Annotated in this window: 41 protein-coding genes (2 of these 41 only partly in view); 18 read left to right on the forward strand and 23 right to left on the reverse strand. The window is 43.8% G+C overall.

The genetic code is table 11. The features are described 5' to 3' along the window. The 3 genes from QE390_RS05405 to QE390_RS05415 all read right to left on the reverse strand — a co-directional run. A protein-coding gene (locus QE390_RS05405) for a PVC-type heme-binding CxxCH protein (RefSeq protein WP_307141378.1) crosses the window boundary here: on the reverse strand, window positions 1–679 show its 5' portion. 3,071 nt of this gene lie to the left of the window's left edge; 679 of the gene's 3,750 nt are visible here — the first part of the coding sequence; it begins with the start codon at window positions 677–679; its stop codon lies beyond the left edge, outside the window. Window positions 680–745: 66 nt separating this feature from the next. Beyond that, entirely contained in the window at window positions 746–1,870 is a 1,125-nt protein-coding gene (locus tag QE390_RS05410; protein WP_307141379.1) for a Gfo/Idh/MocA family oxidoreductase, read from the reverse strand. Between the two features lie 57 nt (window positions 1,871–1,927). Then, window positions 1,928–2,776: a sugar phosphate isomerase/epimerase gene (locus QE390_RS05415; RefSeq protein WP_307141380.1), complete on the reverse strand. Its 849-nt coding sequence runs from the start codon at window positions 2,774–2,776 to the stop codon at window positions 1,928–1,930. A gap of 162 nt (window positions 2,777–2,938) precedes the next feature. On the opposite strand from QE390_RS05415, the gene QE390_RS05420 reads away from it, so the two are divergent. Next, complete coding sequence (locus tag QE390_RS05420; RefSeq protein WP_307141381.1) at window positions 2,939–3,802, forward strand: AraC family transcriptional regulator; 864 nt, start codon at window positions 2,939–2,941, stop codon at window positions 3,800–3,802. A gap of 67 nt (window positions 3,803–3,869) precedes the next feature. Here QE390_RS05420 and hemA read toward each other — a convergent pair whose 3' ends face one another. After that, the gene (hemA, locus tag QE390_RS05425) at window positions 3,870–5,138 is read right to left on the reverse strand and encodes a glutamyl-tRNA reductase (protein ID WP_307141382.1); all 1,269 of its coding nucleotides are present in this window, start codon (window positions 5,136–5,138) and stop codon (window positions 3,870–3,872) included. 302 nt (window positions 5,139–5,440) lie between these two features. On the opposite strand from hemA, the gene QE390_RS05430 reads away from it, so the two are divergent. Beyond that, window positions 5,441–6,682: a PAS domain-containing sensor histidine kinase gene (locus tag QE390_RS05430; protein ID WP_307141383.1), complete on the forward strand. Its 1,242-nt coding sequence runs from the start codon at window positions 5,441–5,443 to the stop codon at window positions 6,680–6,682. A 59-nt stretch (window positions 6,683–6,741) separates the two neighbouring features. On the opposite strand, the gene QE390_RS05435 is transcribed toward QE390_RS05430, so the two are convergent. Then, window positions 6,742–7,269 carry a hypothetical protein gene (locus QE390_RS05435; protein ID WP_307141384.1) on the reverse strand — a complete coding sequence of 176 codons (528 nt, stop codon included), beginning with the start codon at window positions 7,267–7,269 and terminating at the stop codon, window positions 6,742–6,744. Window positions 7,270–7,393: 124 nt separating this feature from the next. Between QE390_RS05435 and QE390_RS05440 the strand changes: the two genes are divergently transcribed. The 3 genes from QE390_RS05440 to QE390_RS05450 are packed head-to-tail and all read left to right on the forward strand — an operon-like array spanning window position 7,394 to window position 9,840. Beyond that, window positions 7,394–8,413, forward strand: coding sequence for an acyl transferase (locus QE390_RS05440; RefSeq protein ID WP_307141385.1), 1,020 nt, complete (start codon window positions 7,394–7,396; stop codon window positions 8,411–8,413). A 15-nt stretch (window positions 8,414–8,428) separates the two neighbouring features. Further along, window positions 8,429–9,037, forward strand: coding sequence for a DUF4230 domain-containing protein (locus QE390_RS05445; protein WP_307141386.1), 609 nt, complete (start codon window positions 8,429–8,431; stop codon window positions 9,035–9,037). Window positions 9,038–9,087: 50 nt separating this feature from the next. Continuing rightward, the gene (locus tag QE390_RS05450; RefSeq protein WP_307141387.1) at window positions 9,088–9,840 is read left to right on the forward strand and encodes a glucose 1-dehydrogenase; all 753 of its coding nucleotides are present in this window, start codon (window positions 9,088–9,090) and stop codon (window positions 9,838–9,840) included. A gap of 53 nt (window positions 9,841–9,893) precedes the next feature. On the opposite strand, the gene QE390_RS05455 is transcribed toward QE390_RS05450, so the two are convergent. Both QE390_RS05455 and recA read right to left on the reverse strand, forming a co-directional pair. Beyond that, the gene (locus tag QE390_RS05455; RefSeq protein ID WP_307141388.1) at window positions 9,894–10,331 is read right to left on the reverse strand and encodes a hypothetical protein; all 438 of its coding nucleotides are present in this window, start codon (window positions 10,329–10,331) and stop codon (window positions 9,894–9,896) included. A gap of 207 nt (window positions 10,332–10,538) precedes the next feature. Next, on the reverse strand, window positions 10,539–11,609 hold the full coding sequence (gene recA / locus QE390_RS05460; RefSeq protein ID WP_106637124.1) for a recombinase RecA: 1,071 nt from the start codon (window positions 11,607–11,609) through the stop codon (window positions 10,539–10,541). A 232-nt stretch (window positions 11,610–11,841) separates the two neighbouring features. On the opposite strand from recA, the gene QE390_RS05465 reads away from it, so the two are divergent. Both QE390_RS05465 and QE390_RS05470 read left to right on the forward strand, forming a co-directional pair. After that, window positions 11,842–12,873 (forward strand): aminopeptidase, encoded by a 1,032-nt coding sequence (locus QE390_RS05465; protein WP_232793723.1) that lies wholly within the window; start codon window positions 11,842–11,844, stop codon window positions 12,871–12,873. A 46-nt stretch (window positions 12,874–12,919) separates the two neighbouring features. Beyond that, a complete protein-coding gene (locus QE390_RS05470) occupies window positions 12,920–13,732 on the forward strand; it encodes a DUF3108 domain-containing protein (protein ID WP_307141389.1) in 813 nt (270 codons plus the stop codon). Here the strand turns inward: QE390_RS05470 and QE390_RS05475 are convergent, their stop codons facing one another. Further along, window positions 13,733–14,689 carry a GNAT family N-acetyltransferase gene (locus QE390_RS05475; protein ID WP_307141390.1) on the reverse strand — a complete coding sequence of 319 codons (957 nt, stop codon included), beginning with the start codon at window positions 14,687–14,689 and terminating at the stop codon, window positions 13,733–13,735. A gap of 71 nt (window positions 14,690–14,760) precedes the next feature. Further along, window positions 14,761–16,203, reverse strand: coding sequence for a chromosomal replication initiator protein DnaA (gene dnaA / locus QE390_RS05480; RefSeq protein WP_232793722.1), 1,443 nt, complete (start codon window positions 16,201–16,203; stop codon window positions 14,761–14,763). A gap of 207 nt (window positions 16,204–16,410) precedes the next feature. Between dnaA and QE390_RS05485 the strand changes: the two genes are divergently transcribed. From QE390_RS05485 to cdaA, 3 genes are all read left to right on the forward strand, one after another. Then, entirely contained in the window at window positions 16,411–17,346 is a 936-nt protein-coding gene (locus QE390_RS05485; protein WP_307141391.1) for a hypothetical protein, read from the forward strand. 278 nt (window positions 17,347–17,624) lie between these two features. Then, the gene (locus QE390_RS05490; RefSeq protein WP_307141392.1) at window positions 17,625–18,140 is read left to right on the forward strand and encodes a hypothetical protein; all 516 of its coding nucleotides are present in this window, start codon (window positions 17,625–17,627) and stop codon (window positions 18,138–18,140) included. A 184-nt stretch (window positions 18,141–18,324) separates the two neighbouring features. Further along, entirely contained in the window at window positions 18,325–19,119 is a 795-nt protein-coding gene (gene cdaA / locus QE390_RS05495; protein ID WP_106637119.1) for a diadenylate cyclase CdaA, read from the forward strand. 3 nt (window positions 19,120–19,122) lie between these two features. On the opposite strand, the gene QE390_RS05500 is transcribed toward cdaA, so the two are convergent. After that, the gene (locus QE390_RS05500; RefSeq protein WP_307141393.1) at window positions 19,123–20,430 is read right to left on the reverse strand and encodes a deoxyribodipyrimidine photo-lyase; all 1,308 of its coding nucleotides are present in this window, start codon (window positions 20,428–20,430) and stop codon (window positions 19,123–19,125) included. 295 nt (window positions 20,431–20,725) lie between these two features. Here QE390_RS05500 and QE390_RS05505 point away from each other — a divergent pair, with 295 nt between their 5' ends. Beyond that, window positions 20,726–21,031 carry a DUF4286 family protein gene (locus QE390_RS05505; RefSeq protein ID WP_106637117.1) on the forward strand — a complete coding sequence of 102 codons (306 nt, stop codon included), beginning with the start codon at window positions 20,726–20,728 and terminating at the stop codon, window positions 21,029–21,031. 169 nt (window positions 21,032–21,200) lie between these two features. Continuing rightward, a complete protein-coding gene (locus QE390_RS05510; protein WP_307141394.1) occupies window positions 21,201–22,823 on the forward strand; it encodes an NADP-dependent glyceraldehyde-3-phosphate dehydrogenase in 1,623 nt (540 codons plus the stop codon). Window positions 22,824–22,903: 80 nt separating this feature from the next. Here the strand turns inward: QE390_RS05510 and QE390_RS05515 are convergent, their stop codons facing one another. The 10 genes from QE390_RS05515 to QE390_RS05560 all read right to left on the reverse strand — a co-directional run bounded on the left by QE390_RS05515 (window position 22,904) and on the right by QE390_RS05560 (window position 45,943). Continuing rightward, window positions 22,904–24,655: a hypothetical protein gene (locus QE390_RS05515; protein WP_307141395.1), complete on the reverse strand. Its 1,752-nt coding sequence runs from the start codon at window positions 24,653–24,655 to the stop codon at window positions 22,904–22,906. Next, a complete protein-coding gene (locus tag QE390_RS05520) occupies window positions 24,656–27,214 on the reverse strand; it encodes an immunoglobulin domain-containing protein (RefSeq protein WP_307141396.1) in 2,559 nt (852 codons plus the stop codon). Window positions 27,215–27,748: 534 nt separating this feature from the next. Beyond that, window positions 27,749–28,672 (reverse strand): hypothetical protein, encoded by a 924-nt coding sequence (locus QE390_RS05525; protein WP_307141397.1) that lies wholly within the window; start codon window positions 28,670–28,672, stop codon window positions 27,749–27,751. Window positions 28,673–29,685: 1,013 nt separating this feature from the next. Continuing rightward, complete coding sequence (gene fabF / locus QE390_RS05530) at window positions 29,686–30,933, reverse strand: beta-ketoacyl-ACP synthase II (RefSeq protein ID WP_307141398.1); 1,248 nt, start codon at window positions 30,931–30,933, stop codon at window positions 29,686–29,688. Further along, complete coding sequence (locus QE390_RS05535; protein ID WP_307141399.1) at window positions 30,930–31,481, reverse strand: TetR/AcrR family transcriptional regulator; 552 nt, start codon at window positions 31,479–31,481, stop codon at window positions 30,930–30,932. Before QE390_RS05535 ends, fabF begins: the two co-directional genes overlap by 4 nt. Before the next feature lie 319 nt (window positions 31,482–31,800). Then, on the reverse strand, window positions 31,801–34,968 hold the full coding sequence (locus QE390_RS05540; RefSeq protein ID WP_307141400.1) for an RICIN domain-containing protein: 3,168 nt from the start codon (window positions 34,966–34,968) through the stop codon (window positions 31,801–31,803). Between the two features lie 831 nt (window positions 34,969–35,799). Further along, window positions 35,800–36,222 carry a hypothetical protein gene (locus tag QE390_RS05545; RefSeq protein WP_307141401.1) on the reverse strand — a complete coding sequence of 141 codons (423 nt, stop codon included), beginning with the start codon at window positions 36,220–36,222 and terminating at the stop codon, window positions 35,800–35,802. 1 nt (window position 36,223) lies between these two features. Further along, window positions 36,224–42,436 (reverse strand): FG-GAP-like repeat-containing protein, encoded by a 6,213-nt coding sequence (locus QE390_RS05550; RefSeq protein WP_307141402.1) that lies wholly within the window; start codon window positions 42,434–42,436, stop codon window positions 36,224–36,226. A 1,243-nt stretch (window positions 42,437–43,679) separates the two neighbouring features. Further along, the gene (locus tag QE390_RS05555) at window positions 43,680–44,735 is read right to left on the reverse strand and encodes an isoaspartyl peptidase/L-asparaginase family protein (RefSeq protein ID WP_307141403.1); all 1,056 of its coding nucleotides are present in this window, start codon (window positions 44,733–44,735) and stop codon (window positions 43,680–43,682) included. Window positions 44,736–44,797: 62 nt separating this feature from the next. Continuing rightward, the gene (locus QE390_RS05560) at window positions 44,798–45,943 is read right to left on the reverse strand and encodes an acyltransferase family protein (RefSeq protein WP_307141404.1); all 1,146 of its coding nucleotides are present in this window, start codon (window positions 45,941–45,943) and stop codon (window positions 44,798–44,800) included. Window positions 45,944–46,333: 390 nt separating this feature from the next. On the opposite strand from QE390_RS05560, the gene QE390_RS05565 reads away from it, so the two are divergent. The 4 genes from QE390_RS05565 (at window position 46,334) to QE390_RS05580 (ending at window position 51,865) form a co-directional block, all read left to right on the forward strand. Beyond that, window positions 46,334–48,601, forward strand: coding sequence for a TonB-dependent receptor domain-containing protein (locus QE390_RS05565; protein ID WP_307141405.1), 2,268 nt, complete (start codon window positions 46,334–46,336; stop codon window positions 48,599–48,601). Window positions 48,602–48,628: 27 nt separating this feature from the next. After that, a complete protein-coding gene (locus QE390_RS05570) occupies window positions 48,629–49,180 on the forward strand; it encodes a hypothetical protein (protein WP_307141406.1) in 552 nt (183 codons plus the stop codon). 32 nt (window positions 49,181–49,212) lie between these two features. Further along, a complete protein-coding gene (locus tag QE390_RS05575) occupies window positions 49,213–49,914 on the forward strand; it encodes an outer membrane beta-barrel protein (protein ID WP_307141407.1) in 702 nt (233 codons plus the stop codon). Between the two features lie 334 nt (window positions 49,915–50,248). Next, window positions 50,249–51,865, forward strand: coding sequence for a M28 family metallopeptidase (locus QE390_RS05580; RefSeq protein WP_307141408.1), 1,617 nt, complete (start codon window positions 50,249–50,251; stop codon window positions 51,863–51,865). A gap of 104 nt (window positions 51,866–51,969) precedes the next feature. Here QE390_RS05580 and QE390_RS05585 read toward each other — a convergent pair whose 3' ends face one another. Continuing rightward, window positions 51,970–53,409, reverse strand: coding sequence for a PLP-dependent aminotransferase family protein (locus QE390_RS05585; RefSeq protein ID WP_307141409.1), 1,440 nt, complete (start codon window positions 53,407–53,409; stop codon window positions 51,970–51,972). A gap of 95 nt (window positions 53,410–53,504) precedes the next feature. Further along, window positions 53,505–54,893, reverse strand: a complete 1,389-nt coding sequence (locus tag QE390_RS05590) for a serine hydrolase (protein ID WP_307141410.1) — start codon at window positions 54,891–54,893, stop codon at window positions 53,505–53,507. A 205-nt stretch (window positions 54,894–55,098) separates the two neighbouring features. Between QE390_RS05590 and QE390_RS05595 the strand changes: the two genes are divergently transcribed. Continuing rightward, a complete protein-coding gene (locus tag QE390_RS05595; protein ID WP_307141411.1) occupies window positions 55,099–55,722 on the forward strand; it encodes a pyridoxamine 5'-phosphate oxidase family protein in 624 nt (207 codons plus the stop codon). Window positions 55,723–56,450: 728 nt separating this feature from the next. Here QE390_RS05595 and QE390_RS05600 read toward each other — a convergent pair. Next, window positions 56,451–56,987 carry a DUF2911 domain-containing protein gene (locus QE390_RS05600; RefSeq protein ID WP_106637245.1) on the reverse strand — a complete coding sequence of 179 codons (537 nt, stop codon included), beginning with the start codon at window positions 56,985–56,987 and terminating at the stop codon, window positions 56,451–56,453. A gap of 271 nt (window positions 56,988–57,258) precedes the next feature. On the opposite strand from QE390_RS05600, the gene QE390_RS05605 reads away from it, so the two are divergent. Further along, a protein-coding gene (locus tag QE390_RS05605; protein WP_307141412.1) for a M20/M25/M40 family metallo-hydrolase crosses the window boundary here: on the forward strand, window positions 57,259–57,671 show its beginning. 1,099 nt of this gene lie beyond the right edge of the window; 413 of the gene's 1,512 nt are visible here — the first part of the coding sequence; its start codon is at window positions 57,259–57,261; its stop codon lies beyond the right edge, outside the window.

The following is a 57,671-nucleotide window of genomic DNA, read 5'->3' on the forward strand; positions in this document are numbered from 1 at the left end:
TAATTTCATCATGACCATAAGCAGTATAGAATACACGGCCTTTACCGAAATTCCGCACCCACGTATAAGGTTCGGTTTTCTGTCCGGGCTTGTCTTGGGCCTGTTTTTCATCAATCAACCGCTCGGTTAAGACCACATTGTCAGCCGCCAGTTTTTTATGCAAGTAGGTTTCATCAACCGTCTTGAACTTTTTGGCACCGAAAATGGCCGGATGATCGGGCTTCGTCCACACGGGTTGAATGGTGTCCCAGCCATGTTTCCAGAACTGTCCACCCACCATTTCATTGACGAAAACATTCGAATTGCGAAAACACCAGGAAGCACAATGCACGGCGATGAGTCCCTTGCCATTCTTAACAAAGTCAATCATGGCTTTTTCGGGGGCAGCCGGAATGCTGTCCCAGTTGGCAAATACCAGTAACCCATCGTACTTGCTTAAGTTCTCTGGATTAAGGTCTTCCAGTTTATCGGTATAGCTCAGGTTAATTCCCTTATCTCCCAACCCAGCCATTAACAACGGAGCCATCTGAATCGGGCGGTGATGTCCCTTATCGCCCAGGAAAAGAATTTCGATGCGTCGGCCTTTGGATTCAACTTTCTTGGTCTGGGGTTGCCGCGTACAGTAGGTAAGCGTCAACAGACTCAAAGCGACTAGTCCGGCCAGAATTTTTTTCATCATTTAAGTGGATTTAGCATGCTCAGGCTTAACTGGTAGCCGCAGAGTACGGCTACCAGCATTAAATCGTTATGCATTCTCAAAATCGGGTAAGTACATCAACTTCCCGCCCTGTAGAGCTGATTCATGGGCCAAAATGCCTACACTCGTCCATTCGGCTGACTGTACAGCATTTGGGAAAGGCTCGCGATTTTCCACGAGTGCCGAAAGAAATTCATGCACTAAATGCGGGTGTGATCCTCCGTGACCGCTGCCTTGTGTAAAGCTCAGGTGCGTGTTATCAGCTACGTCGTAAACGCCTTGGGTGGTGAACGCCTGAATTTCCTCGGGTAAGTAATGAGCAAAATCGGGAACAGTAACCCGCTCAGGAATTTCGTGTTCTTCTTTTTTAGCGGTATGGATGACGGCCTCTTCGCCTTCAATCAACGGCCACTCAAAAGATTTTTTCGAACCGTATACTTCAAAACTTTCCCGGTACTGACGGGCAGTATCAAAGAGTGAACGGTAGACATAAGCAGCTAAATCGCTGTCTTTGAATTTAATGTGTGCTGATTCAATGGCAAAAGACGAATTGTGAATTTTCGCCAGATCTTCGCTGATCGTACCCGAACCAAAGCAGGAAACGTACTCAGGACTGGACTTCAGTAAACCAGCCACCGGACCGACACAGTGGGTTGCATAATGCATGGGGGGAAGTCCAGGCCAATAGTCTGGCCAGCCTTCCATGTCCTGCTGATGGCTAGCTTTTAAAAACTGTACTTTACCCAGTTCACCTTTTTCGTATAAGTCCTTGATAAAGAGGAATTCGCGGCTATAGACCACTGTTTCCATCATCATGTACTTCTTGCCCGTTTCTTTCGAAACCCTTACGATTTCCAGGCAATCCTCTACACTCGTAGCCATCGGAACAGTACAGGCTACGTGCTTGCCCGCCCGAAGAGCTTTCAGGCTCTGCTCGGCATGATTGGGAATGGGTGAATTGATGTGAACGGCATCTACCTTAGGATCTTTGAGTAACTCATCAAAATCCGTGTAACGAACCTCGATTCCGAAGGCATCTCCCACGGCGTTGAGTTTCTCAGGTGTACGCTGGCAAATGGCGTACATATTAGCTAAAGGATGACGCTGATAAATAGGAATGAATTCGGCTCCGAATCCCAGGCCAACAATGGCAATATTGAGGGGTGAAGACATGTAATTAGAAGTTAAGCCTGATTGAAAATAGTAAGGTTAATAAATTGAGACAAATCGTTAAAACTGACCGTTACTGACTACTTGAGGAACCGACTCCCACTGACTTTTAATGAAGGACAGACCATCCCGCATGAGTTGTTCTTCTGAATCGAACATCTGCCGCCAGATATTGGCTACACTAAGTTTGGGACTGAAAGCTTCGATACTCAACCAACCCTGGTAATCAATGTCGCGAAGGCCAGCAAATACTCCTTTCCAATCCACATTACCCTTACCAGGAGTAGAACGATCGTTCTCTGAAAGCTGTATGAAGGTGATGCGGTCTCCTAACTGACGAATGGTTTCGCCAATGTTCTTTTCTTCAATATTAGCATGAAATGTATCGAACATGATCTGACAATTGGGATGGTTCACCTCATCGACAAAGCGGGCCAGCTCGGCTCCACAACTCGTCAGATACATTTCAAAACGATTGAGATATTCCAGTCCTAGAGTAACCCCCTGACTTTGGGCATATTCGGCCAGAATTTGAATGCCCTCCACGCCCCATTTCCATTCATCCGCAGTAGCGGGTTGCCCCGTAAAAACGCCCAGAGCAGAATGGTAAGGACCCATGAGTTTTTCAGCTCCCAGTTCTACAGCACAATCTACGCTGCGAAGCAAATGCTCCAGCGTAGCTTTACGCATCCCCGCATCCGCACTGATCAGGTTGGCTTCGGGTCCGCAGATTACGTCGGCCTGCCGCTGAAGGCCCAGCTCATCCAGTTTTCGAGCCCAGGGCTTCCAGTGCTGACGATCGCTCGTAGACAAGGGCACTTCGACCCCACCGAAACCAATAGACTGGATTAATTCGAGCGTTGGAAAAAAAGATTCATCGAGATTACCACCCCACAGGAGCAGATTCATGCTGTAAATCATTATGCAATTTTATGATGGAAAAATGATAAATACTGTCTCCGCATTGACCATGTCCTACTGTATTTTGACCTATATTGCAGAATCAACTTAATTAAGCATCAAAATACAGAATATTGTCGATTTTTAATATATCGTCGAATCTTTTCCACTATGAAATTAGCTCTGCGTAAATCCATTGAAAACCAAGTGGCTTCCTTTACCATGCAGGAACTCACGGCTCCTCATTTTGATCCCAACTGGCACTTTCATCCGCATTACCAACTTTTTACGGTTGAAGAAGGCACTGGAACCCGTTTCATTGGCGATAACATTCAGCCTTTCGAACCAGGAGATACCGTTTTTTTAGGGCCGAATATTCCGCACCTCTGGCGAAGTGATCCGGCCTACTTTCAGACTTCCTCCGGGCTTTCCACCAAGGGAATTGTGGTGTACTTTACCGAAGACTTTCTAGGTAATGACTTTTTCAAACGGCCCGAAATGCACGGCTTACAAAGTTTTTTTACGGACGCTACGCGGGGCTATGAAATTACCGGAGTGTTGAAAAGTCAGATTCGGGAGCGGATGCACAAGCTTTTGCAGGCGAGTGGGTTTCAGGCCATTTTGCAATTACTATCCATTTTAGACGAATTAGCTCACGCCGAAGAATGCCAGCCTATTGCTAGTCTGGGTTACGTCAATACGCACAAAGTATCAGAAACCGAACGGATGCAAAAAGTACACGATTACGTACTCGATCATTTTCGACAGGAAATCAGACTTGATGAGATGGCATCACTAGCAGGGATGAGCCCTTCGGCATTTTGCCGGTATTTTAAAACAAGAACCAACCGGACTTTTTCTGAATTTGTCAGTGAAGTTCGCATCGGTTATGCCTGCAAATTATTAATAGAAGGTAAATTCACCATAACTCAGATTTGTTACGAAAGCGGCTTTAATACCATTTCTAACTTTAATCGGCAGTTCAAGGAAATTACTACATTAACCCCCGCCCAATACCAAAAGGCGTATCAATAGAAACAAAAAAGAGCAAGGCCTAAGCCTTGCTCTACATCGTTTCAATACACTCGTTGTTCTATAGTCTTTATTTGTGTTCGGGCTGACGCTCTAAATCAAAGAGCTCCACCAGAACATCCGCCAGTTGGTCGGCATCTCCGCGACGGCAGGCGTTTTTAAGATTCACAGCGGGTGAACGCAGAATGCGGTTCACAATATTTGCCGTGAGCTTATCAAATTTATCGGCTTCGGCAGGCGTCAGGTGTTTAAGCTGACGGGCCAGTTCTTCTTTACGAATCTGATCCAGAGCCTGCTTGAATTTCTGAATCGTAGGTGATACCACCATTTCTTTCGACCAGTCCTGGAATCCGGCCATGGCTTCATCCAGAATCCGGTGTACGGCTGGTACAGACTCCAGTCTTCGCTGCAATGCGGCGTTGGCTTTCGCCTGAATATCGTCGATGGAGTACACTAGAGCTCCCGGAACTTCTTCTACCTGAGCTTCAATGCTGCGAGGCACTGACAAATCAATGAAGTACTTAAAGGTCAGAATGTCCAGACTCTCCACAAAAGCTTTGGTAAACAGCGGCGTTGTTACCCGCAGAGAGGAAACAATTACATCCGCCTGACGCACTTCAGCTTCAAGGTTTTCCCAGTCAGCCACCCGGAAATTGGTTCCTTCCGCCAGGCTAACCGACTTAGCATACGTACGGTTAACGAGCGTAATCTGAGCAAATTCCTTATCGGCCAGGTTCTTTACCACATCCGTTCCAATTTCACCCAAACCCACTACCAGCACGCGAGGCTGAGCATGATTTTGCGTTAAATCAGCGATCAGATCTACCGTTGCATACGAAACCGAAGCAGCTCCATCCCGGAAACTGGTTTCCTGATTAACCCGCTTGCTGGAAAAGAAAATCGTGTGCATCAATCGGTGCAGAAAAGGACTTGCTGCATCTACATCCACTGACCACTGGTACGAATGCTTGACCTGGTTAGGAATCTGAAGATCACCTACTACCTGCGAATGAAGACCCGTAGCTACCTCAAACAAATGACGAATGGCTTGAAGCTGATCGTCCAGTACTACAAAGTAATCGGGCAGGTCTGAGGGCTTCTCCAGACCTTTTTCAATGGCTAATAACTTAATGATTGACTCGGCGTAGTTTGCTGACGCCGTATAATATATTTCCGTACGATTACACGTGGAAACCACCAGAATGTCCTGAAATCCAAAATGCTCTTTCAGTTTCAGGGAAAAAGTCTTGGCCTCGCTTTCATCCAGTGCCACCTGCTCTCTTATGGCCAAGGGAGCAGTTTTGTACGATAAACTGATTGCTCGAAACGTAGTAGTCATTTCCTTCACTAAAAACACAAAAATACGTCAGGATAACCTTCCGACGGATGTAATAAATCCCATTCTGTTCTATTTAGAATGAATCAAAACTACATCGGCCTTTTTACTGACTCCTGAGCAAGATTAAGGCAACTTTTCAACTTAATCTATGACATTTGTCATTTCCTAACCCGCTCATCCAGAGCATTAGACTCAGGCTTCCCCAATCGTCAAGCCATTGCTAAATGAGGGGATCACTTAGGCTGGAATTATTTTATTGGCTGTATATAAATCCAAAAGCCTTTGGCGTTGGTTGAAAAGAAATGAAACAAAGCGTTGCTAATCCTCCATTGAAACCATCAGCCGACAACCGCCGGGGTAACTTAGCCGCCCGGATGCGGTCGGGTGATTTATATCAGCAGAAAAACCAGGTTAAAATCGGTATTCTCCTGACTTTGATGGCCTTTTCCATCGGATGGTTTTACTATACAAATTCCCTGATTTCCCGACTAGAAGCTCATGAGCTTGAAGAAGTACGCCTCTACGCCAAAAGTCTGGAATATGCCTATACCAGTTCTGCCGAGACCGATCTTAACTTCTTCTTTGATAATATTGTAAAGGTTAATACTGAAATTCCGGTTATCGTTGAGTATCAAAATACATACACGCCCCGAAATATTACCTTACCCGAAAATCCAGATGAAGTTCATGATTTCTTAAAACAGAAAGCAGCTGAATTCCAAACAGATAATGCTCCAATAGAATACGACGGAGGTTTTGGCAAGGGGTACATCTACTTTAGCCACTCCTTTCTTTTTACGCAGCTTCAGTATTACCCCCTGGTGATGTTTCTGGGGCTTTTAGTGTTTGGTTACCTGGCATACCTGGCCTTTAGTTCTTCCCGCCGCTCCGAGCAAAACCGGGTCTGGGTGGGCTTGGCTAAGGAAACGGCTCACCAGTTAGGTACGCCCCTGTCAGGTTTGAAAGGCTGGGTGGAATACTTCAAGACTGATCCCGATCGCTACGAAACGGAATACGTGCTGGAGTTGGAAAAAGACGTTGAGCGGCTGGAAACCATTACGGCCCGGTTCTCCAGCATTGGCTCCATGCCTACCCTTTCGCCGGAACCACTGGATACTCACATTGAAAAGTTTGTGGACTATCTTAAACGCCGGGTTTCATCAAAAATCAAGTGGCAGATTACCAATCAAATTCCGGCGGGCAAGCTTATACCCATCAACCGCTATCTTTTTGAATGGGTGATTGAAAACCTCTGCAAGAATGCCGTGGATGCCATGGAAGGCGTAGGCGAGTTGCGAATTCAAATGACAGAAAAGCCCGGTCAGATTGTGATTGACATCAGTGATACGGGCAAAGGCATTCCTAAATCCAACTGGAAACAAGTGTTTAACCCCGGTTTTAGTACCAAAAAACGTGGCTGGGGTCTAGGCTTGACGCTGGCTAAACGCATCATCGAAAACTATCATAAAGGCAAGTTATTCGTCAAGAATTCCGAGCCGGGGAAAGGCACCACCTTCCGAATTACCTTACCCGTAAAGACCTAACAAAAAAGAGAATGGCTTCACAGTCATTCTCTTTTTTTATGATTGAAAAATTGTATGGCTTACTGCTGCACCCGAAGAATAACGGAAGGCGTTTCTACTTCATTACTTACATTAAGGGCCCGATCCTTGATTCTGATTCTAAATTTCAGGGTGTCGTTTCGGGACACGGCCAAATGCGGAATCATAATAGACCGCGAAAGCGTACCTTCAATGGGTCCCACTTTGTTATCCTGACGAAGTCGGGGAAAGTTACCTGAGTTGGAAACGCCAAAGCTTTGCGTTACGTCCTGAAACTGGCCCCGAATGCGACGGAGGGTTTTTACTTCATAATTATACCCTTCTTTTATTAACACTGAATCAGGATACATATTACTGGATAAGCCCAAATCCCCATCTCCATCCTGAAATTTGACGCCAATCACCAGCGAATCCTGAGCATTACCTAGGCGGTCGGTGTTGGTTGTTTTGCTAATGGTAGTGCTTCCGTCGAGCAAGTTAGGCACATTCGAAAAGTCAGGCTCGGTCGTACAACCCGCTAGATATAGCCCCGCACCAAGGATTAAAAACGTAAATAATACCCGCATCATAGGAACCTAATTCTTATAGTCACTGTCATAAACGACCAATTCACTCTTAAAGTTACATTAGCCCCTGCTAAATTAAGTAAGTTTGTAAAAATTCACCCTATAGGGTTATTCAAGTCACAGACAAATGCCTATTACTGAAGAACTTAAAGATAAAATAGTATCGCTAAATCCCCACCATTTTGAGGATCTGAGCCTGGAAGTCTTCCGGCTTCAGGCCCGGCAGAATGCCATTTATCAGCAATACCTTTCTCATTTAGCTATCAAGCCTGAACAGGTTCATTCGCTTGAGCAGATTCCTTACTTACCCATTGAGTTTTTTAAATCGCACCGCATATTAAGCACTTCTGCAACGGTAAAAACAACCTTTGCAAGCAGTGGCACCACGGGCCAGATCACTAGTCAGCATCTGGTAACGGACCCTGATTTTTATGATGCGGTGAGTGAAGGTATTTTCGAAGCCTTTTTCGGCCCGCTTCAGGATTTTCATATCCTGGCTCTGCTGCCCTCGTACCTGGAAAGGTCGAATTCATCGCTGGTCCACATGGTTCGGCATTTCATTGCTAAAACTCAATCCGACTATTCGGGCTTTTACCTGCATAATACCGACGAATTGCTGGAACGACTCTCTGTTTTGAGGCAGAAACCCGAGAAAAAAGTCCTGCTCATCGGAGTTACTTTCGCCCTTTTAGATCTGGCCGAAACTGCTGATTTATCTTTTTTAGAGGGAATGAATCATTTGATTGTCATGGAAACGGGGGGCATGAAAGGCCGTAGAGAAGAGTTACTTCGCGAGCAGTTACACGAAATTCTCACCCAGGCTTTTCATGTTCCTGTGATTCATTCAGAATACGGAATGACGGAGTTACTCTCCCAGGGCTATTCTTTCGGCGAAGGTTTGTTTCACTTGCCCGCCAGTATGAAAATTACCCTTCGGGATGTGAATGATCCGTTTCATCTGTATCAGCCCGGTCAGCAAACCCGCAGCACGGGCGGCATTAATATTATTGATTTGGCCAACATTGATTCCTGTAGTTTTCTGGAAACGAAAGACTTAGGAAGTTACGGCAGGGAGCCTCAAACTTTTCGGGTGTTGGGACGTTTTGATAACTCAGACCTTCGGGGCTGTAATCTCATGGTTCTATAAATCCACCCCTGACTTATGCGTTTGCTTCTTCGTTTGCTCTTCCTAGTTCTGCTCGTGGCCGGTATCATTTACGGCTGGGAACAAATCAAAGCCCGCAAGTTTTTTGATCCCTCGGGCCGCTCCGAAGTTGTTACCAATCACAACGTCGTTCTTCAGCAAATCACCTCGCTGGGAAAACTGGAGTTAGTCAAGTATAGCTTCCGAGATGTCGTCGATCAAAAAATTATCCGTCAGTTTCTGCCCGACGGCAAAGCTCTGCTCATCATTCAGGGCGAAGCCATTGGCTGTCTGGATTTAACTAAAATGACCGTTACCGATATTGGTGAAATGCGGGATACACTCATCGTGCGTTTGCCCGAACCCGAAATTTGCGTTGCCAAAATTGATCATTCCAAATCCAAGGTGTATAACACCGAATATGCCTTTACCGATGAAGCTTTGCTGATTGATGAGGCCTTTAAGAAAGCCGAAGAGCAGGTCAGCCAATCGGCTATTAATCAGGGTATCTTAGAACAAACCCGCGAGAATGCTAGTAAAATTTTACGCCCTATGCTTGAAAAAGTGTCCGGTAAAAAAGTATTACTTCGTTACCGCATGAAGGGCCAGATTGACGATCCCCGTTAGGACTTTGCATGCCTTTTTAAGCGATCTTTTCCAGATCATTTAAGAAAATCATGCAGGGAAAAGTAGCCATTATTACCGGCGGTGCTCAGGGAATTGGGCGGGTCATTAGCCAGCGATTACTCGAAAAAGGTTGCTCAGTAGCCATTTGGGAACAGGACGAAAAAGCGTTACGTGAAATCCAGAAGGAATTCGAGAAACTCGGTCACGTACTGGCTTTACCCTGTGATATCGCTCAGCCCAAAGCCATTGAAAAAGCTCTGGAGCAAACCGTTGAAGCTTTCGGTCGCATTGATATACTCGTTAATAATGCTGCCATTTTTGAAAATAAGCCGCTGGAAGACTGGAGTTTTGAAGACTGGGCTCAGGGCATAAATGTCAACCTTTCGGGTCCGTTTTGGGGTAGTAGGGTTTGTGCTCCTTACCTGAAAGCAAGTAAAGGAATCATTATTAACCTCTGCTCCACCCGGGCTTTTCAGTCAGAGCCCGACACGTTTGCTTATTCAGCCTCGAAGGGAGGAATTTTTGCTCTGACGCATGCTCTGGCTATCAGTCTGGGGCCCGACATTCGGGTAAATTGCATTTCTCCCGGATGGATTGACGTTACGGCCTATCAAAAATCTTCGGATCAAAAACCAGCAAAACTCAGTAAAGCCGACCACGAACAGCACCCAGCGGGTCGCGTGGGTAACCCCGACGATATTGCCAATCTGGTTATCTTCTTAAGTGATCCCGCTAATTCGTTTATTACGGGTCAAAACTTTACCGTTGATGGGGGCATGAGCCGAAAGATGATTTATGTATAAAGGCAAAAGCAGCAGGGAGATCCATTCCTGCTGCTTTTGTAATAGCCTTATTTCTATCGATTAGCAATAATAACCAGAGCGGCGACATTAATACCGAAGGCCAAACCCCAGCTAGTCCAGATTTTCTTTTGTTTGATTTGTTTGGCTCTTTGCCTATAACCCGAAGCATAATCGGGCGACTTCATTAAATCAGCGTTCGGAAAACCCAAGTTTTCTAGTTTAGGGCCTTTGTCTGAACTTATCACGGCAGGAATAATTCCAATGAAAGGAACCAGCACACTGCTTAGAAAAGTAGCATTGCGAGCCGCTTTGTACTTTTTATAATGCAGCTGAGCATCTTGTCTTCCTTTGGCAAATAAATCCTTGGAGGTGTCTTTTGAGAACAGAGTAGAAGACTGGGCCGAAGCCAGCAAAAGACTATCGGGTTGCTGAGCCCGAAGAAGGGCTGGAAAACCTGTCAGTAGTAACAGGGTAATCAGGATATTTTTCATGAGTTGGCGGGGATAATTCCATTGTCTTTGGAAAGATACTAAGATTTACTGGTAATAATTAAAGTCAGTCCGCTATTAATTTATTCTAATCATTGGTGAATCTACCTTAAAATATCTGCTGATTACTAAATGTTTATAACCTATAAAAGAAAACCCTACTGACTATAACAGTCAGTAGGGTTCTTCGAAAACGATACTATAAATAACTTATTCTTCTTTACCGTCGTCGACAATGTTAGGCTCAAGTGTGTCCACTAAAGCTTCATCATCACCTTTTACTTTTTCCTTGATTTTAGCTTCCAGTTCGTCCAGCAGTTCGGGGTTGTCCTTGAGGATCTCTTTCACTGCGTCGCGACCCTGGCCCAAACGGTTGGTACCGTAGCTAAACCAGGAACCTGATTTTTTCACGATTTCGAGTTCAACGGCTAAATCCAGCACTTCACCCACTTTCGAGATTCCTTCGCCATACATGATGTCGAATTCAACCACTTTAAATGGAGGAGCTAATTTGTTTTTAACCACTTTCACCCGCGTACGGTTACCCGTAATGCTGTCCGCTCCTTCTTTGATCTGACCCGCCCGACGAATATCCAGACGAACCGATGCGTAGAATTTCAGAGCATTACCCCCCGTAGTGGTTTCGGGGTTACCGAACATCACACCAATTTTTTCCCGTAACTGGTTAATGAAGATACAGCAGCAGGAAGTTTTGTTAATGATACCAGTCATCTTACGTAAAGCTTGCGACATCAAACGAGCCTGCAAACCTACTTTCGAATCCCCCATATCGCCTTCAATCTCAGCTTTAGGAACCAAAGCGGCGACGGAGTCAATCACTATAATATCAATAGCACCGGAGGAAATCAGATGCTCGGCAATTTCAAGAGCCTGCTCACCGTTATCAGGCTGAGCAATGAGAAGATTACCTGTATCGATGCCTAATTTTTCTGCGTAACTACGATCAAAGGCGTGCTCTGCATCAATAAATGCAGCTAAGCCTCCTTTTTTCTGAGCCTCAGCGATGCAATGCATGGCAATAGTCGTCTTACCTGAAGATTCAGGTCCGTAAATCTCTACCACCCGTCCACGCGGAACCCCGCCAATGCCCAAGGCCAGATCCAGTCCTAAAGAACCCGTTGAAATAACAGGAATATCCAGAACTTTCGCATCTGAAAGACGCATGACCGTACCTTTACCGTAGGCTTTGTCTAATTTTTCAATGGTGGTTTGCAAAGCTTTTAACTTTTGCCCTGCGTCCGTACCTTTTGCTTCTGCCATGTTTAAAAAAACGAGCTATTGAGTGAAGAATTTGACCTAAAATTACACATTAGGGGCCAAATATCCTAATCACCCCTAAATATTTGTTCTATTTTTTTAATCAATTTAAACACCGAAACGTTCCGTCCCGGATTGATTTTAAAACATATTTACGAGGAAAATGGATATATCTGGTTGCCGTTTACAAAAAAAGCGTTTTTATTGAAGTCCAGGTTATTGTTTAAAGTCAACCATGAAACATATCATAAAAAAAATTGCCTTGTCCATCGGTTTGCTAGTGCTGGTAGTAGGCATCTGGCAGTGGGACTGGGTAAGTTACAGCTACGGGCAACTCAGCGGCGGGGCCAGAGTCCTGCTGGAAGCTAAACCCGTTAGTGAAGTACTTCAGGATTCTTCCGTGCCCGATTCCATTAAAAGCAAACTTCGCTTTATTGAAGAGATCCGGCAGTTTGCCATTGATTCACTGGGTCTCAACGATACCCCCTTATATCAGTCTTATTACGATCAGCACAATAAACCCATTTGTTACGTTCTGACCGTAGCAGAGCCCTACCAGGTCAAAGCCATTGAATTTTCTTTTCCCATCATCGGTTCTTTTACCTATAAAGGTTTTTTTGATTTGCAACGAGCCAAAAAAGAAGAGAAGCTCTGGTCAGGTTACGATACCGAAATCAGCCCGGTTTCGGCCTATAGTACCTTGGGTTACTTCAACGATCCTATTTTGTCAGGCATGCTTTCACTGCCTGAAGGAAGATTGGCCAGTCTGATCATGCATGAAATGACTCACGCCACTGTCTTTATTAAAAATCAACATGAGTTCAATGAGAATCTGGCTAACTTCATCGGCGATTACGGAGCCGTCCGATTTTTGGCACAGCGTTTTGGCACTAGCTCCCCGGTTTACCAAACCTATTTGCAGGGTAAAGTATTCAGAGATCGCTATGTACAGCACTTCAATCGGGGTAAACTATCACTGGATAGTCTATACGCAACTTTTTTGCCCCAGTGGTCGAATCAACGAAAAGATCAGTTGAAACACCAGCAGATTCGTTATATTATTCAACAGGCTGATACGTTATATAAAGGCCTTACTCAGGTGCGGCGGCGAAGCTGGAAAGCTGATGAATTACCAAATAATGCTTTCTTTGTAGGGTTTGCCACGTATAATTCTCGGCGAAATGAGTTTGAAATTGAATTTAAGGAAAAGTTTCGGGGTGATTTCAAACGATACTTATCCTATTTAAAAACTAAATACGACTCTTAATATCCTTTACAACCGGATTCATTACGATCATTTACTCCCCTTTTACATGCGAATGTCCCGCTTCTCTTTACTAGTGTTTTTCCTAAGTGGTTTTGTTGGATTAGGATTTATTTCACTTCAGGAGCTAACTCCAAGGACCACTTTTCAGGCAACGCCCGGCGAACATCTGGAGTACCGCGTTCACTATGGTTTTATTAATGCTGCCGAAGCCACCGTGGATGTCAGCGATAAATTTCACCGTGTGAAGGGAAAAGCCTGTTACCGCGTGACGGCCACGGGCAGAACTACGGGAGCATTTGATTTGGTAACGAAAGTTCGGGACTCCTGGCAGTCCTACATTGATCCGCAAACGCTGTTGCCTATGGAATTTTCCATGCGGCAGCAGGAAGGACGTTATCAGAAAGAGCAAAAGGTTAGCTTCGATCAGGAAAGCGACAAGATCGTTTCGGTAAGTAAGGGCAAGGATTCAAAGGAAGAAGTGAAGGAATTTAAAGCTCCTGGCTCGATTTATGATGTCATTAGTGGCTATTTTTTTCTGAGAACGGTGGATTTTAACCGCATGAAAGAAGGCCAGATTACGACGGTCAAAACCTTTTATGATAACGATTTTATTAACCTCCAGATTCGCTACGCTGGTAAAGAAGTGGTGAAAACCAAATTTGGTAAGCTCAACACGCACCGCATCATTCCCATCATGCCTCAAAATAAACTTTTTGACGGCAAGGAAGCCATCCGTATCTGGGTTTCGGATGATGCGAATAAAGTACCGGTCAAGGTAGAATTTGATCTGATGGTAGGTGCTGTAGCGATGGATCTTAAAAACTACAGAGGCATGCGGGAAGAATTCCAGTGGCAATAGTTACCGCATGCGATTACGCAGTTTCCAGAGGGCATTCACCCATCCGGGTAACTGATTGGCTCGGAGTTCGTAAAAGGACATTACCCTGCTTCCGAAACTAGCATAGAAGTTAGCAATATCGGTAACCTGAGCACTTTCAAAGTCAAATAAGCCGGAAGTTCCGGCTTTTTCGTTTAGGTAACGATCAATAAGATAAGTACGAGCATTGCCCCGGCGGCCTTCCTCATTGGCTGCGTTGAACAAATACAGCGTACGTTTTTTCCAGGTAACAAACCAGGCTCCGGCTTGGATTTCGCCTGCCTTCTCCGCATACCATAACTCGGAAAAGCCCCTTTTCTGACTAGCTTCAAACAAGGAGTTCAGTAATTCATACGTCCTGGGATGAGCTCCGCCCTGAATCTGATGCTCGTGGTAATGCCGGAACAAGTCAGCTAATGACGTGATTTGATTCCCTACGGAAATCGTCCATTGAGCTTTTTCAGCCCGCTTTACGTTCATTTTCCGATCCCGTTTATATGCTTCACGAATCGACTCATAGGATTGACCAAGTGAAAGCACATGGGTTTGAAAAGTAGTAATGCGGGCGAAAGAATAGGTATTTAATAAAGACAGAGCAGGAAAGCTAAGGGAGAAACTGGCGATGAAGCGGTATTGTCGGAATAAAGCATTTAGAAATAGCTTTTGATCATCAAGACTAAGACTTTCGCCAGCGTATAAAGCCAGAAACTGACAGAAGAGCGGTTGATGCACGAAACGGAAACCATAACGCTGCTGCACGGGAATGGGGAGAACGGCCCGGTATTGATCCTTCGTACTTTTCCAGACCAGACATTCCCATTGCGGAGAAACCAGATCCAGCCACCAAGAAAGGCCGTAAATTGTCCCCCACTCACTGGCTTCTACGCAGGCATCATAGGCGGCAGAATCAAGCTGGGAGCGACGAAGGCAAGTAATCATACGGTTGGACTGAAGTAGTGTGTGAGCTGAAATAAGAATTTCCCCTCCATAACTCCAAACCCAACGTATTTCTAATTTCGCTTCCCGAAGTTTTTCTGAAGTTCGAGCAGTTGAGCTTTCACGTCTTTGTTATGCTCCTTTAACTCGGAAATGGTCTGAATGGCGTGGATCACCGTCGAGTGATCCCTGCCTCCAAAGTGGTAACCAATGGACTTAAGCGATAAATCCGTGTATTCCTTGGCAAAGTACATCGCTACCTGACGAGGGAAAACGAGTTCTTTCTTGCGACTCTTTCCCTTCATATCCTGAAGCGTAGTTTTATAATGCTGGCAAATGGTTTCCATGATGGTTTCAATGGTAACCTCCCGCTCTGAGTCCTGAACGATATTTCGAAGCACCTGTCGGGCCAGATTCATATCAATCTCCCGACGTAACAGGGTAGCCTGAGCAATCAGAGAAACCACGACACCTTCAAGCTCCCGCACGTTGGTATCAATGGAGTGAGCCAGGTATTCAATGACTTCGTAATCAATATCCACCCCATCACCGTGTAGTTTCTTCATGATGATGGCAATTCGCGATTCCAGATCGGGCATCTGTAAATCGGCGGAAAGCCCCCATTTGAAACGCGAAAGCAGACGATCCTGAAGCCCCTGTAAATCTTTTGGGGGACGATCAGACGTCATAATAATCTGCTTGCCAGTCTGATGAAGGTGGTTAAAAATATGGAAAAACGTCTCCTGAGTTCGTTCCTTACCTGCCAGGAACTGTACGTCATCCAGGATGAGTACGTCAATTTGCAGGTAGAAATTTGTGAAGTTCTGGATGGAGTTATTCCGCACCGCCATCACGAATTGATTCATGAATTTTTCGGTGGAAACAAATAACACAAATTTCCCCGCGTCAGACGCTTTGATCTGATTACCAATGGCTTGAGCGAGGTGCGTTTTCCCCAAACCTACCCCGCCGTAAATCAGCAGTGGATTAAAGGAGGTAACTCCGGGCTTGGTAGCAACGGCATGTCCCGCCGAGCGGGCCAGCCGGTTAAAGTCCCCTTCAACGTAATTCTCGAAGGTATAAATGGGATTCAAATAGGACGTTAATTCCAGCCCATCCAAATCGGGTAATTCAAAAGGATTTCGAAGTTGCTCGGGTTCCGCATTTGCCTTCTTCTGCGGAGCGGGTGCATTTTGAGGAGCGGGTCGCTGGTTCGGAACGGTATAACCCATCGGCGGCTTCTTATCGTCGCCTTTATCCACAATCACTGCGTATTCCAACATGCCCTGACGGCCAATGGCATGGTCAATGGCCCTTCGCAGCACGTGCACGTAATTTTCCTCCAGCCATTCATAGAAGAATTCGCTTGGTACCTGAATGGTCAAGGTGTTTCCAGACAGACGTGCGGGCACGATCGGCTCGAACCAGGTCTTAAAGCTCTGGTCGGGCACGTACTCACGTATGATCTTTAAACATTCTTGCCAAACGGATTTGGCATCTCTGATGGCAGTCTGCAAGGCTCTTTTCAGGCTGGATTTTTCACAAGGGGTGCAAAGATAAATAAACAGAATGGCCCCGTAAAAAGTATTTAAGCAAATTCCTCAAATTTTTTTGAGTACGCTCTTTTTAGAGAAAAGCATTCCCAAATTATGCATTTTCAGTTAAGAAACCGTTACCCCCTAGCTGCCTTTTTGTAAATACGTCACTTTCAAACGACCCCAACCATGACTTTAACCGACAACTTTACTACTCCTTTAGCTGAATTTTATTACCCTAATCATACGCAGTTTATTCCGCAAGGACTACGAGAAGCGGCTCTGGCTTTGTTGAAGGAATGGAACCTGGAGCTAGAAGATTTTGCATCTTCCTTCCCCGGCCACTCCATCTCTCAAAGCCAGCGATTACAGCCTGAGCTTTTAGCCCGATCTGTGGTTTTTATTACCGATCCATCCCTACCAACCTCTCTACCCCAGAGCAAGGCTACTGAATTAGTAATTGAAAGCCCAGAATTGGATTACGATTTACTAGCCACTCGCCTCAACCCCACTGATCAGAAAATCTACTTCTCAGGATCAGTGGATTACTTGGCTTTGGCCGATACACTGCAGCGTCATTTTTCCACGGCCCTTGAAGGGGGCTTTGGTAGTAAACTCAATCCTGACCTACCTGGTTTTGAAGAAGGGCTTCTTCGTAAAACTTCTTTTTCGACCTCCTTCAAACCTTTCCGCCTTATTTCTCCTATTTCTCCAGTAGAAGAGAATATCGTCAGACGATTAAGCCATGTACTGCATACGCTGCAACGCTGGCTGAGGTCATTAACTGACCAGGGTCATTCGGCAGAAACCTTACTTACGAAAGTGGAGGTTTGTCTGGAGCTGACGGGCCAGAATTTACTAGATGCTGTCATGATCCGAACACTACGTTTTTTGCTTCATCATTTCCAGCTTGTGCAGTCTATTCAGCCCCCAGTACCGGTCTTTATTTATGCGTATAGTCATCAGAGTACGGCTGACTGGGTACTTTCCGCCTTTGACTCGTATGCTTTTACAGAAAAAAATGCGGAGGTATTAACTGCGGATGTCCCTTCTATCGACTTACTGGATTTGGTTAGCTGGAGTCTGGCTCAGCAGGTCTGGAATTTATTCGTTTCTGAACAGTAAAAGGCTGTCTAAAATGGCTTTTTCGTATAAAAGAAAGGAGAATCTTAAGCTGGCTTCTCCCTTCTTTCATAGAGGCCTCTTAAGTAAAGCTGGCAGATACTCTAATCTGTCATCCAGAGCGAAGCGAAGGAACTTACTATTTCTGGGATATACGGGTTTGTGGCAGGCCTGAGTAAGGTTTCTAACAAATTATAAGTACATTAAAAAAGGCAGTTTCTTCACTTTTTCAGGTAAGACTAAAGCTAATTTCATATAATTGGTATTTTTCTACCAAACCTATGATCAAGTCCACTGCTTTTTTCCTTATTTTCACCTTTCTAACTAGTTGCGTTTCCGTTCGTTCCAACTCGAAAACGCATCAGGAGGCTTCTTTTCGTAAGATTTTAGTACTCCTGCTGGATTCTTCCCATGATGTTAGAGACTCCCAGCGTTTCTTGAAAGCCTGCCCGGAAGGTTATTCGCTGTGTACGGCTTCTCGTTCGCAGGAGCTAGCTTTTGACTCCGTGGATAGCTTCATTACCAAAGAAAATAAAGTCTGTCAAGCCGATGTAGTGATGATTGTCAAACGTACGGGCGATATCATTCAGCAAAACAGTTACGGAGCCACTCGTGTCACGGGTAACGAATACAGCGTCGAATTACAAACCTTACCTGATCAACAGGCTTTCTGGAAAGCCTCCATTCGTTCGGAAGGAACAAATCTGGTGCCGGCTCGAACCATTTTCAAACGCCTGATTCAGGATGGCTGGATCCACACTAATCAGCTACACCTCGAAGCAGGCCCAAAGCATTAATTGGGCTGCTTTGGGTAAAAACCCGTCAATACTACTCAATTTTAATATTTTAATTATATTTTAAATTTGATTAATACAAAATACATGAAAATAATACGCGGATATTAGCTTCAAAATTTTTATTTTTGGTTTTTCGCTCGTCAAACGACTAGCCCTTTCAATCCTATTTGTTAATCATTGGCGAATGTTGCTCTATAGTCTTGGCTTTTTAGACGTTGCCTTTTCTGACCTTATCGACGTGATATTGGTCGCTTTTCTGATGTATCAGATTTATTTTCTGATCAAAGGCAGCATTGCAAGCCGGGTTTTTCTGGGTTACCTTCTTGTATACGGTTTTTACCTGATTGTCAAAGCCTTGAATATGGAGTTACTCTCCACGATTTTAGGTCAGTTCATGGAAATTGGCGTACTGGCTCTGGTGATTATCTTTCAACCCGAAATCAGGCGATTTCTCATCTTTGTGGGCCGTTCCACCAACCTTCAGCAATACCCCATTTTAAACCGTATTTTTCAACAGAAGTCTGAAAACCATAACACTTGGGAATTAGCCCCCGTGATAGACGCCGTTAAAAAACTAGCCGCCAGCCGGACCGGAGCCCTGATTGCCATTAAAAAAGAAGATTCGCTTAAACGATACATTGAATCTGGCGATAGTATTGATGCGGAACTTTCCAAGGCTATTCTGCTGGCAATTTTTCAGAAAAACGGCCCTCTGCACGACGGAGCCGTCATTATCTCTGATGGCCGTATTAAAGCAGCCCGATGTATGTTACCCGTTTCTGAAAGTCCTCATATTTCACCCATCCTGGGTTTTCGTCACCGGGCCGCTATTGGATTATCCGAGCATTCGGACGCCGCTATTATCGTTGTTTCAGAAGAGCGGGGCGAAATCACGCTCGTCACAGAAGGCGGTCGAATTCAACGCCACATTCTCGTACAGGAACTTCAGAACCACCTTACTGAATACCTTTCTCAGTAAGAATCATTTTTTCTTTACCGCTTTTCGATAGGTGGTAATGGCCCGTTCCCGAGCCGTTTCGTGTTCTACAATTGGGTCGGGGTAATGAGCTTCACTTACCTCGGGTACCCAATGCCGAACGTATTCCTGTTTGGCATCGAATTTCTTAGCCTGCAAAGCTGGATTAAACACCCGGAAATAAGGAGAGGCATCACAGCCACTGCCTGCTGCCCACTGCCAGCCACCGTTATTAGCCGAAAAATCGTAATCCAGAAGTTTTTTGGCAAAATAAGCTTCGCCCCACCGCCAGTCGATTAACAGATGCTTAGCCAGAAAACTTGCCGTAATCATCCGAACCCGATTATGCATAAAGCCTGTTGCATTCATCTGCCGCATGCCCGCATCCACGATGGGGTAACCCGTTTGTCCTTCACACCAGGCTTCAAAATCTTGCTCATCATTACGCCACTGAATTCGGTCGTATTCAGGCCGAAACGCGTGGCCTGAGTTAATATGCGGGAAGTGATAAAGTACCTGAAAATAAAAGTCCCGCCACATGAGCTCATTGAGATACGTAGCGTTGAGTTTTTGAGCCACCCGAACCAGATCCCGAATGGAAACAGTACCAAACCGCAAGTGAATCGACATGCGGCTTGTGCCTTCCAAATTTGGGAAATCACGGGTTTTGTCGTAGTCTTTAATGAGTTCTTCGTTAATTTCTGACGAAGGGAAGGGCTCGCCTACGGCCTCAAAATTCATATCCTGCAAACTGGGAATAGCGGGAAGTTTGGCCTTAAAAAAGTTTTTAAAGTACTTCTCGGTTGGATACGACTTTACGTAAAAGTCATTGACTTTAGCTTTCCAGGCTTTACTATAGGGCGTGAAAACAGAGTAAGGTTTTCCGGCCTTACTCAACACTTCGTCTTTTTCGAAAATAACCTGATCTTTAAAACTATGCAGGGGAATTTGTTTAGTGGCCAGCAAGTCAGCTACGGCTTTGTCCCGTTCTAAAGCATACTGTTCGTAATCATTATTCGTGTAGACTTCGGCAATGTCATATTCCTTCAAAACCTCTTTCCAGACGGGTAAGGCCGAACCGTATTTCACCAGTAGTCCCGACTTATGCTTTTGAAGCTTTTTATCAAGGGAAAGAATTTGCTCATAAATAAACTCTACCCGACGATCCCGGCGATCTTCCAGGTCATCAAGAATTTCACGATCAAAAATAAAAAAGACCAATACGGGATACGCTCCGCGTAAGGCGTGATATAAAGCAGCCTGGTCGTGCAGACGAAGATCCCGCCGCAACCAGCAAATTGAAATTTTTTCCATCCGAATTCGTATAGCAGGTCTTTTTGGGGCTTACCTGTTTTATCTCCCGCTTTTTACTAGCAAAAAGTATTGCCAGCAATAACCCAACCGCATGCTACTTGTTTTACAGAAGAGGGCGGAATGGCACCATGTTTTTTAATCAAAGACAAGGATAAAATCTGGAAAAGAAATAAATTTCTTACCTCAAGGTATTGCCATCCTTAATTCTTGGTTTAGGTTTGTTACCAGGCAACAAATCAGTAAAAACCATTTTAGAAGGGGAAATCACGCATTCCCTAACCCTTAACATAACACTATGCTGCTTTATAACGTCACGTATAATATTGAACACGCCGCCCATGATGAATGGATTGAATGGATGAAAAACACCCACGTTCCGGCTGTACTGGCAACTAATCTTCCCATTGGTAATCGCATTTTTAAACTACTCACGGAAATTGATCAGGGTGGGGTAACCTATACGTTCCAGTTCTTTTTTGCCGATATGGATGATTATAATACCTACGTTAATGATTATTCGGCCCGTTTAGAATCTGAAATTGACCGTCGTTACGGTTTGCAATTCGTTCATTTCAGAACACTTCTTCAAGAAATCATCTAGGATTTTTCTAGCTTTTTCTTTTTCCGCTTCCTTTTCATGGTGAAGGAAGCGGATGAAAAATCTACTACGTTTATCGGGTCTGGCAGAATCTTCTCCGTCTTTTCCATAAGGCTTTACAACGCTTCATTCAACTCTGATTTATAGAAGATTACATAAATTTCTTTTCATCATGAGTACGCTACGACTTGAGTCTCTCTTTCCCCTAGCGGAAGAAATTCCCGCCGAACACGCCCTTTCAGCCCCCCTAGAGCAGCGGGAATATCTGATTGGAGGAACCATGAAATCCTGGCAAGGTAAAACCCAGGATGTGTATTCGCCCATTCATCAACGCACCGCCGACGGTTGGGAACCCGTTCGCATCGGTAGTTACCCCGTAGTGGATGCTGCCGACGGCATGGAAGTATTATATGCCGCTTTGAAAGCATATGATAACGGTCGCGGGGAATGGCCGACTATGTCTGTTGCGGGCCGAATTGCCTGCATGGAAACCTTCACCCAGAAAATGCTGCAAAAGAAAGCCGAGGTGGTGAAGCTGCTCATGTGGGAAATTGGCAAATCGCTGGCCGACTCGGAAAAGGAATTTGACCGCACCGTGCAGTACATTCACGACACCCTCGATGAGCTCAAACGCATTGACCGCGAGAATTCCAAATTCATCATCGAGGAAGGTATTATTGGGCAGGTTCGCCGCTCGCCACTGGGCGTAGTGCTTTGCATGGGACCATTCAATTATCCTTTGAATGAAACCTATACGATGCTCATTCCGGCAATTCTGATGGGTAACGTGGTGTTATTCAAACCTCCCAAACACGGAACTCTGCTGCATTACCCACTGCTGGAAGCCTTTAAAGAAAGTTTCCCTCCTGGCGTAGTTAATACACTGTACGGACGCGGTAATACCGTCATTCCGGGATTAATGCAATCGGGTAAAATTGATGTATTAGGGCTCATTGGCTCCAGCCGTGTCGCGTCGGATCTTAAGAAAATGCACCCGAAAACCAACCGTTTGCGGGCCATTTTAGGACTGGATGCCAAGAATGCAGGTATTATTCTTGAAAATGCGGATCTGGATTTAGCCGTAAAAGAATCGGTATTGGGTGCGTTATCTTTTAACGGACAACGGTGTACGGCCCTGAAAATTCTCTGGGTTCATAAAAACCGGGCTGAAGAGTTTCTCTCTAAACTCAGCGAAGCGGTAGCCAAACTGCAACTGGGTATGCCCTGGAAAAAAGGCGTGAATCTAACGCCTCTGCCCGAGCCTAATAAACCCGCTTATTTGATTGAATGCATTGAAGACGCCAAACTCAAAGGTGCTCGTGTAATCAATCCACACGGCGGTGAAAACTTCAAATCTTTTGTGTATCCAGCCATTCTTTATCCCGTGGCTGAAGGCATGAAGGTGTATCGGGAAGAGCAGTTCGGCCCCATTATCCCAGTGGCTACCTTTACGAGTGAAGAAGAACCCATCCAATATTTAATTGATTCTCAGCACGGACAGCAGGTTAGTATTTTTGGTAACGATCCCGTGGAAATTGCTAATCTGGTGGATCAGTTAGTAAATCAGGTTTCGCGGGTTAACATTAACGCCCAATGCCAACGTGGACCGGATATGTTCCCTTTTACGGGTCGTAAGGATTCCGCCGAAGGTACCTTATCAGTAAATGATGCCCTTCGCTCTTTCTCCATTCGAACGATTGTCGCCACGAAAGAAACCAGCGAAAACAAAGCGATTGTAAATGAGATTCTGCAAAAGAACGAATCGAATTTTCTTTCGACGCGGTATATTTTGTAATCTAATTAGATAGCTTACTTATCTAAAAAGAGAGCCCCAAATCGATTGATTTGAGGCTCTCTTTTAGCTTATCATTTAAACTATAAAGGATAAGGGTTTACAAACAAAGCTCTAATATCAGCGTCATCAATCCTGATATTGATGTGTTTGTCGGGATTCGCATTTTTGGCTTCCTGCCATTTATTCTTAACGTAGTTATCGCCAATATGGTCATATTTACCGTCCAGTGCAACGGTTAAGAAAGGAATCTTAACAACTACCATATTACCAGCTCCATCCAAGTCATTCGGCTTAAGAGTGGCGGTCTTGCTACTTAGATTTACGTTATTCGCTACTTGTTGCCAAAAAGGAACGGAGTGATATCCAGTCACAGACTCTGGAGCTGAAAAAGCAGATAGCCCCACATGATTATCTACCGCTAATTGGGCAGCCTCCGTTAAAAAAGGTATAGTAAATACTGAGTACCCTGGAGAAGGCTCCCAACAAGGAGTTGCTCCTGCTAAATGAGCGGCTGAAAGAATTTGATCAATGACGAAAGGTCCCGCCCCAAACTCATGAGAATTATTCGATTTCACAAGCATCCAGCGGTCATTTTTTAATAAACGTTGGGCAAAATTGAAGCTTTTCATGCGGAAAAAATCTCCATTGAAAATACTACCCACATCGTAGGCAAACAAACGGGAACGGGTAAGGTTAACTTGTTCGTATGCATAACGCTGCACTTGATATTCAAATAATGCATGAGACTCCATCTGGTACCACTGCCAAAGGGATTGAAGTGTGTTGTTCCCCCCATCAGCGTTGTTCAATAGCATATTACTATTAAACGCCTGCAGGGTAAAAGAAGGAATACTAGTTCCCAGCTTCTGATTCATAGTTTGAATCGTATTGAAACGAGCTTGACAGAAATTCATGAAAGCTTGTCTCATCTGAACGCTATAGTCTCCATAAGACATAGAATACGTTCCGTCTGCTGTATGATAAGCTCCTGATATATTCGACTCCCCAGACTCATTGAGTTGAAAAGAAATCTCCCGGATAGTACCATCATTAATTGCTTTTTGATAACGAGTGCATAGCTTTTTGAAAGTTTCCTTAAAAAAGTTCAATCCCCGTGGTGAAGCATAACTCTGAAACTTTACCAAGTATCCATTGGATGGCCGGGCATCCGCTACATTGCCATCAGGTTGGCGAGGCAAATCATCAGACCCATAGGCCCAAGAATAATTTTGAGCCACCTGATAATCCAGTAATGAACCTGAAAACGTCAGACGAATCTGAATACGATTTTGCAGGCTTGTTCCTGTATTATAGGCATTATAAATAACTCGGTCAATAGTTTTTGAATCCTGCTCACTGGTAAAGCTTTGATTCGGGATTGTGTGATCATAAGCAGTAGTCCAGCGTAAATGATTATAATCCTCTGGTGTTCCCATCAAATCATGAGCATGTACATTTACCCCCGCCGTGTTAAATCCAGGAATTTGCTGCACATCACTCACAACGCCAGTTGCTTCTACAGCTGAACTATAATAGTAAATAGCCTTCATTCGAACTGGCTTATTCATTAGCTCGTGAGAAATTGCATCAACGCCCCCAGTCACTGAAGAGCCACTAGCATCCGTTACTTTCCAAGAATAGCCATAACTTCCTGGTGCATTAAAGGCCTCTTCGTCTTTATAAGACGAAGATCGCGTGTCTACCAGCGTACCATCACCCCGATAAAGCTGATACGTATAAGGCTTTTGTCCTTCACTTGTACGCACGTAAATTTTCCCTTGCCCCCATACTAAAGCAGGCAGTGTTATAAAGAATAATAGTAGTTTTTTCATTTAGTTGGAAGTGCTGTACGCACGTGCTTTTAATGTTCCACTCGAAGGATTACAGCTTACGGTCAATTGTAAAGTTGAAGTTATCGACACTCCATTCTTAGTGGCCGTAACAGTATACGTTCCGCTATGAATAGCTGATAAATTACTAAGGACAGGATTCTGTTGCGTTGATGCATATCCATTAGGTCCACTCCAGCTATAACTTGCTCCCGTACAATCTCCACTTGCACAACTTACCGACAATGCCGCACTTGACCCACAGCTCTTCTCTCCTCCTCCACCTGCCTGGATCGCAAAGCTCGTCCCACTGCTCTGGCACGGACCCGCTACTTTAGGACTCCCCGAGAGTTCAACCTGCGTGTTAGCAAACTTCACAGATACATTAAGACTTGTCCCATTCTTATACTGCTCAGGAAGCGTATACTCAAACCCATACAAGCTATAAGACAACCCATAATAACTAGCTACGTCAGGACGCGTTCGGTTTGCTAGTGTCGTCCCTACTTTCGTTCCATTGATATAGACATCGACTGACACTGAAGCCTGATTATTTGCATTATCAAAAGCCCAACCCCGAATACTTGAGCAATCTGCTGCATCCAAGCTGCTAAATGGCTGTGAAACGGTGCCTCCACAATTTGTTACATTAAGTGTAATCTGAGAAGTTGTCGTACAACTTCCTTTGGTAACTGTCAGCGTATACGTTCCACTATGACTAGCCGATAAGTTACTAATGACAGGATTCTGTTGAGTTGATGCATACCCATTGGGGCCACTCCAGCTATAATTTGCTCCTGAACAATCATTACCCGAGCAGCTTGCCGATAAGCTCACCGTTCCCCCACAACCAGCCGAGGCCGTCGAAGGCGTACTCACTGTAAAATTACAGTTACTGGCACTGCTCCCAATAGTGAAGGTGTTATAGCCATGCCGAGAGTTGCCCGAATCTCCCGTATCTCCTACGTACAAACGATACACCGTTCCCGAAACCAGATTATACGAAGCCAGATCCACATCAAATACGCCCGTACTGCTAGAGATGTCCGTGCCGTAACCGATGTACTGCATATCCGAATCACGGTAGATGTACCACAGATACGTCCGATTGCCCGAGTAAGGATTCGATATCGTTACCCGCTTCTTGGTACTAGCCTGACCCGTAATGCCACTAATTGCTACCTGTAACCGATTGCCCACCGTAACGGTCACCCCACTCGAAGCCGGGCTGCTACAACTGCCCACCGTACAGGTCGCTGTATACGTAGTCGTTGCCGTAGGACTCACCTGAATGCTACTCCCACTTTGTCCACTGCTCCAGGTTACCGTCCCCGAACAATTACTCGCCGTCAACGTGGACGACTGCCCTGAGTTGATGCTCGTCGCACTCGCACTCACATTCGGGGCCGCCGGAGTACTACACCCCCCAGGACAGCTTTCACTCGGCTGCTTGAAACAGACCGGAATCTCATCCGATGTCAAAGGCGTCACCCCCGAAGCCCAACCTCCGTTATTGACTAATACATACAACCAGTCCAGAGCACGAGTTTCTCCCCCTGGTTCAAAGGCAATGTACTTGCAGTTACCTACTACCTTGACGTAAATATTTTTTCCTGATGTCGAACCCAAGAGCTGATTGTTCGTGTAGTTACATGTTCCCGTTCCTCCGCAACTCACCGTCAAGGTCACCTGTTTCTGCTGGGAAGTACATCCACTCTTACTCGCCGTTACTGTGTAGGTGTAGCTGCCCGCCGTAGAGGGTGCGGTTACGTTCACCGAACTACCCGAGCCCGTGAAGCTATTAGGTCCACTCCAGCTATAGCTCACCCCCGAACAATCATTACCTTGGCAATTGGCCGTCAACGTAGTTGTGCTTCCACACGTTGTGCTTCCACCACCACTCAGTGACACCGTCAGATTACACGTCGCTGCTGGATTACAAGTTTTACCATCTCCATCCCACATCAAGCAGTTTTCTAACACTTCATCTGGAATCGTCTTGCCAGAAAGATTAATTAACCAATTTATGTGTGTTCTACCTGAAGCAGAACCGCCTTCCCAATACACCGTTGCACAGCCATTAGTCATCCGAATTACGGCATTACCAGGCCCTGCATTACCAATCACTTGGCCATCCGTAAAGCTATAACCTGAACATTCTATCGATGAAGGAATAGTAAGTGTACTAATGTTTTGTCCATTAGCGTTTTTAACTCGACCTAAAGACTGTTTAGAAGGATGAGCCTGATCATACACTTCTATCTCAGTATTCGCCTTATAGATGTACTTATTGATATCTCGGGAATACACATCTCCCTTGATGAGTGTGAATATACCATTGGTAGGTATACGATTAAATTTTCCCTTTATAGTAAACTCTTGGTAAGAGTTGTTAGCATTTACTCGTGCTTCAATAAAGTCATAATAGCTACCACCAGTCTGTTCAAATCCTTCTGGAACTAATACCTTTAAAAAAATACCCTCACTCATCAGTGTAAATACAGAATTAGGAGAGACATTAAAATATTGTACTCCAATGGTTAATATTACTTCTTCATTCACACTAACTGAAGACTTAGACGTTCGTAAAGTATAACGAATAGGCTCAATTATTTGATAATTAGAACGATAAGCATTTCTCTGAGGAGAGACGGCTTTAGAAGAAACCGGTGTTTCAGTAGGGGGAGATTTCCGTGACAAATTAGAAGTGAAAGGTAGCATACTCAAAAAGAATACTACTAATTGGTAAGTAAAAAACTTCATAGGCCATGAATTTAGTAAGTAAAAAAACAAACGTGATAAAATTAAGATTACTCTAATTATATAACTCTGATAAACAAACAAATAGAATACAATAAAGGCATATGATCCTATAAAATGAACTATTATATAGCTTAATAAAACACACAATGATCTCTATTAACGTATGGCAGCAATTAAAAGCCAGTAAATATACTCAAGGTAAAAAGTTAAATTATAAAATAAGTAACACACTAAAAATAGTGTCGAGCAAAACTAAGGTTTAATTTATCTGTTTAGTATGTTCACTATAATTTTTAATAAATTATTTTTCAAAGATTAAATCATTTATACATTTTATTCTACTATAAGTTTCTTTGGTAATATGGGCATTAATTCTTTTATATGAAAACCAAAATGTTCTACTAACTTCTGATAAGACTGCGTTTCTGCTCTTTCATACAAATTGATATTGTTTTGCGTACTCAGTCCTGAGTTTTCTTCCCCCTCTACACCCGTCCACACATGAGTAGCATAAGGATCGATAGAACTATTCTTAAATCGCAGGCCTTTGTGATTAAGAATACTAAACCAGCGGGTCGCCGTATCTAAACTCATATCACCAAAAATAGGGTCCTTTACATAAGGCCTTACCTGCTTTAAATCAATCAAAGCTGCCCATTCATTCAATCGACACTCGGGTAAAGGCCAGGATTGATTATTAGCAGCAAAGTGCTGGTAGATTTCCTTCCGCGGAGCATAGAACTGCTCGCTTAGCTCTCCCAATTCCTTCCAATCAGGTTTGTAGTCGCTATACGCATCTGGAGTACATTTTTTAGCGTAAAAAGCCGGGCAATTCCAGCATTGTCCGATAGGCCCTACACCCGCAAAATGTCCCGATTTCATTTGTGCTAAATATGCTTCCAGGATATCCCCGTGAAAAAGCATGTCATTATGAATGGTGAAGAGGTAGGGATTTTTACTCTTCTCAAAAGCATATTGATAACGAATCGATCTTCGGTAGGGAGTAAACCAATGCAAAGATTTACGGCTAGCCTTGTGTCCCATATAAAAACGAGGCTTCACATGAATAATTCGATCTTTAAAATGCCTGGACAAATAAGAAAAATCAGAATTATTAGGCTGGACTTTCTCTTCAATCAAATAGATTCTATCAATCCATTTACCAGAATGCTCTAATAAAGAGCTAATGGCTACTCCGGTCATTAAGGGTTTGCCATATACTTGTATAGCGACATCTACGGATTTTAAGGCTGACATAATTAGCAGGAAGGAATCTTGTTGCAAGCATCAAATATAATCTTTAATTCTACAACTAGTAGATTATATCTTCTATCCCGAAGCCATTTATACTTTATATTAAGTTTTAATTTGATATAAGTATAACAATAATAGATCAATAATTGAAGTCAATTCTATAAGAAGAAGGTATTCAAGTTATTATGAAACATTTACTCAGACCTAATATCTTTGGTAGTAGCTTAGCTATATTAATGAATTGAAAAGAAAGTAGTTAATCAATGTACTGGCCCAGCGTCACAAACGGTCGTAGCTTTGAAAAAGCAATCTGGTTTTCAATGAAGTTTCTGGTTTGGGACAAAGATTACCTGTTTCCACTACAGTCTTTGCAAGAAAATTTCTGATCTAAGCCTCTTATTTTATTACCAACGCTTAAAACAAGCTCGTTTCAACGACCGATGCTAGGTTTCTGTAATCCATTCATTGGCCTAAACTTGAGCATTGATAGTATTTAATGAAAAGTAGACTACTGCTTAGGATGCAAACCAAGATAATAACTTCAACGATTTGAGATTTTCTGCATCCAGTACAACGGCTGAGTACCATACTTTTGAACATACATAGAGCTACCATGAAATGGCTCTATGTTATCAAATTTAAAACTAACTTTACTCTTCTGCATATTGAAGTCTCCCTCGAAGAAATCTTTATTTAGAAAGCGTGCTCATGGTATCACAATTTATAGTTAGCACGTACCCCCTGTCTTGCACATCTGAAACATCAAGCACCATTTTAACAGTTTGTACTTTTATATGTAGCCCATCTAAGTTTGAACAAATGTCATTACAGTGTAACAGAGCAGTAATAAGCGAATAGTTCGGTAACGTTAAATAGTGTTTATCTATTATGCCTCCAACTTATAGCCTCTACCATCATTCACAAACGAATCTCGTGCAACGCTGATTAAGCCATTACCATTTTATCTATTCATAGTTGACTTTAACAATATCCATTTTCTTTTTCTACTCTAACTACTACCCTTCAAACTTCTTAAACACCACAGTTCCGTTATGCCCACCAAAGCCAAAGGCATTACTCATGGCTACTTTCACGGGGTATTCCTTGGTCTGACCCAGAACGATGTTTAACTGAGAAGAAATCCGGGGGTCTAGTTCCTCTGTATTAATTGTCGGCGGAATTAAGCCGTCGCGAATCGATAGAATGGAAATGATGGCTTCTGCCGCTCCCGCTGCTCCTAACAAATGACCCGTCATGGATTTGGTAGCACTAATTTGTAAGTGATCGGGGTGAGAGCCAAAAAGTTTGGTAATAGCCGCGATTTCACTAACGTCTCCTACGGGTGTAGAAGTCGCATGCATATTCAGATAATCCAGGTCAGCTTCATTCAATTCGCCATCCTGCAAAGCCAGTTTCATGGCCTGATAAGCTCCGAGCCCCTCAGGATGCGTGGCCGTCATGTGATAGGCATCAGCGGTCATGGCTGCTCCGGCCAATTCGGCGTAGATATACGCTCCCCTGGCTTTTGCGTGCTCGTATTCTTCCAAAATCAAAGCTCCCGCTCCTTCCGCCATAACAAAACCATCGCGGTTGACATCAAAAGGCCGTGAAGCCGTGAGCGGATCATCGTTGCGGGTAGACATGGCTTTCAGAGCACTAAATCCCCCTACCGATGCGGGGGTAATCGGTGCTTCACATCCGCCCGTAACCATTACTTTCGCTTTGCCCCAACGGATGTAGTTAAAAGCATCCATAATAGCCGTGTTAGAAGTAGCACAGGCGGATACCGTGGTATAATTAATGCCCATTAACCCGTGGCGAATAGAAATCATTCCTGAAGCCATATTGACGATGAGTTTGGGAATAAAGAAAGGACTAAATCGCGGGGTGTTATCAGCAAGCGTATATTCACGAACCTGCTCTTCGAAGGTTTCCATTCCGCCCTGACCCGAACCCCAGATCACCCCCGCATCGAAGGGGTTCATCTGGTTAAAATCCAGACCTGAATCAGCAATGGCCTGGTCGGCCGCAATAAGGGCATAGTGCGTGAAAGGATCATTGCGACGAATGTCACTTTTATCCAGGTAATCGGAAGCCTGATAATCCTTTAATTCGCAGGCAATCTGGGTTTTAAATTTTTCGGGATTGAACCGGGTAATCCGGCCTGCTCCACTTTTGCCCTGGGTGACGTTATTCCAGAAAGTGGTTACGTTATTTCCCAGCGGAGTCAAAGCTCCCAAACCCGTAATGACTACTCGTTTCATGCTAGTATATCAGACAATAATTGTTGACGTATGCGGCTGTAGAGATCTGTTTGCTGCACACGGGAAAGTGATAAGGAAGAAATCAGACTAGAAATCAGCACTAAAGCCCGGTCGGAGGCTTCCCCTTTGAACTGAAATACCTGTTTGGTTCGACCCTGTTCCAGGCAAGCAGTTAACCAGTCAAGAATGACCCGGCTCATCCGTTGAATTTGGGCCTGCATGGCGGGAGAAAGCGTTTCAAAATCGGGGGCTAGTGATCCCATCAAACATACCATTCCCTTTTCGTAAGAGTTTCGGTAAATGTCCATGAACAATTCAATCTGCTCCTTCTCCGATTGATCACTCCAGCTACTGCTTAATTGCTGAAAGCCCAATACCATTTCTTCAATCACGCTCGCTCCCAGTACTTCTTTACTGGGAAAATGATAATGAATGGCTGCGTTCTTTATTTTTAGTGGAGCCGACAAATCCGCGTAACTAAAGGCATTATAGCCTTTAGTACGAATCAACTCCTCCGCCAGATTCCTGATTTTATCTTTTGTCTCCATAGAAATTTTGGTAAACTTACTTACTAGTAAGTAAATATACAAATAAAAACTCAATACGATTGAGAGTCATGAGTTTAGTTATTCAGAGTCATTAAGCCTTTGAAGTAAAGATTTATCAAATAATCAACGCTTTGTAGAGGCTTAGCTCATTGCAGAATTATTAAAATTCATAACCTTTCCATTTTATATCTTACTAGCATTACTCATGGAGTAGTAAATGATCCACTTTATATAGACTGTAACTTAAAACGATGGCTTCTTTTTAATAAAAAACCCCAAACAATTAGATGCTTGGGGGTTTCTAAGCTTTAAAATCCTTTTATTTTTTTAGTAAAAGTTGCTGGTACCTTTCTCCTGTTTCAGTTAAGACATGAATTAGATATGATCCAACTGGAAGATTTCTAATATCTATCTTACTTTCTGTCGATTCTAGTAAGGTACGCCCCTGCATATCAAAAATGGTAGCCTGTTTGACCTTCTGGCTTGATGAAAGTTGCAGTTCTACAGTACTCTCAGCTGGGTTAGGTACTAACAATAATTTCGTAACTGGCTCAGAGATCTCATATTGAGATGCTGCTTGCCGACCCATACTGTTGCTAGGACATGTAGCAGGCACGAAGACCCATCGCTGGTTGCCATTGCCCGCATACCCCTGCTGTGCGGCATTGCCTCCGTCAGACACACTGAAGCCTCCGATCTCTACGCACTTGTTGCTGGCATGCGAAGGCGTCACCCGGAACCCACCGTACTCGTCATTGACATAGCTGATGCCAAACTGCTGGTTGCTGCCCCCTCCATAGCTGTACAGCTTCAGGATCGCTCCGTCACTTTGACTGGCTCCGTCAATATCCCAGCCATACCCCGAGCTAGTCGAGATGATCTTCATCAATCCCGATCCCACCGACTCCACCTTCCAGAGCTGATTGTTCTGACCGTTACTTGTGTACTGTTGCAACTGCGTATTCAAACCCCGATCCTGTAGGTACTTCTCTGACTGAAAGCCCTGGATCCGGTAACACCCCGCGGCAATGCTCGTGGTCACCTGAATACTTACCGTAGCCGAAGCACTACTCGTACACCCATTTGCCGAACACGTCGCCGTGTATTGCATACTCGCGGCGGGACGTACCACAAGGCTACTCCCCGTTTGCCCATTGCTCCAGGTCACCGTGCCCGAACAGCCACTGGCCGACAAGGTTACTTTCTGACCCGAAGTAATGCTCGTCGCACTTGCACTCACACTCGGGGCACCCGTTGCACAGCCTCCACTGCCCTGGCAGACCCCAATCACTTTGGGACTACCCGATAGTTCCGTTTGCGTACCCGCAAACTTCAGCGATACGCTTAGCTGGGTGCCATTCTTCACCGAAGCGGGAATACTGTAGCTAAAGCCGTACATATTGTAGGAACCCGTTCCATAGTAACTAGCGACATCGGCACGGGACACGTTGGTTGGAATGGTAGCCGTCTTGGTGCCATTGATGTACACATCCAGACTTACTGAGCTTTGCGTATTACCACCGTCGAAGGCCCAGCCCCAGATACTCGTACAATCGCCCCCATCTACTTGACTACGAGGTTGGCTCACCTGACCCGTTGCTCCGCAGCTCACCGTCAAGGTTACCTGCTTCTGCTGGGAAGTACACCCACTCTTACTCGCCGTTACCGTGTAGGTGTAGCTACCCGCTGTACCAGGGGCCGTCAGACTCACCGAACTGCCCGAGCCCGTAAAGCCATTAGGTCCACTCCAGCTATAGCTCACCCCCGAACAATCATTGCCCGAGCAGCTTGCCGATAAGCTTACCGTTGCCCCACAACTCGCCGAAGCCGTTGAAGGCGTACTCACTGTAAAGGCACAACTGCTCGTTGATGAACAGCCTTCACTCGGCTGCTTGAAACAGACCGGAATCTCATCCGAAGTCAAAGGCGTCACCCCCGAAGCCCAGCCATTGTTATTGCGAAGCATGTATAACCAGTCCAGGGCTCGACTTTCTCCCCCCGGTTCAAAAGCAATGTACTTGCAGTTACCCACCACTTTCACATACAGGGCCTGACCAGCATTGACCCCATTGGCATGGCCCAAAAGCTGATTGTTCGTGTAATTACACGTTCCCGTTGCTCCGCAGCTCACCGTCAAGGTCACCTGCTTCTGCTGAGTAGTACACCCACTCTTACTCGCCGTTACTGTGTAGGTGTAGCTGCCCGCTGTGCCAGGGGCCGTCAGACTCACTGAGCTACCCGAGCCCGTAAAGTTATTAGGTCCACTCCAGCTATAGCTCACCCCCGAACAATCATTGCCCGAGCAGCTTGCCGATAAGCTCACCGTTCCCCCACAACCAGCCGAAACCGTTGAAGGCGTACTCACTGTAAAATTACAGTTACTGGCACTGCTCCCAATAGTGAAGGTGTTATAGCCATGCCGAGAGTTGCCCGAATCTCCCGTATCTCCTACGTACAAACGATACACCGTTCCCGAAACCAGATTATACGAAGCCAGATCCACATCAAACACGCCCGTACTGCTAGAAATGTCCGTGCCGTAACCGATGTACTGCATATCCGAATCACGGTAGATGTACCACAGATACGTCCGATTGCCCGAGTAAGGATTCGATATCGTTACCCGCTTCTTGGTACTAGCCTGACCCGTAATGCCACTAATCGCTACCTGTAACCGATTGCCCACCGTAACGGTCACCCCACTCGAAGCCGGGCTGCTACAACTGCCCACCGTACAGGTCGCTGTATACGTAGTCGTTGCCGTAGGACTCACCTGAATGCTACTCCCACTTTGTCCACTGCTCCAGGTTACCGTCCCCGAACAATTACTCGCCGTCAACGTGGACGACTGCCCTGAGTTGATGCTCGTCGCACTCGCACTCACATTCGGTGCCGCCGGCGTACTACAGCCCCCAGGACAGCTTTCACCCGGTTGCTTGAAACAGACCGGAATCTCATCCGAAGTCAAAGGCGTCACCCCCGAAGCCCAGCCATTGTTATTGCGAAGCATGTACAGCCAGTCCAGGGCTCGACTTTCTCCCCCCGGCTCAAAGGCAATGTATTTGCAGTTACCCACCACTTTCACATACAGGGCCTGACCAGCATTGACCCCATTGGCATGACCCAAGAGCTGATTGTTCGTGTAGTTACACGTTCCCGTTCCTCCGCAGCTCACCGTCAAGGTCACCTGCTTCTGCTGGGAAGTACATCCACTCTTACTCGCCGTTACTGTATAGGTGTAGCTACCCGCTGTACCAGGGGCCGTCAGACTCACCGAACTGCCCGAGCCCGTAAAGCCATTAGGTCCACTCCAGCTGTAGCTCACCCCCGAGCAATCATTACCCGAACAGCTTGCCGATAAGCTCACCGTTCCCCCACAACTGGCCGAAGCCGTTGGAGACGTGCTTATGGCAAAATCGCAACCAGATGTAGTGGCCTGCTTAACCCTGGCAATGCGGTTACCCGCTGCATCGTAGGTGAACTTCACCTGAGCCAATGCTAGCTGAGTAACTAAGCAAAAAATAATAAAAATAAGTAGTTTTTTCTCATTGAAAAATAAGTAATATATAACTTTAATTTAAAAAACTATTACACAGATCAATTACAGCCATTGTTATATTGTTGTATCTAAGTAATAACAACATAACTCTTATGATTGAATAATTTTCTACTTAACATACTTAATTATATTTTCTCGTAGGATACTAATAACAAATAAACCTTACTTCAATTAAATATTTCTTATATAATAAACTATTAATAAACATTTAAAATCACCCTTCTAATTAAATTTTATTATAAACAAATCGTTAGTTAATTATATACCAGTCAAAATATTCCACCCTTACCTCTAATAAAAAACATTCTTTTGTAGATAAAATACCTGTATAAATTCTTACTATCATTTAATACATAATTCAATTATAAAATATTGACAAATAATCAACAAACCAATACCTAAAATCATCAACTACCTATATATATTCATAATCTAAAAAAATTTACTAAGCTACGCTCTTTCGGATTTGTAATCCGAAAGCCATCTGTAAGGGATTTATAATCCCTAAAGTAATGATGACTGCCTCTTATCCAGACGCGATTTCATCGCGTCTCTACTTGAAATGCTTGATCGACCTCTTTTCGGATTGGCAGTCATCCACCCGGGTTGGCATCCTCACCAAACACTAGGCTCTTATTGATGGCTGGTGAGGACACCAGCCAGGGCGGGAACAACTAGAACCTCTGAACAGATTCTTAACAGATTATTTTACCATCGTTGTTGGTGACGCTTTGCTAAGCACAAGCAACGATGGTAAAATTATTCATTTTCATACTTAGGAATATTTTTTAACATATCAATATATTTGCCTCGGAGAGAATCAGGCATAGAAGCTATATCATCTATTTTACATTTGTTCAGTATATTTCCATCCTTTGTATCTAATAGTACATAATTGATAGAGTCTGGATTTATTTTACTTACATCATGGTCTCCCCCTAATTTTTCACAATAAGAAGGATCAATAGTGCATATCAAAATGAGTGGACTTTCAACTTCATAATGTATTACTGTGCTAATCATAGTAAATGTTTTTTTTGAGCCACTATGACCTCTAATGTATTTATAACAATTACCTTCCCTAACATATAAATATCCGTTAGGCAGGCTATCTACTCCATCACTTAAATTACAAGCAGTTAAAGTACTTGCCAAAACGAACAATAATACTAACTTTTTCATTTTAACGACCATATCTAGATGCATTAAAAAATTCCCATTTTTTAATTGGAACTGTTCCATTAAATTTAATAAAATATGGTTTACCAACCCCTGCTTTCTGAGCACCAATTTCTGTAGCCCAATTTCTAAGTTTAGTTAATACGGAAGTGCCAGGATGTTCTTCAAAATTATAAAAATCATCTAGTATCCTAGCTTCTGTAGATGCTGAATTTTCCCTACTAAGTAAAATATTTCCTACTACTCTCCCATATCTATTAGTAGGATCAAATACTGTTTGCCTCGAAGCTTGGTCATTAAAGAATTCAACGTCATATACATACGGTATTACTTTTATAGCATCTATATTTAAAGCCTCGCCATTTCCTACTTTCCACCATAAATTGGCTTCTTCAAGTGTGATTTCTCCATCAGAAAGTATCTTTCTTTTAATTTTTTCTCTGTATTTACTAGGGTCAATATCAGTTAATCTATGCATAGCATGATTAAATCCAGCCACAATCCCAGCCTGTGCGGCTCCTTTCCAAAAATCACCACCACTTAGCTTTGAAGCAATTCCTCCTAATAAGGCAGAAGCTCCAATTTGGGCACTTACAGGTAGATTACCCGTTAAAGAACCTACCACCGAACCTGTCATGCCAGCTAAAAAACCAGACCCAAAATTCCCGCTTTGTGCTCCTGATACCACTCCTCCTACTATACCATGAGCAACTGCCTGAAATCCTACTCGAAGCAAGGGATTGACAATGGTAGTAGCCACTTCTCCAATACCGGTGGCAAAGCCGGAAGAGATAAAACCCGCCACGGTAGACATTCCAAAACTTACCCAGCTCCAATTGTCAAATCCCCCTTCACTAAAAGCAACACTAAGCGTATAACCTACTGCTCCTACTATTGCTCCGATCACATTATTCCAAAACTGGCCTGTTGGATCATTATACTTTAGTGGATTATTAAGTACATAAGAGTATCGGTTGTAACTCTGAGTATTATCCGGATCTTGTACAAAATTATCCGCATTTAACATTCGTCCCAGTACCGGATCATATAATCGCCCATTCATATTGATGAGGCCAAACTCTTCCAGGTGTTCATGCCCAGTATATCCCCGGTACAACCAGTCACAACTACTACAAGTAGCGACATTCGCATAGTCCCAGGTAGCAGCATTCCTTCTTCTTCCCCAGGCATCAAAGTTTTGATCTACTTCAACACCTCCACTAGCATTAGTGACTGTCAGAATCGATCCCAGGTGATCCGTGTAGATATAGTGGTAGGTATCAGTATTGTTTTCCCGAACGACAATGGCCACTAAACCTGCCGGACTAGAGATGTAATGAATAAACTTGTTATTGCTTTTTTCGTATTCACCTAAATAGTAGCGGGTATAAACGACATTACCATCCTTCTTGAGCACGCCCTTAATCCGCTCATACTCTTCTCCATAGGTATAATCCAGTTCATAGCCATTCTCACTAATCTTCTTGGGTTGCTGAAACGACGTATAACTAATATCCTGCTGTAGCCTGGGAATGACTGACTTTGGATTGCTTACTGTCTCTACTGCATTGGGTTTACCCGATACATAAGTGTAGATGCCTGCATCAGTTTTCGAATCAATATTACCGGAGGAAGTATAGTTAATGGAATACGTAGACGACAAACCCTCGACCTGAGTCGTTAGTAATCGATCCAGATTATCGTAAGTAAAGTTCTCCTTTTTGTTTTTAATGAGATCCTCACGATTATTTAGATTACCCGTCTGATAGTTCCATTGCAGCTTCAGGTTTTGTACACCACTAGTTTGATAGAGCGTCGGATATCCATTTTCATAATTAATGGTCGAGCTTTTCCCGTTGCCTAAATTGTACGTTTTGAGTTGCCCCTGACCATTGAGCGTGCCCGTCTGGTAAAGCGTAACGCTTTGGCTACTATTGGTGATCTTGGTTAAATACCCCTTGTTATTGTAATGATGGATAGTGCCATAGCCTGAACCATACATGGTAGTCGTTACCTGTCCGACAGAATTATAACCAAGTGTGGTAATATAAGCGGTTCCATCAATGGTTTGCTTTTCGGTTTGTACCCGACCCATGTTATCATAGGTATACTCTTTAGTTTCTCCCGAAAAGCCCGTTACTTTCTCTAGTTTGTTAAGTGAACGATTGGTAGTCGAATTGGTAGTATAGTATTGGTAGACAGTCGTTCCTTGACTATTGGGTTCTACTCGCTGAGTCACTCGTCCCAGCTTATCATACTGCAAGGTATGCGTTTCTCCCTTGGCATTAGTTTGGCTTGTTAACTGACCCAAAGCATTGTAAAGGTATGTTGTCGTCCCTGCATTTTGATCGATAAGCTTGGTTTGATTAGTCTGCTCATCGTATTCACTAGAGGTTACTACGACATTATCTTTTTTAACCTCCTTTAATTTACTATGACTGTAATACGTATACGTTAGCTCACCCCCGTCATCGGTAGCTTTAATGGTTTGACCACTTGCATCGGTTGTTTTGGTTGAAACCTTGCTTTGAGATTGTCCCGGTTTGGTAGTGGTTACCGTCAAATTCCCGTTTTGATAACTATAAGCAAGAGTAGTCGTACCAAAAGCAGAATGAGTAATGCTTTGAGGGCGATTGTAGATATCGTATGATGTAGAGGTAGTTAATATTGTTTCTCCTGGCAAATAAGGTTGTGTAGAAGACGCCATATTACCCCGATTGTCATACTGCTGAATTTGGGTAATCCAATCGCCATTCATTGCTTCAGTTTCCGTTTTAAGTGTTCTTCCTAAAACGTCCACATAGTTCTTTTCAGTAGGCTGACCAGGATGTGTAACGGTTGTATAATAGATTTGATTACCTGAAACCGCCCAGGTATAAGTCTGATTTATGGTATATCCCTCCGGAACAGTAGTAGACTGCGTACGGCCAAAAGTATCGTATTGATAACTTGTCTGTAAACCATTAATACCAGTAGTAGTTAAAGGCTTCCCCCATTTGGCATCATAGGTAGCTGAAGCCGTTTGACCTAATTCATTAGTAGAGTACTCAGCATAGCGTCCTTTAGCATCATACATTACAGAAGTGCTTCTTGACTCCATCCCACTAGGAGCAATCGTTTCACTAGTTTGATTACCCAGGTTATTATAGCCATAAGTAGTCTTGATGGATTTAGACGTACCTACAAAATTTACTTTTTCATAAAGTTGACCAATGGAAGTATAGTCAAAATTGGTTCGTATAGAGTAAGCATTCTGTCCGCTTCTCGTCTTGGTCACTTCACTCCATTTAGGTAAACGAGGGGTAGTGGTGATGCGGCTTTGATAGTCATTATAAGTAGTGAGTGTCGTTTCAATAGGGTTACTTACCGTCGAAGTCAGTACATTACCATAGTTATCATAAGTAGTAGATGTGGTTGTCGTTACGTTAGACAACCCATCTAAAACACTACTAGTTTTACTTTGATAGAGATAGCGTTTATTTCCTTTACTAATAAATTCGCCTAGCTGAGTTGATTTGCTTAGCAATTCCCCAGTCGTCAGTGAAAACGTTGTTTCTTCAAAAGGTTCAGGAACAAAATAGGTCGTGTTAAGTTTGCTTTCGGATGTACTTCTAACCTGCATTACCAAGTTGTCAGAAATAACTTTCGTAAATCCTAAGAATCCACGTCCACCCCGATGTAAGCGAGCACCTTCATAGGCATACTTAATTGTAACTATACCCCCTATTCCATCTTGTGATTCGGTTGAAGAAACGACTTGAATAGCGGGCTGAATGATATTGAGAGGGTAGTTAGAGGTTTGGCTTCCCTTAGAATAGAGTACACCTCCCTTACTTAAACTTTCATAGTTCCACTTGGTAATGTGATTGAAACCATTTTTGACTTTTTCGAGCAGAAGTTCTTTTCCATCTTTATGAAATAATAAGGTATTAACTTTATTATTTTCAGAAAATACTAAATCTATTCGGCCATCTCCATCTACATCAGCATTTATTGATGGTATGTATGTATGGCCATAGTAAGGTTGATTTCCACTAGTGTATTCAACTTTATCCTGAATTCTTTTGTATAAGAAAGCATCTCCCTGACTATAGTAAATATCTCTAGCAGAGTTAAAATCTATCAATAAATCTTCTGGTGTACCAGAAGAATAAGATACGTATTTTTTAGTCCAAGAATGTATAATATCAGATTTACCATCCCCATTACAATCTCCAATTACAATATCATGAACACCCACTTCTTCTGGGCTATCAGGATAATAATTAATAGTAAATGTGGATGTACTAAATTCTTTTCCTGTAGAAATAGCCTTAACAAATGAAGTATATCTTGATGAATAAGAAAGAACATCGTTTTTACCATCTCCATTAAAATCTCCTACATATAAATGTTGATCTTTCGTAAATAAAGAATTTGAATAATAGATACTACGAACACGAGTTGAAGATTCGAAAGTATAAATTTCAGATTCAGAGCCCCATATTAGAAGAATATCACTTTTCCCATCGCCATTAAAATCTAACACTCTAATGTCATCCGCAGTCCACCAATCCTGGCGATGTACATCACCACCAAACGTCATTATCAAATCATTAGTATCTAGGTTATTAGGTTTATTATCGTAATAAAAAAAAGCGTAATTAGGGTTATTTTTATCCAGTTCATTACCTAAAATAGTTATATATTCAACTATCCCATCTCCATCAAAATCTCCTGTATAAAAGAATCTTCCATTAGAAGGAATACGAGAATATATATCATATCTATTATAAAAAGAATTCCACACTTCAGGAGCCTTTTGACTTTCCTGCAAAAATCCATTTCCAGTACTTTTATATACAATTATATTATCTAACCTACTATGCGGATCTGACGGGCTTGCAACATATTGTACCCCCGTTAATATAATATCATCTCTGCCATCGCCCGTAACGTCAGAAGGACTAAGTCCTTTTATAGTAGGTATACGATGTTCATTGTAGAAATATGAGCTAGTAGTAGGTAGATTTTGTTCATTATACAAAGAATAGCTACCGCTTACTACATTTCTTTTCCAAACTTTGAACCCTGTTACATATTCGATTCCCGTAGAGGAAGTAGTGGTAGACGTAGTCACCATTTCGCTAATGCCATCCCCATCATAATCTCCACTTAATAATGTATTATTAGATGTCTGAATGCTAGTGAGTGACTCAACAACTTTATCTGAAGTCGAGTCTCCATACTTAAAAATAGTAGCGTTTAAAGCTGAACCATCTGTACCTTTTTCAGTAACCTCCTTCAGAAAGGTATTTATATTATCCCAGGCATAGGTAAAATAATAACTCTTGAAAGCACTATTTTCATTGGTTATTGAAATGTAATCCAAAAGATATTTACTAACCAGTGCTGATCCTCCCATGTAAATGGTTGTAGCTACATTTCGAGGAGTATAAGAAAACTTAACTTTATTGTAAGGCAATAACCCAACTGATGCATTGCCCGTATAACTAATTTCTTCAATTCTAAAATCACGATCACTATTGGTATATTTAAAAGTGATATAGTTTCCGCCAGGTTGGGTAATCTTATTTATTTGCCATAGAAGGACTTCAGAACCGGCTTCATTCATTACTTTGGAATCTGACGTATTTCCAAACTCCATTTCTACACCTTCCTTAGTAACCACTTTGAACCAGGAAGGTCCAGACCCAACACTACCATTAGAGGTAATAGTGGCAAAACTTTCAGCTTCTGTACCGTAGGTAGTTCCATTAGCTCCATAATTTCCTGACAGGCTCAATAAGCGTGATCCATCTAATGCAAAACGGTCATTAGCATTAAGTTGAATTGGTGTAATAGTATTGTCATAATAATTTGACTGTCCTACTCGGCTAATAACCGAGAGGCCACTAATATTCCAACCTCGTCCTAGTGCTCCATCACCACTCAGTGAGTTGTAATTAATGGAAAGATTAGGAACAACTCCATTCGTCCCCGGAGGTACAACGATAGGAATACTATAAGTAGCAGCCCCTGATGAAACACCACCTGATCCCGGTGTTGCTCCAACAGCAAGCGTTGTATTTATACTTCTGCCATTAAAACTATCATTGGTATGTAATTGAGCATATCCCTTATTGAGATACGCCGTAAAGATTACAAGAACTAATCCTTTCAGGACTAAGAAGAAATTATTAATAAGTATATTTTTCTTCATAAAAAATGATAACATTCTGGAACTAGTTTGTATTTCTAACTGTCCAAAGTATTAGTATTATTAAAATTTCAAAAAATCACTCCATAGCCATTCTGCTATATCTAATTTTAAGATACAGGCAGTATTAGTCATAGCTATAGCTATGATACATTCAAAAGCCTATTAGGGTATTAGGTAACAAATCCTACGAAATAAGGAGAGTTCAACATTTGATGGCGGTCAAAATGAATAGGATAGTAAACTCTGACGATGAGGTTATGTCAGAATAAGATATAGAAACAACTTACCTTTAACAAAATATCTTATCAGGATATTAGTAGCAGGTATTTGAATCTGAAAGAGATTTGTCAGAGTACTACTTCAGGTAGTAGGGAAGCAGGTTACACTCAGAAGAGGACAGTAAAATTTCATGCATAAAATCTAATTAGTGGGACACACAGGTTAATAATGATTGCAAAACTACTTTCCTTTACTAATTATGCAAGAATAATTTTAAATTTATTTTAAGTCAATAAAACAAATTTGTCTTTTATATAAAGTATTAAAGATAATTATTCAAACAAAAACATACATCTATTTGACATGCATGATCGTTCCTATCATAAAAATTCAAGGTATAGATTACATTTAAAGCATGAATACGATCCATTAGTCAAATTTGTATAGCGTTATATAGTTTTGATATTCGCTAGACATACTCTAATAATCAGTATATTTCTAATGGGCTTTTTGCTTTTACTGATTTCTATTTACTTCTCTTTGGGCATATATTCTTAGATTAACAAATATCATCACATAATAAATAATGTAAATTACTCGGGCTGATATTTAATTAGCAGGAAATACGTAGTTAACATTTCTTTCGTTCACCAGCTTTCTGACGTAAAGTATATCGTTCGGAAGTTATAATCTTCTCCATTCACTTTTTCATTCAACATTGAGCTTGTAAAAATTTTGAACAACTCACAAAGGTTTTTATTAGAATTTAGCCTATTGTCAAAGTAGTGCATATTTATTTTGACTCCGTAACTGCATATTGCTCATAGGTATCATAAAAAAACGTTCGTGGCTAAATAACTTCCACGAACGTTTGTATAATATCAGTTTTAGTAGATCCAACAGCCCTCCTCTTCCGGTAATTCGCATTAATGATCAACTGTATGCATCAGCTCATTGGTAAACAATTGCCGCTCTGAATGCGGCTAGAGGTAGAACAGATAAAAGTTTTCTTATGAAAGATATTTATGCAGCAGAATCATTAATCCTTATAGATTTCAACCGTCTTCTTCCCATCCGCTGTGATAAAGCCGCGATACATGCCTTCCGAATTAAATGGCATGGAAAAATTACCCTTGGCGTCCAAAGCAATCACGCCGCCTTCTCCGCCTCGTTCCACTAATTTTTTATTCACCACTTCCTTCGCTGCCTCTTCTACTGAAAGCCCTTTGTACCGCATTAAAGCAGCAATGTCATAGGCAACTACGGAACGAATGAAGTATTCGCCGTGACCTGTGGCGGATACCGCACAGGTTTCGTTATCGGCATAGGTTCCGGCTCCGATAATGGGAGCATCGCCTACTCGCCCATACCGTTTATTCGTCATTCCACCCGTAGAAGTACCCGCGGCCAGATTACCGTATTGGTCCAAAGCCACGCAGCCGACGGTACCAAATTTTTTGCCTTCCGAAAAGATGAGCTCTTCTGCCCGGCTACTGGCATTTTTGGGAGCTTTGGTCGGTTTAGCTGGTTTTTCTTCCGAATGATCCAGCTTTACCTTTTCTTCTTTCAGGGCTTTCTGAAGTCCCTGCCAGCGGTTTTCAGTGTAGAAGTAACTCGGATCTACGATAGTGAGGCCTTTCTCTTTAGCAAAAGTTTCGGCTCCCTTGCCAATCATCATCACGTGCTCGGATTTTTCCATGACCGCCCGAGCCGCTGAAATCGGGTTGCGAACAGTAGTTACTCCGGCGACGGCTCCCGCTTTGAGCGTTTTTCCATCCATTACCGCTGCGTCTAGCTCATTTTTTCCTTCGTGAGTAAAGACAGCTCCTTTACCAGCATTAAACAAAGGCGAATCTTCCATGACGTGAATGGTAGCTTCCACCGCATCCAGACTCGTACCTCCTTTTTTTAATACATCATAGCCTGTTTGTAAAGCCAGATTCAGGGCTTCGCGGTAAGCTTTTTCTTTTTCGGGAGTCATGTTTTGCCGGGTAATCGTACCCGCTCCTCCGTGTAACACCAGTGTAATTTTTGAAGGATCCGGGCTTTGGGCCAATGCCGATGTACTTAATAAAAGAAAGAGTAACTTTTTCATAATAAATGGGATTCTTAAAACGCGAAAAACCATCTGTAACTGCCGCTACGGGAAAGCAGGACTTATACCCGCAAGAAGACTTTTTTAGTATACAGAAAATACAGGAAAAGCCATTTCATGAAAAGCATGCCCAGCACCGTCAATACGGCTTTTAGGGGTACCGAATCCAAATGCTTGATTAAACCGCCGAAGAAGAATTCACTGGCGTGTTCAAAGCTGACGACTAATCCACTCATGTAAATTAAAATGGAATTCATACCAATGACGGTAAAAAGTATCGTCCATTTTTTATAGCCTTTGACATCGATAATCCAGTAAAAGATGGAGAGTAGTAACAGACTACAACCGCCCGTCACGCAGACGAAGGAGCTGGTCCAGAGGTTTTTATTAATGGGAAAAACCACATCCCACAGCAGGGAGAGGCCAATGAACGCCAAACCTAATCCAACTAAATGAATGATTTTTCTTGAAGCGGTTTTGTTCTGGTTTTTCAGTACCGTGCCTGCATAAATCCCTAACAAGGCATTACAAATCGCGGGAATTGTGGAGAGTAAGCCTTCGGGATCGTGTACGGTTAGGTAGAGTTTCCCCGGCATTAGTAACCGATCTAAATAACCCGCCAGACTGCATTCCATTGTTAATACTCCCGCTCCACAACCCGGCACCGGAATGAGCATCATAGCAGCCCAATACCCTAGTAAAATCACGAAAAACCAGACATAACTCGCCCGTTTTCCCGCGTAAAGGTAGATGAGTTGAGCAAACATACCCGCTAGCCCGATTCGACCTAATACGCTACCAAAACGCATTTCGGCCAGGGGTTTTTGGAAAATTCCGTTGTTAAGGATGATTCCTAAAATAACCAGCGTAATCCCACGACTCACAATTTTGCGGGCTAGTTTACTTTTATCTTCTCCCCGGGCAATTCGGCCATCCAGTGAAAAAGGCGTGGATACGCCCGCCATGAAAAGAAAAAGTGGAAAAATTAGATCGTAAAAGCGGAAACCGTTCCAGGCGGGATGCGTCAACTGATCGGCCATGAATAAGGCCCAGCTCCAGCTTGTGGTTTTGGCCAGAGCGTAGAAAATTTCATCTCCACCCATAATCCAGAACATATCGAAGCCCCGGAGTGTGTCCAGCGATAAAAGCCTTTTGATGGGTACAGGCTGAGCCACTTCGGGCTCAGGGACAGTAGAAGTTAAAGACATTGCGAGTAAGCGGTATAGAGTCTGAAAACGTATTTGTTAAAATGAATTGTTAAATATGCTCAAAAAGCTTCTAATACCGGTCTTAATAATCCCATGAATCGTACTGAGACTGCTGCTTTCGTAGGCTAGTCTACGGCAACTTGTCAAGTTTTTACTAATCTACCACACCATAGGTGCTTACGCTGGCTATCGCTGCGGGGAAAACCGTCTGTTAAACTTTAACAGGGGTTTAATTCATATTAATGCAACATTGTTGCACATACAACTACTTTTGCTCCTTCTAGCGAAAGTCAGATGCGGAAATGTATAATAATACCTCTTTTAGGCTGTAGCATGTGGTGGTATTCCTTCATTTCTACTGCACAAACTCAGCCCGTTTGTCGATACCACTTGCAAGGTCTCGTACAGCGTACTGATGGATTACCTATACCCGAAGCAAGTATCTGGATTGAGGAAATTCATCGGAACATTCAAACCGACAGCACGGGTTATTTTACATGTACGAACTTATGTGAAGGGATCTATACCCTCCGTTGCCAGTTCATGGGATATCATCCCGTAATCAGAAAGGTTACTATTCCTTTTTCTTCCCTGCTGAGCATTCAGATGGTCTCCCAGGCAACGGATTTAAAGGCCATCACGATTACTCAGCACCGATCTGAAGGACAGCAGCTTTTGCAAGTGCAGGCCGAACTATCCGGTCAGGGCATGGATGAATCTCGGGGCCAGTCTCTAGGTGAAAGCCTGAAAGCTTTGACGGGTATGTACTCCATTCAAACGGGCCCATCCATTTCCAAGCCTGTCATCCACGGGTTACATAGCAATCGTATTTTAATTCTTACCAACGGCGTACGGCAGGAAGGACAGCAATGGGGCAGTGAACATGCTCCGGAAATTGATGCCTTCCTGGCTTCACGGATAACCGTTATCAAAGGAGCGGCCAGCATTCGTTATGGCTCGGATGCCATTGGCGGCGTAATTCTGCTGGAACCTAAAAACATGCCCACCCAACCAGGCATTGGCGGTGAGGCCTATGTAATGGGAGCCAGCAATGGACGAATGGGCGTTGTATCGGGCATGCTGGAAGGGGTACCCTCCCGCTGGATACAAGGACTAAGCTGGCGTATCCAGGGTACGTTGAAAAAATCGGGGTACATTCAAACGCCACGATACTATCTGGAAAACACAAGTTATCAGGAACGCAACTTTTCTGGTGACGTCCATTACGACCGAAAGAATGCGGGATTAGAAGTTTTCTATAGTCGTTTTGCCACCAAAATAGGCCTGTTTACCGGGGCTCAGATTGGCAGTCTGTCTGATTTATACGCGGCTATCCATCGTTCTGAACCGCTGGTACAACCCAGATTTTCGTATGAATTGAACCGTCCTTACCAGGACATTCAGCACGACTTGGTGAAACTTCGAACGTATGTGCAGTCAGAGCGACTGGGAACGTTCACAGCCACTTTGGCCCGCCAGCAAAATCTGCGACAGGAATACGATTACGTATCCTTTAGTGGTTCCCTCAATCCTGAACTTTACTTAAAACTTATTACTCATACCGCGGATCTAATCTGGGTAAAATCCAAAAACGCTACTTACGGGCAGTGGTCCAGTACGGCAGGCTTTACGGGCTTCACCCAGGGAAACGTCCGAAAGTATTTATTCCTCATTCCTAATTTTCGTACTTACACGGGTGGAGTTTTTGCACTGGAACGCTTCAGTCGCAAACAATGGTCGACAGAAATGGGGCTGCGATACGATTACCGCTGGCTCAGGGCTTACTTTCTCGATGAGCCAACGAATACTATCTATTATAAAACGCACAACTGGTCCAATACGAACGCCTCGCTGGGCATTTCATACCAGCTTCGGCCGAATCTAGACTTAACTACGAATGTAAGTACAGCCTGGCGAGCTCCAAACGTCGCCGAACTCTACTCCAATGGGTTACACCAAAGTGCCGTAGCCTATGAGCATGGCAATGCCAATCTGAGACCGGAACAGTCCTACAATGCCTCGATTGCTCTTCATTATTCCCACCAATCGTTTACAGCAGAATTGGGGCTTTATTCTAACCTGATTTCAAACTATATCTACTTAAACCCAGACTCATTGCCTCTGGTACGGCAACGTGGCGTTTTCCCCTCCTACAGTTACAATCAGGTACGAGCAACCTTCAAAGGCATTGACCTGACTTTTAGCTATGCTTTTACGGCCCACCTGAGTTTTACCTCCAAAACGTCTCTGCTATACGCCTACGATCATACGCATCAGGATTACCTGGTGTTTATTACGCCTAACCGAACCGACAACAGTATAACCTATACGTTGAAAGACTGCAAAAAAATGACCCGTACCTACCTGAAAATTTCGGGTTTGTACGTGGCTCGACAAACCCGAGCCCCCACTGTTACCAGTCGACTGGAAAATGGGCATTTTGTCTATACGGGAGATTTTGCCTCACCACCGCCGGGATATTTTCTTTTCGGTGCCGAAATGGCTACCACCCTTGCCCTTGCCAAACAATCAATCGGGATTATTCTCAGCGGTACTAACCTGACGAATGTAGTCTATCGGGATTACCTAAACCGCTTCCGCTACTTCGCTGCTGAACCCGGTCGAAGCATCAACCTTAAGATTAAAATCCCTTTCTAATTTTTCTATATTAAACAATCAATGACCATGAAACGAATCCTTTCAGTGTTAGGCTTCTTATCCGTCTTTTTTCTGGCAAGCTGTAACAAAGAAGAACAATCCGTTGCTCCTACGATTGATAACGAAGCCCTGACAACAGTGACGCTTCAGCTCACCAATAAAGCGAACCCTACAGAGGTAGTGACTGCTACCGTGGATGGCCTTAACGGAACTGTCGATTTTAGCAAAGACACGCTTCGACTCAAGGCTAATGCTTCCTACAGCGGAGTCATACTGCTTTTGGACAAAACCAGCTCCCCCGTCGCGGATGTTAGTGCGGAAATCAAGGAACGTCAGAATATTCACCTCTTTGTTTATGCCCCCGCCAGTGGTTTGAATATGGCTGTCACCATTACGGATAAAGATACGAATCCCGTTCCAGGTCCCTACCCGGTTGGTCTGACGTACGATGTACGCACGGGAGCTGCTAGCACGGGCAAACTGCATGTGGTCTTACGTCACCAGCCTAATACTAAAGACGGTACCGCTACTCCGGGTTCTTCGGATCTCGATACCAATTTCGACGTTGTGATTCAATAAGTATAGTCTTTCATCTATTTACATCCAGCATTATGAAACGTATTCTGCCATTTCTGTTTAGTTTGATCCTATTCATACCTACCCTTACATTTGCCCAGACCAACCCCCGTTCGTTCGTGGAAGTCTTTGGAGGCTGGTCGGGGATTTCCGGCAATTTTTCCCAAAGCAATTACGCTAATCCTCGCTCCGGTTTTGCCCGCTCCGGTTCCGTCGGAGGTATTCAGGGAGCCTGGTTTTGGGGTAAACATTTCGGACTGGGCCTCAGTATCAGCCAGGCTGACTACGGCGTTCGAACCCAACCGTTAGCGGAAGGTTACCGGGAAGATTTTGACGTTGATCAGGCCATCGTTACCAGCAAACATTACAGGCTCCATTCGTTTCTGGCGGGGCCGTACTATTCATTTGCTTTTAACAAATTCACTCTGGATCTAAGGGGACTTGCGGGTTTTTCTACCGCCACATTACCCCTCTTGCGTGTAGCCCTGGAAGACGAATCCGTGTTTACCCAGAATAAATCAACCGCTACCAGTTTTGCTTATCAACTGGGGGCTGGTGTTCGCTGGGCTTTCCTTCCTCATTTTGGCTTATCCTTACGAGCTGATTACGCTAGTACAAAGCCAGATTTTTCCGTTTCTTATACCAACATCAACAATACGTCTGGTCGTATGATTTCGTCGTACCACGAGAAAATAAGTGGCGTTAACGGCACCCTAGGTCTTTCGTATCAATTCTAATATCTGTTCATTCCGAATGTACGGGGAAAGCATAACCCGAAAGCTTTCCCCATACGTCCGGAATGCGGGCAACATGCCGTTACCAGGAATACAGACAGATGTCCATCGAACGTCGTACGGAGAAGGGTTCTAGTTCATGAATACTTAGGAAAGCCACAACTCTTCGAATGATTGATTTTTAATAGCTTATAATTACAACAAAAGAGCCTTTGAATTATTCCTGCGGATGAGTTGGTTCCTTTTTAGTTAGATAAACGCATTTAAAATTTCTTTCTGTTTCCATTTGAGTACAGAGAAATCCTATCTTCGGTTATTAGTCCATCCGAATTATACCATGTTCACTCGAGTTACTCTCCTTTTTTTACTAAGTACGCTAAGTGTATGGGCCCAGAAACCCACTTCTATTGACAGTCTTATTACGGCTCGGCCCTTTACCGAATATGTCAAACACCTGTCTTCTGATGCCTTTGAAGGACGTAAGCCCTTTAGCCACGGAGAAGAAGTAACGGTTAAGTATCTGGAGACTGAATTCAAGAAAATGGGTCTTAAGCCTGGTAATAATCAGAGCTACTTTCAGGACGTCCCTTTAGTTGATATTTTATCCAAACCTTCGGTTCCTTTAAAACTGGCGACTACGAATAAAGAACTTAAACTTAATTACCTGACTGATTTTGTGGCAGCCAGCCGCTGGACGGATGCCAAAGTCAGTCTAGAGAATTCGGAGATGGTTTTCGTGGGGTATGGCATTGTCGCTCCTGAATTTGGCTGGAACGATTACCAGGGCCTTAATGTCAAGGGCAAAACGGTTCTGGTATTAGTGAACGATCCGGGTCTGGCTGATTCGACACTTTTTAAAGGTAAGACCATGACTTATTATGGTCGCTGGACCTATAAATTTGAAGAAGCGGCCCGGCAGGGAGCCGCCGGTGTTTTGCTTATTCACGATACCAAAGCGGCCAGTTACCCCTGGGACGTTGTGAGAAGCGGCTGGTCGAAATCCAAGCTCTACCTGCAAAGTCCAGATAATAACCACAGCCGAGCCAAAGTAGAAGGCTGGCTTTCGAAGGAAACGACGGAAAAGTTACTAGCAATGGCCGGAAAAAGCACGGATTTGTATCAGCAGGCGGCTAAACGCGGTTTTAAGCCCGTTCCTCTGGGCGTGAAGGCTTCAATTGCTTTGGATAATCAGGTCAAAACTTCCGTTTCAAAAAACGTACTAGCCTACCTTCCCGGAACAGATCGGGCGGAAGAAGTGGTCATTTATACCGCTCACTGGGATCACTTTGGCAAAGGAGAGCCCATCAACGGCGATTCGATTTACAACGGAGCGGCGGATAATGGTACGGGCGTTGCCGCCATTATGGAACTGGCCAAAGCCTTTACCCAACTTAAGAAAAAACCATCCCGCTCGCTTTTGTTCATGAGCGTGACGGGCGAAGAGCAGGGCCTTTTGGGCTCGGAGTATTATGCTACGCATCCCGTGTATCCGCTTTCCAAAACCATTGCTAACATCAATCTGGATATTTTGCAGCCCTTTGGTCGGATGAAGGATGTGATTATTGTCGGGAAAGGGCAGTCGGATTTAGATGATATAGTGGAAGAAGCCGCCCGCCGACAGGGTCGCTTTACCCGCCCCGAATTCAACCCCGCTGGCGGTTGGTACTTCCGATCAGATCACTTCAATTTTGCCAAAGTCGGCGTGCCTTCCATGTATTTAGAAAATGGCGTGGTTTCCATCGAACATGGGGAGGCCTGGGGCCGGAAGAAAAAGGAAGATTATAATACCAATCATTACCACAAACCCTCCGACGAGTACGATCCTAACTGGGATTTATCAGGTATCATTGAAGACATGCGACTTCTGTTTAACATCGGCTATAAGCTCACAACCGAACCCGTTTACCCCGGCTGGAAAAAGGATTCAGAGTTTAAAAATATTACCCGTAAATAAGTAGTGGATCGTTTTTAGCGGCTGCGGTTATCCGTTTACAAATTGATACTCAACGGCTCATAACACAAAAAGGGTTTCAGATCTGATAGTCTGAAACCCTTTTTTTATAGACAGGACTTAAGAATTTTAACGCAGTGGCTCAATTCCTCTTCATTGGAAGAAGCAAAGCCTAACCGGGTAGAGGGAAAAGTTAAAGGCCCATGCTGAATGCCATTCGAGAAATAGAGTCCCTTTTTTAAAGCCTTGCTGGCCACTTCTACCAGATTAGTCCCTTCTTTGAACTGAGTCCAGAAAGCAAGGCCGCCTTCGGGCGTTTGAAAGTGAATGCTATCGGCTAATTCGTGGGATAAAGCCTGAGTAAAATAATCCCGCCGCTTTTTATAGATTCTCAAAGCTTTTCGTAAATGCCGCTGTATCAGGCCTTCTTCGAGTAGTTGAGCTAGTGCGTTTTCCAGCATCATATCACCCTGTCGGTCAATGATTCTTCTCAGCCGGGATAAATGGCGAATGGCATCTTCAGGCCCCACTAAATATCCTACGCGGAAGGCTGGAGCAATGGTCTTCGTAAACGAGCCGCAGTACATAACCATTCCACTCGTATCCACACTGGCCAGGGGAAAAAGAGGCTTTTGCTCGTAATGAAAATCAAAGTCATAATCATCTTCGAAGATGAGAAAACCATACTGCCGCGACAGACTCATCAGCTTCATCCGACGCTCGGCTTTCAAAGCCACGGTCGTCGGATAATGATGGTGCGAGGTGAGGTAAAGCATGCGAATCGGGTACTGCTGGCAAAGTTCAGCTAAAACCTCAACCTGAAGGCCATGCTCATCTACGGGCACACTTAGCATTCGGGCTCCGGCCTGCTCCAGATTAAGCGTCGAACCCGACCAGCTCATCGAGTCCAGGGCTACGTAATCGCCGGGTTTCACAAAAGCGGTACTAGTTAAGAAAAAACCCATCATCGTTCCCCGAACAATGAGCACATTAGCAGCCGTGGTATGCAGCCCTCTGGTTTCATTCAGATACAGGGATAACTGCTCGCGAAGCCAGCCCGAGCCCATAGGGTCATTATAACCCAAACGGCTATACGCATTTGAGCGAAGCAGTTGATTGCGATACGCCCGGGAAAGATCCAGCAAAGGGGCTAACCGAACGTCGGGAAATCCATCATCCAAATGGTAAGGTCCCTGGGCCAGCAAAGGGGGACGCTCTAAAAAAGGCTTGGACTCAAAGGAAAAGCCTGCCGTTTTTAAAGGATCAAAACTTGTTTGAAGCGAGGGTTTACTTTCCGGAAAATGCGTGGTGACGAAAGTGCCACTCCCCTGCCGACTTTCCAGCCAGCCCTGAGCCAGTAATTCATCATACGCCTGCACAATAGTTTTCCGATGAACCTGTAATCGTTCCGCAAGCTTTCTACTGCTCGGTAACTGTTGACCACAAAGCAATTGACCGCTTCGAATGTGATCCATCAGCTGAGTAGAAAGCTGAAGATATAAAGGCTGAGAACTGGTCCGATCCAGGGTAAGGGTGAACGTCCACATCGTAAGAAAAAATGTACTGCTTTGATTACCGCACCTTAGGTGATAAGAACAGTAAAAAAAGCAAATGACTTTCGACTAACCTTACCACTCGGGCATTAATCTTTCGTAAAGAGCAGTTTTTTAGCCCCCTGTGTATAGTCCATGGTATGGCTTTCTGGATTAAATATCATTTTTATATTGGCGTCTTCGCAAAGGAACACCTGATTTTCAAAGGCATCTAGTTTGAATGGCCTTTGCTTTTCGGCCTGAGCGTGACCGTATAAAGAGCCGTCTTTGATGTATATTTTAATTTTAAAAGGTAGGTCAGCAGACGTATATACGCCTTCATACTTTTCCAGGCTCTGGCTCGTCACCTGAATGGGTTTATAGCTTTCAATTTCAACCTTTTCCCCGTAAAGAATTTTTCTTACTTCAGCCGATGGGATCTTGATCCTCCGCATGTAGTTGTTCTGTAAGGCGATGAAGGTTTTTTGATGATCCAAATGCCTTTCAATGAAGGTGACGTAACCCGCCCAGCTACCCGAATGATTTACGATCTTACCGTACTTGTCAGAATTTTTGATCATCCATCCAAAGCCGTAGGTCGTTTTCTTGCCATCCAGGGTAGTAGTTCCATTGAAAATTTGCTCTTTGTCCGTCTGGTTCACCAGCTTGTCGGTGTAAAGGGCCTGATCCCATCGGAGCAAATCTTCCAGGTTCGAATTGACCATTCCATCTCCTACGATTCCGTCGAGAAAATAGGAGTAATACGCTTTGCCGTAGCTATCGGGTAATACTTTTTTACCCGTACTATCCTGCTCATAGCCTAAGGCATAGTTTTCTATTTTGTGAGGTTGAAAACGACTTCGATATACCAGCGTATGGTTCATTTGCAAGGGTTTGAAAATAAACTTATCCAGATATACGCCATACGTTTTTTTAGAGACTCGTTCAATGATACTGCCCAATAGCATGTAACCCGTATTGCTGTATTCGTACTTTTCATTAGGGGCAAATACTACTTTAGGCTGAAGCCGGGCAAAAGTCTTAATGACATCATCGTTGGTAGCAATTTTCGTTTTGTCCCAATGTTCATCCATGACATCCATGTAATCGGGTAATCCTGCCGTATGATGTAGCAAGTGGCGGATCGTAATGGGGCCGTAAAAATGAAGTTCTGGAATATACTTGGAAAGCAAATCGTCGTACTTGAGTTTTCCCTGTTTTTGCAAAAGGACAATTCCCATGGCTGTAAACTGCTTGGAAACCGACGCCAGCTCAAAAACCGATTCAGTGGTTAATAATCGCCCTGATTGTTCTTCGGCCTTGCCGTAACTTTTTTCAAAGATGGGTTTTCCCTCTTCTGCCACGAGTACATTTCCATTGAACTTCCCATGATTATATAAATTAGTAAATAGGCTGTCGAGAAGTTCAACTTTAGTTTGAGCGATGGTTGAATAGCAAAAAGTAACTAGCAGTAAAAAGGTAAGGTTGAGCTGTTTCATACCAGAACGATAAGGTGGCTGTCTATAAATTATAAGTAATGACGTCTATTTATCTAGAGTCGCTGCATGAGCAGCATTTAAAATCATCTGGAAGCTAATTCTGAAGGGTTATAATAAGATAGTAAAAGAGAATTGGACTACTCAAAATATAAAAAATGGACGATTACACCCATCCAATAAAACTGGAGGTTTGTGAAAAAAAGCAATGAAACTACAGCCTTTACTTCCCAGCCGAGCCCCTAAAAAAGCCAGTTTAGAAAAAGAGGTAATCTACCCTATTTTGGACGAAGCTTTATTTTGCACCATTAGTTACGTGCAGGACGGTCTGCCTTTTTCCATTCCTACGTCTTTCGTGCGTTACGAAGACAAACTATACATCCACGGCTCGGTAGGTAGTCATTTTATTCGAAGTCTTGAAACAGGAATTCCCGTTTGCATTACCATTATGCTGGTAGATGCGTTGGTAGTAGCCCGATCAGCTTTTAGCCACTCGGTGAACTATAAATCCGTCGTTGTTTTTGCCGAGGCGGAAAAAATTGAATCGCCTCAACTCAAGTGGGATTCTTTGCAATGGTTAACGGAGAAGATCGTTCCGGGCAGTTGGAATTACCTGCGTCCCATGACTGAAAACGAAGTGCGTAAAACTACCGTTTTAGCCTTTTCTCTTGATCAGGCTTCGGCCAAATCCCGGACGGGCATGCCCAATAATGAAGAAGAGGATCTACAGCTTGACATCTGGTCGGGTATTATCCCCCTGCAACACAAACGCCTGACTCCCATTGCCGATGATCTTTCACAGCATATTCCGTTACCTGAACATTTGCGATAAAAAGTGAGTCAATGCTCGGTGTTGGTTTGTCATCCGACTAACTACAAGCTGAATAATAAACGTTTTATTATTCAGCCTGTCATCTCGAACGAAGAGAGACCTTTCGTAGAAATGAGTCGAAGTTTACGAAAAGCTGATAAACTCCCACCCAAGAAGTGGTACCCAATCTTAAGTAAGGTGCTTTGCTCTGGATAACAATAGAGCTGACAAACCCATATACTTCAGCCTAGCCGATGCCAGCTTTTTCGCTGGCATCATGCGTCTAACCTCCAATGGTGAACCCCAATCCCGCAGTCGCTCGGATCTAGCCAAGTGACAATCTTGTCTGGAAGGCTTCTGGCAGATACTAGCAGGAGTGTTTTGTTTCGGAAAGCTGTTTTCTGACCCGTTACTGATTTGTTGCATACCGGTCAGAGACCTATAGCCACGTGGTCACTCGGCTGGAGCCGAGCGACTGCGGGAAGTGCCACCAACCTTAAGCAAGCTTCTTCGCTTTGCTCTGGATGACAGTAAAGGTGACAACCCCATATACTTCAGCTTGCCGATGCCAGCTTTTTCGCTGGCATCATTCGTCTAACCTCCAATGATTGACATCTAATCCCTTATAAATATAAAGCTTCTTCTATCTCCTCTGAATGACGGCTACCGCTATTTTCAAAGCCTTAAAAACCAAAAGAGCCGTTTCTCTGCATTAGAGAAACGGCTCTTCACGTAATAAATCTAAAGTGTTATTTCACTTTGAAATCCACCCGCGTTTTATCCCAAGCCATAGAAATGGTTCCTGAGTTCGCAACGTTGATCATGAATTTTTCGGTCATTTTACCTGATTTAGCGGGCACTTTCACACGAAGTACGTCATCCGCTTCCTGATACTTGTAAGCTCCCCACTGTTCAGCCGTCTTGTTGAAAATAATCGTCCATTCTTTTTCACCAGGAATGGTAAATAAAGCGTATTTACCAGCGGGCAGGTCTTTACCTTCTACTTTCAGATCGCCTGACGTTTCAAAGGTGGTTGCTTCGTTGGCACCCGTACGCCATACTTTTCCGTAAGGAGCAATTTTATCGTTCGCATCCCATACGTTACGGCCTTTTACTGAAGGCTGAGAGTAGTTAATCGTAATAGTTTTACCATTTACTTTTCCCATAGCCACGGCTGGAGGACTAGGGCGTTTAGATTTGTCTTCAGGAGCTTTCGTATTCTGAGCAAAAACAGCAGTCGTGAAAGCCAGGAAGGTTACAAAGAAGGTAAGCAATGCTTTTTTCATGTGATGCATAAAGTTAAGACATACAAAAAACGGTCTTTCTGCTTAATTGTTCTTAAAGAAGCCATTAAAAATTTGACGCAGAATTATCCCATATTACTACGGCCTTTAATCCGTTCACTTCAGGTATGAGCCGTTAACGGCTAAATCTATTTTAAAAAGGCAACAAAACTGTATCTTGCGTTCATCGTATCATTTATTTCGTTTCAGTTTGAGAAGTGATTAACCCTGTTTAAGCTTTTCAAACGTTACACGTACCTTGTTTTCCACATTCATGAAATCATTTTTTCAATCGGCTCTTTTGATGGGCTGCGTTCTGGGCACGGCACTGGCTCAGGCTCAAAAACCAAAAAAGACGGTGGTTCCCGCTTCTCTGCCCGAGTTTCAGATGAAGCTCGAGCAACCAGCCGCTCACGTTCGCTTTTTAGCAGCCGATGAAATGCTAGGACGTCGCACTGGTGAAATCACCAACAATGTGGCGGCCCGTTATATCGCCGAGCAGTATCGTCTGCTGGGACTCAAACCCGTTTCGGGCCAGACGGATTATCTGCAACCCGTATCACTGGAAAGTGTCAAGCCGGGCAAGGATGGGTTCCTTTTCTTTGGAACCGATACGTTAAAGGTGAAACAAAATTTTATTGTCCTTTCTGGCGAGCCTACTACGTTTACCAATACGCCCGTCGTTTT

Source organism: Siphonobacter sp. SORGH_AS_1065 (assembly GCF_030818595.1).
GTDB lineage: Bacteria > Bacteroidota > Bacteroidia > Cytophagales > Spirosomataceae > Siphonobacter.

Coding starts and splice junctions, on each gene's coding strand:
- QE390_RS05575 (WP_307141407.1), top strand. CDS start 49,213: ATGAAACGTATTCTGCCATTTCTGTTTAGTTTGATCCTATTCATACCT.
- QE390_RS05465 (WP_232793723.1), top strand. CDS start 11,842: ATGAAACATATCATAAAAAAAATTGCCTTGTCCATCGGTTTGCTAGTG.
- QE390_RS05455 (WP_307141388.1), bottom strand. CDS start 10,331: ATGAAAAATATCCTGATTACCCTGTTACTACTGACAGGTTTTCCAGCC.
- QE390_RS05420 (WP_307141381.1), top strand. CDS start 2,939: ATGAAATTAGCTCTGCGTAAATCCATTGAAAACCAAGTGGCTTCCTTT.
- QE390_RS05440 (WP_307141385.1), top strand. CDS start 7,394: ATGCCTATTACTGAAGAACTTAAAGATAAAATAGTATCGCTAAATCCC.
- QE390_RS05585 (WP_307141409.1), bottom strand. CDS start 53,409: ATGTGGACGTTCACCCTTACCCTGGATCGGACCAGTTCTCAGCCTTTA.
- QE390_RS05595 (WP_307141411.1), top strand. CDS start 55,099: ATGAAACTACAGCCTTTACTTCCCAGCCGAGCCCCTAAAAAAGCCAGT.
- QE390_RS05500 (WP_307141393.1), bottom strand. CDS start 20,430: ATGGAAAAAATTTCAATTTGCTGGTTGCGGCGGGATCTTCGTCTGCAC.
- QE390_RS05525 (WP_307141397.1), bottom strand. CDS start 28,672: ATGTCAGCCTTAAAATCCGTAGATGTCGCTATACAAGTATATGGCAAA.
- QE390_RS05560 (WP_307141404.1), bottom strand. CDS start 45,943: ATGTCTTTAACTTCTACTGTCCCTGAGCCCGAAGTGGCTCAGCCTGTA.
- QE390_RS05545 (WP_307141401.1), bottom strand. CDS start 36,222: ATGAAAAAGTTAGTATTATTGTTCGTTTTGGCAAGTACTTTAACTGCT.
- QE390_RS05445 (WP_307141386.1), top strand. CDS start 8,429: ATGCGTTTGCTTCTTCGTTTGCTCTTCCTAGTTCTGCTCGTGGCCGGT.
- QE390_RS05415 (WP_307141380.1), bottom strand. CDS start 2,776: ATGAATCTGCTCCTGTGGGGTGGTAATCTCGATGAATCTTTTTTTCCA.
- QE390_RS05555 (WP_307141403.1), bottom strand. CDS start 44,735: ATGAAAAAGTTACTCTTTCTTTTATTAAGTACATCGGCATTGGCCCAA.
- QE390_RS05510 (WP_307141394.1), top strand. CDS start 21,201: ATGAGTACGCTACGACTTGAGTCTCTCTTTCCCCTAGCGGAAGAAATT.
- fabF (WP_307141398.1), bottom strand. CDS start 30,933: ATGAAACGAGTAGTCATTACGGGTTTGGGAGCTTTGACTCCGCTGGGA.
- QE390_RS05470 (WP_307141389.1), top strand. CDS start 12,920: ATGCGAATGTCCCGCTTCTCTTTACTAGTGTTTTTCCTAAGTGGTTTT.
- QE390_RS05475 (WP_307141390.1), bottom strand. CDS start 14,689: ATGATTACTTGCCTTCGTCGCTCCCAGCTTGATTCTGCCGCCTATGAT.
- QE390_RS05600 (WP_106637245.1), bottom strand. CDS start 56,987: ATGAAAAAAGCATTGCTTACCTTCTTTGTAACCTTCCTGGCTTTCACG.
- QE390_RS05580 (WP_307141408.1), top strand. CDS start 50,249: ATGTTCACTCGAGTTACTCTCCTTTTTTTACTAAGTACGCTAAGTGTA.
- QE390_RS05570 (WP_307141406.1), top strand. CDS start 48,629: ATGAAACGAATCCTTTCAGTGTTAGGCTTCTTATCCGTCTTTTTTCTG.
- QE390_RS05450 (WP_307141387.1), top strand. CDS start 9,088: ATGCAGGGAAAAGTAGCCATTATTACCGGCGGTGCTCAGGGAATTGGG.
- QE390_RS05410 (WP_307141379.1), bottom strand. CDS start 1,870: ATGTCTTCACCCCTCAATATTGCCATTGTTGGCCTGGGATTCGGAGCC.
- hemA (WP_307141382.1), bottom strand. CDS start 5,138: ATGACTACTACGTTTCGAGCAATCAGTTTATCGTACAAAACTGCTCCC.
- recA (WP_106637124.1), bottom strand. CDS start 11,609: ATGGCAGAAGCAAAAGGTACGGACGCAGGGCAAAAGTTAAAAGCTTTG.
- cdaA (WP_106637119.1), top strand. CDS start 18,325: ATGTTGCTCTATAGTCTTGGCTTTTTAGACGTTGCCTTTTCTGACCTT.
- QE390_RS05590 (WP_307141410.1), bottom strand. CDS start 54,893: ATGAAACAGCTCAACCTTACCTTTTTACTGCTAGTTACTTTTTGCTAT.
- QE390_RS05505 (WP_106637117.1), top strand. CDS start 20,726: ATGCTGCTTTATAACGTCACGTATAATATTGAACACGCCGCCCATGAT.
- QE390_RS05430 (WP_307141383.1), top strand. CDS start 5,441: ATGAAACAAAGCGTTGCTAATCCTCCATTGAAACCATCAGCCGACAAC.
- QE390_RS05535 (WP_307141399.1), bottom strand. CDS start 31,481: ATGGAGACAAAAGATAAAATCAGGAATCTGGCGGAGGAGTTGATTCGT.
- QE390_RS05490 (WP_307141392.1), top strand. CDS start 17,625: ATGATCAAGTCCACTGCTTTTTTCCTTATTTTCACCTTTCTAACTAGT.
- QE390_RS05550 (WP_307141402.1), bottom strand. CDS start 42,436: ATGTTATCATTTTTTATGAAGAAAAATATACTTATTAATAATTTCTTC.
- QE390_RS05515 (WP_307141395.1), bottom strand. CDS start 24,655: ATGAAAAAACTACTATTATTCTTTATAACACTGCCTGCTTTAGTATGG.
- QE390_RS05485 (WP_307141391.1), top strand. CDS start 16,411: ATGACTTTAACCGACAACTTTACTACTCCTTTAGCTGAATTTTATTAC.
- QE390_RS05435 (WP_307141384.1), bottom strand. CDS start 7,269: ATGATGCGGGTATTATTTACGTTTTTAATCCTTGGTGCGGGGCTATAT.